The 57671-nt window shown below is 56.9% G+C and carries 52 protein-coding genes (2 of these 52 running past the window's edge); 34 read left to right on the top strand and 18 right to left on the bottom strand.

Going from position 1 to position 57671, the window contains the following annotated elements; genetic code table 11:
- The 7 genes in view from J2S31_RS13860 to J2S31_RS13830 are tightly spaced (at most 55 nt apart) and all read left to right on the top strand, a layout consistent with a single transcriptional unit that may run on beyond the window.
- Positions 1-240: the final stretch of a YfhO family protein gene (locus J2S31_RS13860; protein WP_237099752.1), read on the top strand. It extends 2040 nt beyond the left edge of the window; 240 of the gene's 2280 nt are visible here — the last part of the coding sequence; its start codon lies off the left edge, out of view; it ends in the stop codon at positions 238-240.
- A gap of 14 nt (positions 241-254) precedes the next feature.
- The gene (locus J2S31_RS13855; RefSeq protein WP_237099751.1) at positions 255-2576 is read left to right on the top strand and encodes a YfhO family protein; all 2322 of its coding nucleotides are present in this window, start codon (positions 255-257) and stop codon (positions 2574-2576) included.
- 48 nt (positions 2577-2624) lie between these two features.
- Positions 2625-4289, top strand: a complete 1665-nt coding sequence (gene nadB, locus J2S31_RS13850) for an L-aspartate oxidase (RefSeq protein WP_237099750.1) — start codon at positions 2625-2627, stop codon at positions 4287-4289.
- Positions 4286-6754: a DNA translocase FtsK gene (locus J2S31_RS13845; protein WP_237099749.1), complete on the top strand. Its 2469-nt coding sequence runs from the start codon at positions 4286-4288 to the stop codon at positions 6752-6754. The genes nadB and J2S31_RS13845 overlap by 4 nt, the downstream gene beginning before the upstream one ends.
- A 55-nt stretch (positions 6755-6809) precedes the next feature.
- On the top strand, positions 6810-7640 hold the full coding sequence (locus tag J2S31_RS13840) for an aspartyl protease family protein (RefSeq protein WP_237099748.1): 831 nt from the start codon (positions 6810-6812) through the stop codon (positions 7638-7640).
- Between the two features lie 2 nt (positions 7641-7642).
- Positions 7643-8446 (top strand): hypothetical protein, encoded by an 804-nt coding sequence (locus J2S31_RS13835; RefSeq protein ID WP_237099747.1) that lies wholly within the window; start codon positions 7643-7645, stop codon positions 8444-8446.
- A gap of 9 nt (positions 8447-8455) precedes the next feature.
- Positions 8456-9244, top strand: coding sequence for a lysophospholipid acyltransferase family protein (locus J2S31_RS13830; protein WP_237099746.1), 789 nt, complete (start codon positions 8456-8458; stop codon positions 9242-9244).
- Here the strand turns inward: J2S31_RS13830 and J2S31_RS13825 are convergent.
- The 5 genes from J2S31_RS13825 to J2S31_RS13805 all read right to left on the bottom strand — a co-directional run bounded on the left by J2S31_RS13825 (position 9222) and on the right by J2S31_RS13805 (position 18819).
- Positions 9222-11117 (bottom strand): glycosyltransferase family 39 protein, encoded by a 1896-nt coding sequence (locus J2S31_RS13825; protein WP_237099745.1) that lies wholly within the window; start codon positions 11115-11117, stop codon positions 9222-9224. The genes J2S31_RS13830 and J2S31_RS13825 overlap by 23 nt on opposite strands.
- Positions 11118-11125: 8 nt before the next feature.
- On the bottom strand, positions 11126-12853 hold the full coding sequence (locus tag J2S31_RS13820) for a glycosyltransferase family 39 protein (RefSeq protein WP_237099744.1): 1728 nt from the start codon (positions 12851-12853) through the stop codon (positions 11126-11128).
- 124 nt (positions 12854-12977) lie between these two features.
- A complete protein-coding gene (locus J2S31_RS13815) occupies positions 12978-14849 on the bottom strand; it encodes an ArnT family glycosyltransferase (RefSeq protein ID WP_237099743.1) in 1872 nt (623 codons plus the stop codon).
- Positions 14842-16746 (bottom strand): glycosyltransferase family 39 protein, encoded by a 1905-nt coding sequence (locus J2S31_RS13810; RefSeq protein WP_237099742.1) that lies wholly within the window; start codon positions 16744-16746, stop codon positions 14842-14844. The genes J2S31_RS13815 and J2S31_RS13810 overlap by 8 nt, the downstream gene beginning before the upstream one ends.
- Before the next feature lie 258 nt (positions 16747-17004).
- Positions 17005-18819 carry a hypothetical protein gene (locus J2S31_RS13805; RefSeq protein ID WP_237099741.1) on the bottom strand — a complete coding sequence of 605 codons (1815 nt, stop codon included), beginning with the start codon at positions 18817-18819 and terminating at the stop codon, positions 17005-17007.
- 348 nt (positions 18820-19167) lie between these two features.
- Here J2S31_RS13805 and J2S31_RS13800 point away from each other — a divergent pair, with 348 nt between their 5' ends.
- Positions 19168-19674: a gamma carbonic anhydrase family protein gene (locus J2S31_RS13800; RefSeq protein WP_237099740.1), complete on the top strand. Its 507-nt coding sequence runs from the start codon at positions 19168-19170 to the stop codon at positions 19672-19674.
- A gap of 28 nt (positions 19675-19702) precedes the next feature.
- Positions 19703-20578 carry an MTAP family purine nucleoside phosphorylase gene (locus tag J2S31_RS13795; protein WP_237099739.1) on the top strand — a complete coding sequence of 292 codons (876 nt, stop codon included), beginning with the start codon at positions 19703-19705 and terminating at the stop codon, positions 20576-20578.
- Between the two features lie 13 nt (positions 20579-20591).
- Here J2S31_RS13795 and J2S31_RS13790 read toward each other — a convergent pair whose 3' ends face one another.
- Entirely contained in the window at positions 20592-22097 is a 1506-nt protein-coding gene (locus J2S31_RS13790) for a hypothetical protein (protein WP_237099738.1), read from the bottom strand.
- 226 nt (positions 22098-22323) lie between these two features.
- On the opposite strand from J2S31_RS13790, the gene J2S31_RS13785 reads away from it, so the two are divergent.
- Both J2S31_RS13785 and J2S31_RS13780 read left to right on the top strand, forming a co-directional pair.
- Positions 22324-22860 carry a YchJ family protein gene (locus J2S31_RS13785; RefSeq protein ID WP_237099737.1) on the top strand — a complete coding sequence of 179 codons (537 nt, stop codon included), beginning with the start codon at positions 22324-22326 and terminating at the stop codon, positions 22858-22860.
- A 17-nt stretch (positions 22861-22877) separates the two neighbouring features.
- Complete coding sequence (locus J2S31_RS13780) at positions 22878-23075, top strand: hypothetical protein (protein WP_237099736.1); 198 nt, start codon at positions 22878-22880, stop codon at positions 23073-23075.
- Positions 23076-23117: 42 nt separating this feature from the next.
- Here J2S31_RS13780 and J2S31_RS13775 read toward each other — a convergent pair whose 3' ends face one another.
- Positions 23118-23291 carry a hypothetical protein gene (locus J2S31_RS13775; protein WP_237099735.1) on the bottom strand — a complete coding sequence of 58 codons (174 nt, stop codon included), beginning with the start codon at positions 23289-23291 and terminating at the stop codon, positions 23118-23120.
- A gap of 475 nt (positions 23292-23766) precedes the next feature.
- Between J2S31_RS13775 and J2S31_RS13770 the strand changes: the two genes are divergently transcribed.
- The 7 genes from J2S31_RS13770 to J2S31_RS13740 all read left to right on the top strand — a co-directional run bounded on the left by J2S31_RS13770 (position 23767) and on the right by J2S31_RS13740 (position 27709).
- Entirely contained in the window at positions 23767-24708 is a 942-nt protein-coding gene (locus tag J2S31_RS13770) for a hypothetical protein (protein ID WP_237099734.1), read from the top strand.
- A gap of 161 nt (positions 24709-24869) precedes the next feature.
- On the top strand, positions 24870-25268 hold the full coding sequence (gene bamE / locus J2S31_RS13765) for an outer membrane protein assembly factor BamE domain-containing protein (protein ID WP_237099733.1): 399 nt from the start codon (positions 24870-24872) through the stop codon (positions 25266-25268).
- A 70-nt stretch (positions 25269-25338) separates the two neighbouring features.
- Entirely contained in the window at positions 25339-25863 is a 525-nt protein-coding gene (locus tag J2S31_RS13760; RefSeq protein ID WP_237099732.1) for a hypothetical protein, read from the top strand.
- A 13-nt stretch (positions 25864-25876) separates the two neighbouring features.
- On the top strand, positions 25877-26311 hold the full coding sequence (locus J2S31_RS13755; RefSeq protein ID WP_237099731.1) for a hypothetical protein: 435 nt from the start codon (positions 25877-25879) through the stop codon (positions 26309-26311).
- Positions 26312-26322: 11 nt separating this feature from the next.
- Entirely contained in the window at positions 26323-26883 is a 561-nt protein-coding gene (locus J2S31_RS13750; RefSeq protein ID WP_237099730.1) for a hypothetical protein, read from the top strand.
- A 192-nt stretch (positions 26884-27075) separates the two neighbouring features.
- Positions 27076-27438 (top strand): STAS/SEC14 domain-containing protein, encoded by a 363-nt coding sequence (locus J2S31_RS13745; protein WP_237099729.1) that lies wholly within the window; start codon positions 27076-27078, stop codon positions 27436-27438.
- Between the two features lie 64 nt (positions 27439-27502).
- On the top strand, positions 27503-27709 hold the full coding sequence (locus J2S31_RS13740; protein WP_237099728.1) for a DUF2905 domain-containing protein: 207 nt from the start codon (positions 27503-27505) through the stop codon (positions 27707-27709).
- A 42-nt stretch (positions 27710-27751) separates the two neighbouring features.
- Here the strand turns inward: J2S31_RS13740 and J2S31_RS13735 are convergent, their stop codons facing one another.
- Positions 27752-28042 (bottom strand): coiled coil domain-containing protein, encoded by a 291-nt coding sequence (locus tag J2S31_RS13735; RefSeq protein ID WP_237099727.1) that lies wholly within the window; start codon positions 28040-28042, stop codon positions 27752-27754.
- A gap of 261 nt (positions 28043-28303) precedes the next feature.
- On the opposite strand from J2S31_RS13735, the gene J2S31_RS13730 reads away from it, so the two are divergent.
- Positions 28304-28897, top strand: coding sequence for a class I SAM-dependent methyltransferase (locus J2S31_RS13730; RefSeq protein ID WP_237099726.1), 594 nt, complete (start codon positions 28304-28306; stop codon positions 28895-28897).
- Positions 28898-29538: 641 nt separating this feature from the next.
- Here J2S31_RS13730 and J2S31_RS13725 read toward each other — a convergent pair.
- Positions 29539-30528 (bottom strand): amidoligase family protein, encoded by a 990-nt coding sequence (locus tag J2S31_RS13725; RefSeq protein ID WP_237099725.1) that lies wholly within the window; start codon positions 30526-30528, stop codon positions 29539-29541.
- A gap of 284 nt (positions 30529-30812) precedes the next feature.
- Here J2S31_RS13725 and J2S31_RS13720 point away from each other — a divergent pair, with 284 nt between their 5' ends.
- On the top strand, positions 30813-31190 hold the full coding sequence (locus tag J2S31_RS13720) for a tetratricopeptide repeat protein (protein ID WP_237099724.1): 378 nt from the start codon (positions 30813-30815) through the stop codon (positions 31188-31190).
- Between the two features lie 13 nt (positions 31191-31203).
- On the opposite strand, the gene J2S31_RS13715 is transcribed toward J2S31_RS13720, so the two are convergent.
- Together J2S31_RS13715 and J2S31_RS13710 are read right to left on the bottom strand one after the other, a co-directional pair.
- Complete coding sequence (locus J2S31_RS13715; RefSeq protein ID WP_237099723.1) at positions 31204-32052, bottom strand: chlorite dismutase family protein; 849 nt, start codon at positions 32050-32052, stop codon at positions 31204-31206.
- Positions 32053-32081: 29 nt separating this feature from the next.
- The gene (locus tag J2S31_RS13710) at positions 32082-32411 is read right to left on the bottom strand and encodes a YnfA family protein (protein WP_237099722.1); all 330 of its coding nucleotides are present in this window, start codon (positions 32409-32411) and stop codon (positions 32082-32084) included.
- Positions 32412-32533: 122 nt separating this feature from the next.
- On the opposite strand from J2S31_RS13710, the gene J2S31_RS13705 reads away from it, so the two are divergent.
- Positions 32534-34342: an OPT family oligopeptide transporter gene (locus J2S31_RS13705; RefSeq protein WP_237099721.1), complete on the top strand. Its 1809-nt coding sequence runs from the start codon at positions 32534-32536 to the stop codon at positions 34340-34342.
- Between the two features lie 206 nt (positions 34343-34548).
- On the top strand, positions 34549-36246 hold the full coding sequence (locus tag J2S31_RS13700; RefSeq protein ID WP_237099720.1) for a putative bifunctional diguanylate cyclase/phosphodiesterase: 1698 nt from the start codon (positions 34549-34551) through the stop codon (positions 36244-36246).
- A gap of 9 nt (positions 36247-36255) precedes the next feature.
- Here the strand turns inward: J2S31_RS13700 and nhaA are convergent, their stop codons facing one another.
- Entirely contained in the window at positions 36256-37476 is a 1221-nt protein-coding gene (gene nhaA / locus J2S31_RS13695; RefSeq protein WP_237099719.1) for a Na+/H+ antiporter NhaA, read from the bottom strand.
- A 421-nt stretch (positions 37477-37897) separates the two neighbouring features.
- Between nhaA and J2S31_RS13690 the strand changes: the two genes are divergently transcribed.
- The 3 genes from J2S31_RS13690 (at position 37898) to J2S31_RS13680 (ending at position 40107) form a co-directional block, all read left to right on the top strand.
- Entirely contained in the window at positions 37898-38449 is a 552-nt protein-coding gene (locus tag J2S31_RS13690) for a tetratricopeptide repeat protein (protein ID WP_237099718.1), read from the top strand.
- 57 nt (positions 38450-38506) lie between these two features.
- Positions 38507-38704, top strand: a complete 198-nt coding sequence (locus J2S31_RS13685; protein WP_237099717.1) for a hypothetical protein — start codon at positions 38507-38509, stop codon at positions 38702-38704.
- A gap of 152 nt (positions 38705-38856) precedes the next feature.
- Positions 38857-40107 carry a TerC/Alx family metal homeostasis membrane protein gene (locus tag J2S31_RS13680; protein ID WP_237099716.1) on the top strand — a complete coding sequence of 417 codons (1251 nt, stop codon included), beginning with the start codon at positions 38857-38859 and terminating at the stop codon, positions 40105-40107.
- A 74-nt stretch (positions 40108-40181) separates the two neighbouring features.
- Here the strand turns inward: J2S31_RS13680 and J2S31_RS13675 are convergent, their stop codons facing one another.
- The 3 genes from J2S31_RS13675 to J2S31_RS13665 form a co-directional block, all read right to left on the bottom strand.
- Positions 40182-40397: a dodecin family protein gene (locus J2S31_RS13675; protein ID WP_237099715.1), complete on the bottom strand. Its 216-nt coding sequence runs from the start codon at positions 40395-40397 to the stop codon at positions 40182-40184.
- 35 nt (positions 40398-40432) lie between these two features.
- Complete coding sequence (locus tag J2S31_RS13670; protein ID WP_237099714.1) at positions 40433-40909, bottom strand: PepSY domain-containing protein; 477 nt, start codon at positions 40907-40909, stop codon at positions 40433-40435.
- Positions 40910-41126: 217 nt separating this feature from the next.
- Positions 41127-41660 (bottom strand): DUF2231 domain-containing protein, encoded by a 534-nt coding sequence (locus tag J2S31_RS13665; RefSeq protein ID WP_237099713.1) that lies wholly within the window; start codon positions 41658-41660, stop codon positions 41127-41129.
- A 121-nt stretch (positions 41661-41781) separates the two neighbouring features.
- On the opposite strand from J2S31_RS13665, the gene J2S31_RS13660 reads away from it, so the two are divergent.
- The 5 genes from J2S31_RS13660 (at position 41782) to J2S31_RS13640 (ending at position 48015) form a co-directional block, all read left to right on the top strand.
- Positions 41782-42300, top strand: coding sequence for a helix-turn-helix transcriptional regulator (locus J2S31_RS13660; protein WP_237099712.1), 519 nt, complete (start codon positions 41782-41784; stop codon positions 42298-42300).
- A gap of 39 nt (positions 42301-42339) precedes the next feature.
- Positions 42340-44052, top strand: coding sequence for an FAD-dependent oxidoreductase (locus J2S31_RS13655; RefSeq protein ID WP_237099711.1), 1713 nt, complete (start codon positions 42340-42342; stop codon positions 44050-44052).
- A 331-nt stretch (positions 44053-44383) separates the two neighbouring features.
- Positions 44384-47245, top strand: coding sequence for a cbb3-type cytochrome c oxidase subunit I (locus J2S31_RS13650; RefSeq protein ID WP_237099710.1), 2862 nt, complete (start codon positions 44384-44386; stop codon positions 47243-47245).
- 64 nt (positions 47246-47309) lie between these two features.
- Positions 47310-47516, top strand: coding sequence for a hypothetical protein (locus J2S31_RS13645; RefSeq protein WP_237099709.1), 207 nt, complete (start codon positions 47310-47312; stop codon positions 47514-47516).
- Between the two features lie 304 nt (positions 47517-47820).
- Positions 47821-48015 (top strand): hypothetical protein, encoded by a 195-nt coding sequence (locus tag J2S31_RS13640; protein ID WP_237099708.1) that lies wholly within the window; start codon positions 47821-47823, stop codon positions 48013-48015.
- 87 nt (positions 48016-48102) lie between these two features.
- On the opposite strand, the gene J2S31_RS13635 is transcribed toward J2S31_RS13640, so the two are convergent.
- Positions 48103-49746, bottom strand: coding sequence for an acetolactate synthase large subunit (locus tag J2S31_RS13635; RefSeq protein ID WP_237099707.1), 1644 nt, complete (start codon positions 49744-49746; stop codon positions 48103-48105).
- 1046 nt (positions 49747-50792) lie between these two features.
- On the opposite strand from J2S31_RS13635, the gene J2S31_RS13630 reads away from it, so the two are divergent.
- Entirely contained in the window at positions 50793-51020 is a 228-nt protein-coding gene (locus tag J2S31_RS13630; RefSeq protein ID WP_237099706.1) for a hypothetical protein, read from the top strand.
- Between the two features lie 125 nt (positions 51021-51145).
- On the opposite strand, the gene J2S31_RS13625 is transcribed toward J2S31_RS13630, so the two are convergent.
- Complete coding sequence (locus tag J2S31_RS13625) at positions 51146-51928, bottom strand: tetratricopeptide repeat protein (protein WP_237099705.1); 783 nt, start codon at positions 51926-51928, stop codon at positions 51146-51148.
- Positions 51929-52804: 876 nt separating this feature from the next.
- Between J2S31_RS13625 and J2S31_RS13620 the strand changes: the two genes are divergently transcribed.
- Complete coding sequence (locus J2S31_RS13620; RefSeq protein ID WP_237099704.1) at positions 52805-53005, top strand: cold-shock protein; 201 nt, start codon at positions 52805-52807, stop codon at positions 53003-53005.
- A gap of 57 nt (positions 53006-53062) precedes the next feature.
- Here the strand turns inward: J2S31_RS13620 and J2S31_RS13615 are convergent, their stop codons facing one another.
- Positions 53063-53629 carry a heme-binding beta-barrel domain-containing protein gene (locus tag J2S31_RS13615; RefSeq protein ID WP_237099703.1) on the bottom strand — a complete coding sequence of 189 codons (567 nt, stop codon included), beginning with the start codon at positions 53627-53629 and terminating at the stop codon, positions 53063-53065.
- A gap of 205 nt (positions 53630-53834) precedes the next feature.
- Here J2S31_RS13615 and J2S31_RS13610 point away from each other — a divergent pair, with 205 nt between their 5' ends.
- Positions 53835-56507 (top strand): cation-translocating P-type ATPase, encoded by a 2673-nt coding sequence (locus tag J2S31_RS13610; RefSeq protein ID WP_237099702.1) that lies wholly within the window; start codon positions 53835-53837, stop codon positions 56505-56507.
- A 52-nt stretch (positions 56508-56559) separates the two neighbouring features.
- Positions 56560-57671, top strand: the 5' portion of a protein-coding gene (locus J2S31_RS13605; RefSeq protein ID WP_237099701.1) for a hypothetical protein. The gene runs 148 nt beyond the window's last position; the window shows 1112 of its 1260 coding nt (coding positions 1-1112); the start codon lies at positions 56560-56562; the stop codon falls past the right edge of the window.

Genomic DNA, 57671 nt, shown 5'->3' with positions numbered 1-57671 from the left:
CCCGGCTGGACGGTGCGCGTGAACGGCAAGCCTGCGCCGCTTCTGCGCGCCAATCATTTCTTCCGCGCGGTGCCGCTGAAATCGGGCATGCACCTTCTGCATTTCCGGTATGTGCCGGAAGGCCTGGTGGTGGGGCAGGCGGTGACGTTTCTGGTGATCGTGGCCGGGTTTGTCCTTTCACTGGTGCGGACTTTCCTGCGCCTTCCGGTCAACCGGTGGGACTCCCTTAAAACACCCTGAGCCAGGAAGGTGCGATGACGCCCTCAACCTCCTCATTCCTGTCCCGAATGCAAAGCGGCCTGGCGGTGTTGTTTCTGGCGGCGGGCCTGCTGTTTTTTTTCTGGCCCATGTTGTTTGAAGGCAAGGTGCCGTTCGACCGCGACTTCACGCTGGTGACCTATCCCGTCAAGCACCACCTGCATCAGGCGTACCAGCAGGGAATCCTTCCGTTCTGGAACCCCAACGTGCACGCGGGCACGCCGTATTTCGCGGAGTTGCATCCAGGCGTGTTTTATCCACCCAGCCTGTTTTTCTTTATTGAAGATTTCACTACCGCGCTCAACCTCTACTACGTGTTTCATTTTGCCATTCTCGCCGCGGGGACGTACCTGCTCATGCGCGCATGGCGGGTGTCGCGGACGGGTGCCGTGGCGTCCGCGTGGACAGCGGCGCTCAGCGGATTTATTTTTTCGTCGACGTATCTCAGCAATCTGTTTCTCGGCGCGGTGTGGTTGCCCATTCTGTTCTGGGCGTTCGAGCGGTTCCGCGCCACGGGCCGTGCCCGCTGGTTCGTGCTCACCGCGTTTTTGATCGCGTGCCAGACGCTCGCCGCCTGTCCGGAGATCAACATCTTCACCTGCGGTCTTTTGGGATTGTGGTTGCTGTTCGCGCCCGCGCGCCGGGAGCAGGCCACGCCCGCACCGCGCCTCCTATGGGTGCGTCACATGGGCATGCTGTTGCTGGCGGTGGTTTTGGGGCTGGGCCTCATCGCTCTGCAACTTCTGCCGACGTACCAGTTGATGCAGCACAGTCACCGTACTGACGGTATCGATTACACTCTCCACACGGAATGGTCGCTGAGTTCAGCTACCTTCGAAACGTTTTTTCTGCCGCACGCGGCGGAAATGAACCTGACGAAGAACGTGATTCCCGTGGAGCAAAGCGGATTTTTGGAAAGCGTGTACCTGGGGGTTTTTGCGCCGCTGTTCATCGTGGTGGGTTTGCGCTTCTGGCGAGATCGACGCATCCTGTTCTGGCTGGTGATGTTTGCGACGGGGCTTTTCCTCGCTTTCGGCAAATACAATCCACTTTATGTTTGGGTGTACGAATGGGTGCCGGGCATGGACCGCTTCCGCTACCCGGAAAAGTATTTTTATGTTTCGGCCATGGCGTCGGTATTCCTGGTGGGGTTGGTGTGGGACCGGCTGATGACCACCACAACGGAACGCCGGCTGGGCGAAAAATGGGTGCCGGGCGCGGTGCTGATCGCCGCCGCCGCGGTGGTCAATACAGCTCTGGCGCCGGAGGTGCGCGACGCGACGCCCTCGCTTCTCATCCTGTTCGCCTTCGGCCTCACGCACACGTTGTTTTATTTTCGCAAGGTCGGCCCGGGTGTGTTGCGGGCGGTGTTTCTGATGTCGCTGTTTCTGGACCTGGTGGTGCGCAACTTCGGTTTGTTCCCGTTGATCGACAAAAGTTACTACGAAACCGAGCCGGTGATGGCCGCCGCCATTCGCTCCGACCCGGAGCCGAACCGCCTGTACTCGGGGCGGGTGGTGGAGGACCCGGACCGCTTCCGCCTGCCTAACGGGCCCACCCGTCTCGCCGCGCTCGTCGCCATGAAGGAATACATGTATCCGTTTCTGGGAACTGTGTATGGCATGCAGTATGCGGATGGCATGCCGGGCCTGGCGATGGGATTGAAGGATCATTTCCTGTGGTACCGTGCGTTGTTGCACGCCAGACCGGAGACGCGGTTCCGCATCCTCAAGCGCAGTAATGTGAAGTACTGGATCGACGTCGATCGGCCGACGGCGTACGTCGAAGGCAGTCCGCTGATTTTGCCCGACCGCCTCCAGGTGTTCGGCGACGCCCTGCCGCGTGCTTTCTGGGTGCCGCGCGCGCGGCAGGTTTCGCCTGAGCGCCTGCTTGGTTTGTATTATGCGGAGGGATTCGATCCCAAGCGCGAGGTCCTGCTCACTCAATCGCCGCCGCTCAACGAGATTTCCGCTTCCACCGGTTGGGTGAAGTCGCTGGAGTACGCGTCGAACCGCGTGACCGTCCGCACCCAGCAGACGGGCAACGGCTACCTCGTTTTGCTGGATTCCTACCTGCCCGGCTGGTGGGTGAGGGTGGACGGCGAGGCGGGTCTTGTGCTCCGCGCCAACCGGTTTTACCGCGCCGTGCCGTTGGGGCCGGGTTCTCACACCGTTGAATTCACGTTCACCCCTGTCGGCTGGCGGGAGGGGCTCGCCTTCAGTTCCGTCTCCGCCGTTTTGCTGGTCCTCGCGGCCTGCGCCCTGCGCCGCCGCAACCGGACCACGCCACCCGTGGAGACGATCGAAAAATCGCTGTAAAATCAATAAGATATTGATTTTTCGGGGTTTTGGCGATACAATTCTTCCATGAAAATCACGCGCGATTTCATTGTTGTGGGCAGTGGCCTTGCGGGGCTCACCTTCGCCCTCAAAATTTCCGAATTCGGTTCGGTGGCGCTCATCACCAAGGACGCGCTGGATGAGTCGGCGACCAAGTACGCGCAGGGCGGCATTGCGTCCGTCATGGCGGCGGACGACTCCATCGACCTGCATGTCGTCGACACGCTGGAAGCCGGGCGCGGCCTGTGCCGTAAGGACGTGGTGCGATGCATCGTGCAGGAAGGCCCCGCCCTGGTGCGCGAGCTGGTGAATCTGGGCGCGCGTTTCACGCGCACGCCGGAAGACGCCTATCACCTCACACGCGAGGGCGGCCACTCCAAGCACCGCATTCTGCATGCCGACGACATGACCGGCTGGGAAATCGAACGCACGCTGATCGATGCCGTAAAGAGCCGAAAGAATATCGACGTATACACCTACCACATGGCGGTGGACCTGATCACCCGCGCCAATATCGATGCCTCCGTCACTCCCGGCAGTGCGCAAGACGAAGCGCTCGGCCTCTATGCACTGAACGAACATACGGGCGAGGTGAGCACCTTTCTCGGTAAAGGCGTCCTGCTGGCCACCGGCGGTGCGGGCAAGGTGTACCTTTACACCTCCAATCCGGACACGGCGACGGGGGACGGTGTGGCGGTGGCGTACCGCGCGGGGGCGAAGGTCGCCAACATGGAGTTTTTTCAGTTTCACCCGACCTGCCTGTTTCATCCGCAGGCGAAATCATTTTTGATCTCCGAGGCGGTGCGTGGAGAGGGCGGCATCCTGCGTCTCAAGAACGGCGAGACGTTCATGGAAAAGTACCATCCGCTGGGGTGCCTGGCGCCGCGCGACGTGGTGGCGCGCGCCATCGACTACGAAATGAAAAAGAGCGGTGACGATTGCGTGTACCTCGACGTGACGCATCTCGAAGGCTACCGCACACGCGAGCGCTTTCCGAACATTTACAAGACCTGCAAGTCCTTCGGTTTTGACATGACGCGGGAACCCCTTCCTGTCGTCCCGGCGGCGCATTACATGTGCGGCGGGGTGATGGTGGATCTCAACGGCCAGACCAACATCCATCGCCTGTTTGTCTCCGGCGAGGTCGGGTACTCCGGCCTGCACGGCGCCAACCGGCTGGCGAGCAACTCGCTGTTGGAGGGACTGGTGCTGTCGCACCGTGCGGTGTTCAAGGCGCGGGAGTTGCTTGAGGAATCGCCTGAACGCGATGCGCTGCAGGAAGCGATTCCGGAATGGGACCCGGGCGATGCGGTGGAGAGCGACGAGTCGGTGGTGGTGTCGCACAACTGGGATGAGATCCGCCGCCTCATGTGGAACTACGTCGGCATCGTGCGCACCGACAAGCGTCTGCACCGGGCGCATCGCCGAATCTCCATGCTGTTGGAAGAGATTCAGGAATACTACTGGAGTTTCAATATCACCAAGGACACGCTGGAGTTGCGCAACATCGCCATCACGGCGCGCCTGATTATCGAAGGTGCGTTGCGGCGCAAGGAAAGCCGCGGCCTGCATTACAACCTGGATTATCCCGAACCGGACGAGACCCGGCCGCCGGAAGAGACCTTGTTGCAGGACACCACCCAGCGTCTGTTGAGTCAATCCCGAACCCGGAATCGAGTCAATCCATCATGAGCGGAACACAAAACAACAAACCCGAATCGAAAATCCTGTCACAGGAAACGGCATTGCCCACACGTCTGCATCCGTTGCGCGATGTGTTCGGCGTGATGTTGATCGGCTTCACCATATTCGCCCTGTATTCCCTCCTCACCTATACGCCGAAAGACCCATCTCTACACAGCCGCGTGATTCAGACGGTGGAGGTACAGAACAACGGCGGCATCGTCGGCGCGTACCTGGCCGACCTCCTGGTGCAGACCTTCGGTACCGGGGCGTTCGTGTTCCCGCTGATCACGTTCATCGTGAGCTGGGGGCTCATCCGCGGCAAGGAGTTCTCCCGCTGGCCGGCGATGTTGAGCTTCGGCCTGATGTTCTGGGTGGTGCTGTGCGGCCTGCTCACCATGAGCTTCGATCCCGATCCTTATTTCGGTCACGCTACGGTCTCCGGAGGCATTGCGGGCGGCTATGTGTCCTCTTACCTCGTTCTGTGGTTGAACGCATGGGGTGCGCGGCTGGTGCTGATGACGATGCTGTTCATTGCCATCATGGGGATGGTCGGCGTGCCGATGGACACGATGATTCGAGGAATCGGCAACCTGTTCCACTTTGGACTGCGCATGACGGTGAAAGGATGCACGCAACTGCTGGCTCTGGGCATGGCGTTGATCGGCCTGGCGCAGGAAGGCGCAAAGGGATTGTGGCGGTTTGCCAAAATGATCCGTAAAACCATGCGTGACAACCGGCCGAAGCTGAGCGAACCGGTGATTGTGTCGAGTGAAGCGTTTGTGCCGAACGAGATCATGATGCCGGTCTCCAAACAACCGGAGAAGCAGGTGGGCCGTTCCAAAAAGGTGAGGGACGAGGAGCCGGAAGAAAAACCCGCGTTCGCCATGCAGGAGGATTTTCCGTTCGTGCATGAGACGGGCGATTACCGCGTGCCGCCGGTGGATCTGCTCAATGAACCCGTGCACATCAAGAACGTGGAGAAGCTGCGCGAGGAGATCATGCTGAACTCGACCATCCTTGAGCGCAAACTGGCGGACTTCGGCATTTCGGGCAAAGTCGTGCAGGTGCTCCCGGGTCCGGTGATCACGCTCTACGAATACGAACCCGCACCGGGCGTGAAAGTGAGCCGCATTCTTTCTTTAACGGACGACCTCGCGCTGGCCATGCGCGCACCCAGCGTGCGCATCCTCGCGCCGGTGCCGGGCAAGTCCGTGGTGGGTATCGAACTGCCCAACCCGAAACGCGACACCGTGCCCATCAAGGAAGTCATTCAATCCGACGCGTTCCAGAACTCGCCGTCGAAGCTGACGCTGGCGGTGGGCAAAGACAACATCGGTGTGCCCATGGTGCAGGATCTGGCGCAGGTGCCGCACCTGTTGATTGCGGGCTCGACCGGTTCCGGCAAGTCCGTCGGCATCAACTCGATGATCATCAGCCTCCTGCTCAATGCCACGCCGGAAGAGGTGAAGATGATCATGATCGATCCGAAGATGCTGGAGCTTTCTATGTATGACGGCATTCCGCACCTCATCGCGCCGGTGGTGACCAATCCCAAAAAAGCGGCGGCGGCCCTGCAGTGGGCGGTGGCGGAGATGGAACGGCGCTACAAGATGATGGCGGAAAAAGGCGTGCGCAACATCACCGGGTTCAATGACCTCGTTGCCAGGCTGGAGCGCCAGCGGGAGGAAGAGGAAAGAAAAAACAAAAAGGCGAAAAAGAAAACGCCGCCACCCGTGGAGGAAGCGTTTCTCGAAGAGAACATGGAAGAGGATGCGCAACCGGAAAAGGAAACCGAACCGGAGGTGTTGCAGAAACTCCCTTATGTCGTGATCGTCATCGACGAATTGGCGGATCTCATGATGGTGGCGTCGAAAGGCGTGGAGGATTCGCTGACACGCCTCGCGCAGATGGCGCGCGCGGCGGGTATTCACTTGATCGTGGCAACCCAACGGCCGTCGGTGGACGTGCTGACGGGCATCATCAAGGCCAACTTCCCGGCGCGCATCTCGTTCCAGGTGACGTCGCGAGTGGACTCGCGCACCATTCTGGACAGCGTCGGTGCGGAAAAACTGCTGGGCAAGGGCGACATGCTGTTTCTGCCGCCGGGAACCTCGCGTCTCAAACGCATTCATGGATGCATGGTGAGCGACGAGGAGATCAATCGCATTCTGAAGTTCATCAAGGATCAGCCGAAGGAAGCGGAATTCCGCGAGGATGTGTTTCAGGAAGTGGTGGAAGCGGAGAAACAGCGCGCCGAAGAGGAAGAAGAATTTGACGAGTTGTATGACGATGCGGTGGCCATCGTCGCCAAGGAAAAGCAGGCTTCCATCTCCATGCTCCAGCGCCGCCTGCGGGTGGGGTACAACCGCGCGGCACGCATGATTGAGATCATGGAGCGCGAAGGCGTGGTGGGTCCCTCCGACGGCATCAAACCCCGTGAGGTGTATGTCAAACCGATTCCTTTCGATTGATTCCGGAAAGCGTGGCGCACTGGTGGTTGTCCTTGCTTTGGCTGGATGGCTGGCCATGGGCACGGCCCCGCCCTGCGCATTTGCCAAGATTTATAAGTGGCGCGACGATAAAGGCAAACTGCATTTCACCGACAATCCATCCAAAATTCCTCTCAAGTACCGCCAGGAACAGAAAATAGAAACCTTCGAAGGCCCTCCCGAATCCACCGACCCGGTCAAGCTGCGGGTTCCGGAACCGGTGACGAAAAAGCATGTCATTCCCCTGACCTCCATCGGCAACGGCAACTACATCGTGGATGTCATGATCAACGGCAGTATCCCCGGAAAATTTGTGGTGGATACGGGCGCATCGAGCGTCACCCTGTCGGAGGGACTCGGCCGTAAGGTGCATCGCAACCTTGGGTCCTTGCCCAAGCTTCAGGTGCAGACGGGCGGGGGCATGGTGGATTCTCCCTTATTGCTTTTGCGCTCTCTTAAAGTGGGCTCCGCCAGAGTTGAAAACGTGGAAGCCAATGTGAATCCGTTTCTGGGGGAAGGGTTCGACGGCCTGCTCGGCATGAGTTTTCTTGGCGATTTTCAGGTGCGTGTGGACAGCACGGACGATGCGCTGATCCTGGACCCGCCGGGAAAAAAGGGCGAACCGACGTGGGGTGGCAAGCCGGGCAAGTGGTGGCAACGCCGGTACGAAGCGTATGTCAGTAAAATGCTGGGCTACCGGATGATGGCGGAACGCAACAAAAACGATTACAGCGCCGCGAATAATTTAAGAAAACTCTCGAAGTTTTATGAAGAGTTATATGAATCCCTGGACAAACGGGCCGAGCGTGTGGATTTACCGGAAGAGTTCCGAATGAATCCGAAAAACATGCGCGTCCAAGTTCCCTGACCATGAATGTGGATTCCCAGCATGCCCTCCACTCTCCCGATCCATATCCTGAAGATGAGGCCTCCCGTTTCTGCATTTTGCTGGGTGCCAGCAACCTCGCACGTGGTTACCACGCGCTTAAGGATTACCTGACGAAGAACGTGGCGCCTCAAACCTTAAAAGTGTACGCGGCCTGCGGACCGGGTCGAGGTTATGGTTGCTGGGGTGGGATGTTCAATGTTTCGTATCCGCCGATCGTTGAGAGCCCGTTGTTCGAACGCGTTCGGACACGGCTTCGTCCGGGGAGTCGCGTCGTCGCTTTGGTCACGGATATTGGCAATGATTTGTTATACGGAATGGACGCGGATTCCTTGATTACTACTGTGAAAGCGGTGTTTGAACGGCTTGAGAATCTAAATGCGGAAATTTACACGACAACCCTGCCGGTTTATTTTGAACGCGATGTGCCTGCAATGGTGTACTATCTCATTCGCACGTTTTTATACCCCAAGTCCCGCATCTCCCGGAAAGAGGCTATTGACGGGGTGCGGCGGATCAATGCATTCTTGAAGGAAATCCAAAGTCCGCGCATTCATCTGATTCCTCCGCTGGATGAGTATCTGGGGTGGGACCATGTTCACTTCGGGTGGGTCCATTCTGCGGAAGCGTGGAATCGTATGGGAGAACATCTGCTTTCTGGACTGGGAGTGCGTCCGCACCGCACGATTCATTTTCCCAGAATGCTTATTTCGTACAGGGCCTATTTGAACCGTCTGGTATTCACAGAAATGTTAAAGTGCGTCCCCCGCCCTGCAAACCTGTTTTAAAGGATTTTTATGCCTTATTTCCGCCTGGGATACCGCCTGGTGGCTTTGCTTTCAGTTGTTTTGCTTTCCTTTCTTACCTCCGTCGCACTGTGGCTTTTGTTCCGCGATAATCAGAAAGCTCATTGCAAATGGGTGGGATGGTTCGCCCGTTTCTGGGCTCGGCGCGCTTGTGCCGCCATCGGGTTGCGTTACACGGTGGAAGGCGATCTGGAGATCCCTCCAGGTTCCATGATCGTGGCCAACCACGTCGGCGCGGTGGATATTTTTTTGATGGCGGCCAACTTCAAATTATTTTTCGTATCCAAGGCGGAAGTGAATGGCTGGCCCGTAGTCGGACAGATGGCGCAATTGGGCAAAACCATTTTTGTGGACCGCAGTCGCCGTCATCAGGTGACGGGGATGATTAACAGCATTCGCGAACGCATGCGAGAGGGATTCAATGTTGCCTGGTTTCCGGAAGGAAGTGTGACGAAAGGGGACAGCGTGTATCCGTTCAAACCGTCGGCGTTCGAAGCGGCGGTGCAGGAAAAACGGCCGGTGGTGCCGGTGTTGATCCGTTATAAGGCAGACGAGCCTTACGTGGCCAGTTGGACTGGAACCCTGGGAGAACACATGATCCGGGTTTTGAAGTGCAAAGGGTTGACCGCCACGGTTCGCGTGTTCCCGCCACTCCCACCGGCGCAAACGCGGCAGGAACTTTCCCGCTTCAGCCACGACCTTTTATACCAGGCCTTCCACGGCACTTCTCCAGAAACTGACCCGCAAGCCATGAGCGTCAGCGCATCGTCGGAACGTTAGCGTTGTCCTTGAAATCTTTCCGTTTCAAAATCTGAACGCCCAGCCGCGATCCGCGGAACGGCGTCTCCCCAAACTGCCGGATGGGCGTGTAGCGGGCATCGATCCAATTTTTGATCTCGCGGGCAAAATCTTCTCCGAAGACAGGGCTCCCGAAAATGGTGAAATCGATGTTCATGTACACCACGTAGTCCGGCGGCGACTTTTCAAGCAGATCAATGATGGCGGAATCGCCGCGAATGATCCACACGAGAGGGTTGAAAATGGTATCTCGCGTGGAAAACCTGCGGCGAAGCAGGTAGTTGATCATCATGGAATCCGGCAGAGATAAAAGCGTTTGACCCGGACCGATTTCCTTTTCCATGAAGTCCAGTGCCTGGTTAAGAGTCCTGGCCCGGTCCAGCGGAGTGCCGTCGAACCGTACGGCTTCAGGCGGAAAATCGTAAGTCATATCCACGCCGTTGCCTACGGGATAGGTTTTGATTTGATACTGGTTGTACGAAATGCTGGTCCAGATCAGTACCGTTGCCCCGGCCAAAGCGTATGCGCCACAACGGAAAACCCAGGCGGAACCTTGCCGGGCCTCCACCCATCTCGGTATGTGATACAGGAAGCCGAGAAGAATCACCAGCGTGGCGGGAAGGGCGAAAATGAAGCCGAGGTGAGACATGTTGAGGTTGAAAAACACTTTCAGCGTGAACATCAGGGCAAATATCGCCAGCATGAAAATGGAGAGGGACCTTCCCCTTTGTGAAAGCGAAGGCGGGTTTCTTAAAAGGCAAATGGCCATCACCAAACAAAGAATTGCGAGGATGACCGGAAAGGACCGTGTCAGGTGCCGCCATGGGATCTGCGGATACAGAAGGATCAGCCCCGCCGCAAGCGCCAGCCCGCAATAGAGGCCGACCCTTGGTGTGTTCAAGCCGCGTTTTCCCAGCCACAGGTTGAGTCCGATCAAAATCACAAGCAGGCTTGAGTACACAAAAAGATGAACGGAGATTTTGAGGAGATTGGATTCGAGAAAAAATACCCCGGAGACGAATTTGTAATAGAACAAAGAATGGACGTTGAGACTCAGGCCGTTGATCCATTGGCTGGTCAGATGATAAGCCGCATCGTCCAAAGGCATGAAAAATGAAAAATAAAATAGGAATAACAATGGAAAGACGAGGATGGAAGAAAGAAACAGGAGGATCCTCAGGAGGGTGGTGCGAAAAGGTTCCTTTCTTCCGCGCAAGTCGAGAAGCAGGGTCAGGCCCGTGGCCGCGGTGGAAGCGGCGAATATTTCCGCTTTGGTCAAAAACACGAGTCCCAGCAACAGGCCGACAAAAATCAAACGCCCGGGCTCGCGGGAATCCAGATAGCGGCCGCACTGATGCAGGGCCACGCACCCCAGCATAAAGCCGTAAGTCATGTCATACACATAAGGGCAGATGAAATTCAACAACCCCATTCCCCAATAATAAGCGAAGGCGAATGCCAGAACGAAAGTAACGCCGGCAAGGGATGCGAAAGCGGCATCGCTGATTTCCTTCATCCAGTGAAAAAGGAACAAGGAAAATCCATAAACAAGAACCAGGTTGAACAGAGCAAGGTGCATCATGCCCGGACCGAATAAGGAGAATACAATGGTGTTGATATACGATGCCAGCGGGCCGTGAAAATACACCACATCCCGGTAAAGAACCTGCCCTTCGGACAAAACCCAGGGAACGTACAACTGTTGTCCGAAATCTATGATCACATCAGGCCAGCGCCGCCAACTGACCCACGTCATGAATCCATAGGCGATGGTGATGAGGACCGGGCCCAGGCGATCCCACGGGATTCGCGCTGGCTCCGCATGTTCGCTATTGAGGGTGGGATGGGTGAACATTGAGGCTCCTATTGGGTTCTGAGCTTCCATATTTGAACGCCAAACTCCCGCCCCGCAAAGGGAGTTGCGCCAATCTGGCGAATCAGGACGTAATCGTTTTTCACCCAGCGCATCACCGAGCGTGCGTAATCGATGCCAAAATACCGCTGACCAAACCAGCGATAATCCGCATGCGTCAGAAGAATGAAGGATGGTGCGGCTCTCTGCAACTGAGCCAGTACCTCGGTTTCATCCTGAACCCGCATGGAAAGCGGGCTGAACAGCGTGTCGCGGCTGGGAAACGGTTTGCGCAGAAGGTAATTGAAGATCATGGCATCGGGCATGGTGAGCAGATAAGGTTCATTTTTCAATTCGGTGTGAAGTATGTCAAGTGCCTTGGTCACAATGAGACCGCGCGAAAACATGCGCCCGTCGGGATACCGCACCATCGGTTGGAAATCGTAAATTCGGTCCACTCCTTCGCCCACAGGGTACACCTTATTCTGATAGCCGAAATAACCGTTGAGACCGATCACCGCGATAAAAAATAAAGCGCTGGCGAGTGTAATGCAACGCAATGCAATCGCGGTTCCGGACACACGTTCGGCGAGCCGGGGCAGGGAATGCAAAAAGAAAAACATCATGACCAGCGTCGCAGGCATGGCAAGGGCGAATCCCAGGTCGGCGAGGCGGAGATTGTAAAACGCTTTAAAGGTGAGGGTGAGAGCAAAAACGACCCATGCCAGAAAAATAATACGGCGTTTTGTGGTTTGAACCATTCGTTTTTCCCGGCCAATCCGAATCGATAGATAAAAACCGGTGATAAAGAGAAAGACTGGAAAAGCCCGGGTGATTTCCAGCCAGGGAATGGTGGCGGTCAGAAACCAGAGAGCGCCAGCCGTAAAGATTCCGAATAGAAGTCCGGCTCGCCGGGTGTTGTTCCCACTTCGTGCCAGGATGTGGTTCATGTAAACCAACAACCCTCCGAGGCAGAAAAACACAAGGCTGTGCATGCCAATGCGTTTTAAATTTTCCTCAAGGTACATCCAGCCCAGGGTGAACTGGTAATACGGCATGGTGCGGATGGTGGGATCTCCCGCATGCAGGTATTGACCGAGAATATGGAAGAAAGCGCGGGACACCGGCATGGAAAAGGAGAAGTAAAGCGCAAACGCAAGTATGGGAAGGAGGGTGCATCCGCAGAAAACCGTGGCGTTCAATAAAAATATTTTCGCAGACAACCTCCGTTGCGACCAGAAAATGAACAACCCTCCACCTAAAGCCAGTGCCGCCGCGAGGAACACTTCGACTTTGGTCAGAAAGATCAGACCCAGCAGAATGCCGAGGCCTGACAGGGTTCGGAGGCGCGGCGCTTTGAGGTACCGGTAAAAAAGGAACAGGGTGAAAATGCTGAGCAGGATGCCATGCGTCAGGTCATAGATATAGGGTGCGATGAAATTGAAACTGCCGAAACCCATGTGGTAGGCGAAAGCAAAAACCGTGAGGAACGTGATGCAAATGACGGTTGCGACGAGCCGGTCACTGAAGTAATCACACAGGCGGAAAATGAGAAAGGTGGCAACAGCAACCAGCGCCAGATTGAACAGCGCCAGTTGCAGGATCCCGGTCCCAAACACAAGAAAGACAAACGCGTGAATATATGAGGAAAGCGGGCCGTGAAAGTAGGCAACGTCCCGATACAACACCTGCCCTTCCGAAAGAACCCAGGGCAGGTAAGCCTGCTGGCCGAAATCCACCAGCAAATCCGGCCAACGCTGCCAGCTGATGACCGTTAGAAAAACAAACGTCGCAGAGACGAAGACCGGTCCGGAAAAAGGACAAAGAAACCGACGCGCAAATGATGTTTGAGTAACGGGCTCGCTATTCATTTAAGGAGGTGGACTTGAGGGTTAAAAACTGGATGCCGAACCCCTGGCCTTCAAAAGGTGCGGGCCCAATCTGTTTGACCACACGGTAGTTGCCGCGTATCCATGCATAAATATCAGCTCCGAAATCCCGACCGAAATAGGGCTGGCCGAATTCGTTAAACTCCTTGCCGACGAGGACGACATGAGTGGGAACGTTGGCCTTGAGGCGTGCAAGCACCGGGGCTTCACCCAGCACCAGCGCCACACCGGGGTTGAACTTCGTATCAGGTACCGGGCTTTTTCGGCGCGTCAGGTAATTCAGGATATCGAATTCCGGGAATGCAACAAATTCGGCGGAAGTGGGGAAATTGGCATTGATGTATTCAATGGCAAATTCCGTCATCATGCCTTCCATCCGTGGCTGGTCACCGACAATCAACATTTGGGGAGAGAAGTCGATGATCCGATCCACGCCCTGCCCAATCGGAAATTGTTTGCGTTCATAATTCATAATGGAAAGCATATTCACCACTAGCACGAATGCGACGACACCAGTGGCTACACCGGATCGGAAGGCCTTCATGGGGCCCCAGTGGGATTTTAGATGCTCCGGCAAAGCATGTAGCAGGATGCCAATCATGAGTAGAGTTCCTGGCAGGGCCAGCGCGAAACCATAATGATAGACTCTCACACGAAACAGAACTTTGAGCACCAGTAGAAACGAGAACACGGCGAAAACCAGGATGGTGATGCTCTGCCTACGTGCCTGCGGTTGTTTTGTGAGACCGGGCTTTGCCAGCTCCTTGAGTTGATAAAGGATAACCAACAAGAGGAGCAGGGGAAGTGGCGGGATCAGGTTCAGCCAGGGAATCCGGTACGAAAAAACCCAAAGCCCTCCGGATATCGCCAAGATCAGCAGCCCGGCACCGAAAGAGGTGTTCCAGCCTTTGCGATTGAGGAAGTGATTGATGCCGAACAGGCTGGCTAAAGTCAGTACCAAAACCAGCGTGTAAGAAGCAATGCGCGCCAGATTTGCGGAAAAATCGCTGGTGCCCAAAATGTATTGATAGTACCGCAATTCGCGCACGTCACCGTTGAACATGTGCATCCAGGGCTGGATCAACCAATAGAAAGCTTTCTGCGCTGGGACATGAAAGGAGAAAAACATGAAGAACAGGAAAGGAGGGGTGCAGGCGCAAATCACAAAGAAAAAAATTTTCTTAATCCATAATTCACGTGAGGCGGATTGCCTTCGCAGCCACCACACCATGACAGGAATCAGAGAGCCGGCGGCGGCAAGGAAAACTTCCGTTTTGGTCAGGTAGATACAGCCAAGTAAAAATCCAATCCCGGCAATGCGATGGATTCGCGAATCCTGAAGAAAGCGGTCCAGTTGGTACAATGCAACCAGAGACAGTAGAACTCCATGTGGGAGGTCATACACATAAGGCCAAATAAAATTGAAGTTGCCATCGTGGGTGGGATGCCCAAAAACAAACAAGGTGCCGAACGTGAAAGCCGAAATAACGGCGACAGTCCGACTGAATAGGTGCATGAACCAATGATGGAGCATCAACCCCGTTAACCATGCCAGGATCAAATTGAATATGGCAAGGTGAATCGCTCCCGTTCCAAAAACGGAAAAAATAAAAGCATGCAAATAAGAAGAGAGGGGACCGTATAGGTAACTGACGTCGTCATACAAAAGAGCGCCTTCGGACAGCACCCACGGAACGTAAAATTGATGTCCCAGATCGTAAAGAATGTCCCCCCACTTCCGCCAACTGATAATGGCAAAAGCACCCATCGCCAAGGAAAGAAAAATCCAGTCGACTATGTGCTGGCGGCAGGTGGCTTGTGTCTGGCTAGGCAATGGGCTATTCATGTTTGGAGGCGGATTCATGATTGGCTTGTCGTTTGAAAATCTGCACGCCAAAGCCGCTGTCGGAAAAGGGGCCCGCGCCGATCTGTTTGGATAAGGTGTATCTGTCCAGAATCCATTGGTGAATGGCTCGTCCAAAATCCTGGCCGAAGTGCGGCATTTGCCATTCGGTGTATTTGCGATCGATAAGAATAACGTAATCGGGAATATTGGCTTCCAGATTTTGAATAATGGGCGCATCGCCCCCAACCAGTACCCAAGTGAATGGATTCATCAGAAACCCTCCAATTGGATCCTGATGGCGCGAGAGGTAATTGATCATGACCGCATCCGGGAATACGGAAAAGCGCGCATCCGGCTCCATCGTCTCGCCAATATATTCCAAAAGAAATTGCGTGACCATCGGTTCCATAAACGGCCTCCCGTATAATATGCGACTGTTGGGAGTGTATTCATAAAACCGGTCCACCCCTTGTCCGACGGGAAAATTCTTTTTCGAATAATATAAATAGGAATCGTAAACCATCACCACCATGTAAGAAACGAGGAGTACTGTGGTGGAGACCTGAAAAAAAAGTAACGAGCGATTTTTTTTTGAAAGTTGCGAGGGAATAATGTCTGTTATGAACAGAAGTACAATCAGGCTTGCCGGAAACGAAAGCGCAAATCCATAATGATAGATTCCGGTACGGAAAGGGGTTTTAGCAAGCAGGAACAGGGAAAACAGGGTGAGCGTCAGCAGTGCCGTGTTTTTGTGAAATGATGCGGCGGCATGAAAATGGCGCTTTACCTGCACAACGAAGAAAAGGCTTGCCCCAATCATCAAAAAAGGCAGAGGATGCAAAAAGCGTTTCCAGGGTATGTCCCAGAAAAAAAACCAAAGGAGAATTCCGATCACCAACCCGGCGCTCAGCGCATTCGGCCAAGTATTTTTATTGGTATGATCCAGGATCTGATTGATCTTTGCCAAAGCCGCGGTAATCAAAATAAGGACTGTTGCGTAAAGCGACATGTAGGCCAGGTTTTCGCCCAGCGCGTCAGTTCCCTTTATCCACTTGTAATAAGGAAGCGTTTTAACCTCCGGATGCAGGGAATACTGGATGGGAAGCAGGATATTTGAAACCGCCTCGGGAAAAGGCATTTGCGTTGAGAAATACAGGAGGACGAGAGCGGCGGGAACGAGAAAAGCGGCGATCAAAACAAACAGGTTCAGCATAATGCGCCGGCGATTCATTCTGTGAAACCGAAACGCGATGCCCAGCCCCGCCGCTCCCGCCAGGCCCAGCGCAAAGATGACTTCGATTTTTGTAAGCAGGGTCAGTCCGGAAAGCAGGCCGATCGCAATCAGTTTTCGCGTGGTGGGAATTTTGATGTATTCCAGAAAAATCGCCAGCGTGATGAAGGCCAGCAGAATGCCATGGGTCAGGTCGTAGGAGTAGGGCTGGATGAAATTGAAATTGGCCAGATAACGGTGTTGCCCCAGCGCGTGCACCGTCACAAACAGCAGTGCGCCCAGCGTGGCCGTCGAGGCCCCGCAAAGAGAACGAATCATCCGGTATAGAAGGGTGGTCAGCGCAATGGTGAGGAAAATGTTGAACAGGGAAAGGTACAGGGCTCCCGGTCCAGTGATTTTAAATATGAGAGCGTGCAGATACGGGGACAGGACACCGAAAACATAAAACAGATCGCGGTATAATACTTCTCCTTCCGAGATCCTCCAGGGAATGTAAAGCTGGTTGCCGAAATCGATCAGCACGTCGGCCCACCGCTGCCAGCTCAACCAGAGCATGCATGCAAAGCCGATGAGGACAATCATCGGGCCTGCCCATTCCATAACCTTCTGAAACCGGTCCCGGGTCACAAGGGTTTCAGGGGAGACGCTCTGTTCAGCTGGATCCATGCCCGCCCTTTCGTTGATAAATTGGAATCCAAAAGCCAGGCCCGGGAAACGGCTCCGCGCCGATTTGTTTGATCACCTGATAATGATTCCGTATCCACTGGTTTATGAATATCCCCAGTCCTTTTTCAGTGTAAGAACAGGTAGGACACGCTCCCGCTACAAGCGCGGGAATCGGCTCGGCATACCGGGAAAGCAGATCGGCTGCCTTCCCGCGAGGGACCGAATGGGAGGTATTCAATGCGGTGTCCTGTTGGGCGGTCACGACGATTTCCCGGTAGTTTGTGGGGAATATTTCAAAATCTGGATGCCGTAGCCTTTTCCGGTAAACGGCGGGTCACCAAACAGTGCGGCCTGCCGGTAGTGCTTCATCACCCACGCGTACAGATTCTGCGCGTAGTCCCGGCCGAAGTAAGGTGCGCCCAACCAGGAGTTGTCCATCTCCACAAACACAATGTAAGGCGGCGGTTGTGACTGAAGCCGTTCGAGATAAGCCCCCTCCCCGTAAAAGTGCACCTCCGGCGGCGTGAAAAAAATAAAAGGGAACGGGTTCGGGTGGCGCGACAGGTAGTTCAGCATGTTGCCCGCGGGGAATACCGGGAACTCCGCCTGCGGCTCCATTTCATTTTGCATGTAATTTACAGCTTCGTTCACAATCGCTCCGCGCGGATTCAAAAAGGGATAGTACTCCAAAATCGTGTCCATGCCAGAGCCGACAGGATAATTTCTCAATGGGTACAATTTGTACGACACATGGCCGTGTGCCACCACAAACATCAGAATCAGAGCCGCCGACATGGTACGCGCAAACGAAAATGAGTTTTGCGCCGCACCGAGCCGCCGGGAAAAATCATGAATGAAAAACCGCACAAACAGCAAAAATGCCGGAAGAGCCAGCGCAAAACCGTAATGATACACGTGTACGTTGAATATGATCTTGAGCATCAGAACGAATGCGTACACGGAAAACACGAGCAGGAATAGAGAGTGTCCGATTTGATCTGAGGAAGGTCGTTTTAATTTCCACGCCTGGCAGAGGCCGTAGCCCAATACAAAAAGGGGCAGGGGCCGCCCCAGTTCCAGCCAGGGTACCGGTGCCCACCAGGCGGTAAGTACCCCCAGGAATAATAACACCCCGCCAGAGTAACGGGTTGCGGTGTGGGGAATGGTTTTGTTGAGCAGGCGATGCATGCCGCCGATCAATGCCAGCACTGCCGCCCATCCCAGCGCATAACCCACTCCTTTCATCACATTGCCGGACAGATCGTCCATGCCGCGCATCCATTGATACAGAGGCAGTGTGCGCGTGAATGGGTCCAGCACATGCAACCAGGGGCCGATCAATCCCAGAAATGCGGTCTCTGCCGGCATCCTTAATGAAAGGTATGCCCAGAATAGAAAGGGCGCCGCGCAAAACGACGCGGTCCACAGCAGGCCTTTTAATAGCTTGATGCGGAAAGGCCCGGCTTGGAAATGCAACGCGAGCGGCAGGCCAACCATCATGGCTGAGAACAAAGCAAGAAACGCTTCCGGCTTGGTGAGAAAAACCAGGCCCGTCACAAGGCCCAGTCCCATCAGCGTGACGGTGGCCGGCCGCGTTGCGTATGAATGAAACAGGAACAACGCCACGAATCCGAGAGCCACGCCGTGCGTCAGCTCGTAGTTGTAAGGTGCCACGAAGTTGAAATTGCCACCGCCCTGGTACTGCGCCAGCGCGAACACGACGACAAAAGAAAGAGCGCCAAGTGCGGCGGTCAAGTGATCCGCCATGCGGCGGAACAGAGCGAAGATCAAACCGGCGAGCACCGCGACCAGCAGCAGGTTGAACCACACCAGCACATGAAAGCCCGTCCCGAACATCAAAAACAAAAGAGCGTGCACATGGCTGGAAAGCGGGCCATACAGGTAAAACAGATCGCGGTACAGAACACGGCCTTCCGCGATCTGCCAGGGCAGGTACAACTGCGCTCCGTAATCGATCATGAGATCCGGCCACTTGAGCCACCCGATGGATACCATGAACACGCCGGAGGCGGCCACCAGCAGGGGCCCCCACAGTTTTGCCCGCTGTTCCACAGCGCGGTCCCAGGTGGAGTGTTCTTCAAGAACCGGGCTCGTGGAGGAATCCCCGCGCGGAGCGCCAGAGGCGGGTCCGGGGGTGTCATTCGAGGTTTTCGAGATCGATTCGGTTTTCAATGCCGGATATATAATGTATAGATTCCAGAAAAACGGCGCTCTAAGAAGGCCGGATGGAGCGCCGCCACCCCTCAAGGAATTGGAATAACAGGTGTTTCCTTAAATATCAGGTTAAGGGTATACTACCCGAATTGCAACCGGCCCCCTCACGTCCTGCCGGAATCCCAAAAGACCAAACCAACGAAAAAACGGACATACGAAAAGCTAAAAACGAGTCGGAACCGAACCATGATCCAAACTTTCATCGACAAAACACCGCAAGTCCATTCCTCCGCGTGGGTCGCGGACAACGCCCGGGTGATCGGCGATGTCGTCATCGGCGAGTCCAGCAGTGTCTGGTTCAACGCCACCGTCCGCGGCGACATCAATTACATCCGTATCGGCAAACGCACCAACATCCAGGACGGATGCGTCCTGCACGTTGCGCGCAAAACCCTGCCGCTCATCATCGGCGACGAAGTGACCGTCGGTCACAATGCGGTCCTGCACGCCTGCACTATCCAGAACCAGTGCCTGATCGGCATGAGCGCCACGGTCATGGACGGTGCGGAGATCGGCGAGAACAGCATCGTCGGTGCGGGAGCGCTGGTGACGCCCGGCACCAAAGTTCCGCCGCGCAGTCTCGTCGTCGGTTCGCCCGCCCGGGTGAAGCGTGAATTGACGGACGAAGAGATCCGCAACATCCGCGAATCCGCCGCGCATTACGTCGCCGACCTCGAACATTATTTCGAGTGATCCGCTTCATTGTTGGAGGAGCGCATTCATGACAGCAACCCTGGCCGTCATTGGCGGCAGTGGCGCTTATCATCTGTTGACGAGGAACCGGCTGGGAGAGGAAGTCGATTGTGCCTCGCGCAGCACCCCGTTTGGTGAAAGCGCACCCCTGCATGAATTCCGTTACGGCGAACAGTCCTTCCTGTTTCTGTCGCGGCACGGGGAAACCGACTACTCCCTGACCGCTCCCTTCGTCAATTACCGCGCCAATATTTACGCGCTGAAGGATTGCGGCATACAACGCATCGTTGCCTGGAGCGGACCCGGCATCATCAACCGGGCTTTCCGGCCCGGCGAGTTCGTTCTGCCGCACGATGTGATCGACGAAACCAAAAACCGCGAATCGACGTTCTTCAAGGGCCGGGGCGTGGGGTTCATCCGCCAAAGCGATCCCTTCTGCCCGGAAGTGCGTGGCGCCCTGCACGAAAGCATGCACCTCTCCGGCCTGCCGCACCATGAAGAGGGTGTGTACGTGTGCACGCAGGGACCGCGGCTGGAGTCACCCGCCGAAATCAGAAAGTTCCGCATCATCGGCGCAGACCTCGTCGGCATGACACTGTGTCCGGAGGCGTTTCTCGCGCGCGAACTGGAGATGTGTTACGCGCTGGTCTGTTACCTCACCAACTATGCGGAAGGCGTGGTCGAGCGTGATTTCAAAAAGGGCGAGCTGTTCGAAGGCATGCAAAGCGGCGAAGAGAAGACGCAGGTCGAGGCGGCGGTTCAGCGTTTTCCGGAGATCATCGCCGGCGCGTTCGCCCAACTGATGAACCGGACGCCCCAATGCAACTGTCCGCACGCCCTTCAGCGTTACCGCGACAAGGGCATGATCGGCGGCGACTGGCGCGAATGGGTGGGCCCGCCCTGACGCGATTGCCCGCTCAGGGAAAGCGCAGGGATACGGGATCCGGGTTGTACTTCAGCATTTTGTTCTTGTGCTTGAGGTAGGCCGAATGCCAGGGACGGCTGGTGCGTGCAAACACCCGCGCCTGCGGACCTTCAAACACCTTCACCCAGCCTTTTGCTGTTTCCAACTCACGGTTCTCTTTGCCGGTCAGAATGATGTCGTGCGGATAAAACTCCAGGAAGTACTGCCAGCCCTGCCAACCTTTGTGAAACACCATGTTCTGCCTGACCAGCTTCGGCTCATACACCGTCCAGTAGCGCCCGTCGCTCGAAACCTTTGAGTGCGGGAGATGAAAGATCACGTACTGGCCCCAGTTGGTTGGCGCCAGTATGTTGCCGTTGATGTGGTTCTCTTTCAAAAACCGCACCGCGTGAATGGGGAAGTAGGCCGGGTCCACTTTCAATTCAAAATCCGTACGCTTGAGTTTGAATATCTGCACGTTCACCTGGAACGCTGCGAACGCGATGATGAGCACCGTCAGCGCCGCGTTTGCCCAGCGCGGCAGGGTGCGGGGGGACGATGTGCGCGAGCGGAACCGGTCCATGAACGCCGCCAGTTGCAGGGGCAGGTACGGCGTCATCAGCAATCCCGTCAACACCGTGTGACGCACATGCTTGATACCAAAAGCGATGCCGAACAGAATGATCGCCACCTCCCACCAGCGTTTGGGAACCGGGGAGAATAAAGTCGCCAGAAAAAGCAGAACCAGAATTTTAAAATGCAGATGGCTGGCATCGAACAGGTTGAGCGCGTACCATTCGGTAACGTCGCGGCTCTGCGGAATGGTCTTCAGGAAAAAGGTCAGGAGATCGATGCCATAAGGATTCACCAGCATTGCCGCGCAGGATGCGGCCCACGCGGCCAGCAGGTATTTCCAGTTCGATCCCTTGGTGAATGCGTTGCGCACCGTTTCCACCGCCACGATCATGGAGAAGATGCCGAGTCCCGCCACCACGCCGCCGTGGCAGTTGACCCACAACATGAACACTGGCGGGACAAGGATCAGGGCGTTGCGGTTGCCATCAAAAAATTCATAAACGAGGTAGATCAGGATCGGCAGAAAAAAATATGTCGCCAGTTGCGGGCGCATGGCAAATCCCAGCGCCAGCACGTGCGTCAGCAGAATGAAATGGAGCGCGTAAGCGAGAAGATTGTTGGAGCGGGAGAAATACAGGTCCGACAGAAGGTGGATGATCGACAGGCCGAGTAGGAGGCGAAACATCAAAAGGCCGGTGGAACCCCACGCGTCGTAAATGAGGTAAAACACCACCTCCATCAGCCACTCGTGGTTGATCCACGGCCCCTTGGACGTGTACGCGTACGGATCGGTGAGCGGGATTTTCCCCGAGTTCCAGATCTCGCCGCCGTAGGTGATGTGGCCGAACAGATCCGGATCGGCGTACACGAAGGTGAACGCATTCAGCGCGTACGCGTAAACGAGGCATTGAATGAGTGGGCGGTAAAACCGGGAGTAATCCATAGCCGGGTGTATCGGGTTCGCGTTTTGGATCGGCGGCTGGCCGCGGATTTTCAGTGCGTCACGCGGGCGGACCCCGCTGGCGGCGCTTCATCTTACCGGAAACTTTGCCCGGAAAACACCCTCGATTCTGTTTTCCCGGCGCCCGCAACCATGTAAACTAGGCGCGGTGGTTGTGAATCGTGACCGGCGTACAACCTCCGCCTTATTAGCATCTCTGGAGAACCCAATGAAAGACTGTCCCTGCGGACTTGACTCCCCGTACACCGATTGCTGTGGCCGCCTGATCCGTGGATCAGGTTATGCGGACACTGCCGAAGACCTGATGCGCGCCCGCTACACCGCGTTTGTCATGAAAGAGTGGAAGTTCCTGTTCAATACGTTGTGCGCCGAAGAACGGGCCGGAAAAAAGGCCGAAGATTTTGAAGAGAACCTGGGTCTCGTGACATGGAACAGGCTGGAAGTGCATGGTGCCCGCCGGGGCGGGCAGGACGACGATACCGGCACCGTCGAGTTCGTCGCGCATTTCAACGATGGGGATGTGGAAAAATCCCTGCACGAAACCGCTTCGTTTTTTAAGGAGAAAGGCCGGTGGGTGTACAGTGAGGCCAAGTCGAAATCGCACGTGCATGCCGCCGGTCAGAGCTGTGGTCACGAACCCGCCGAACCGAAAAAGCCGTTCGTCCGCGACCAGCCGAAAGTGGGGCGGAACGATCCGTGTCCCTGCGGCAGTGGAAAGAAGCACAAGAAGTGTTGCGGCAAGTGAGATGCACGGGGTAGGCCATGCCCGGATTCGGCTGGAACATTCCTTTGCCTTACATCACCGGCGCGGTGTTTCTGATTTTTCTTTTGGCGTTCGCCGTGTCGCCATTCAGCCCGCGCTGGGAGAACATCCTGTTCAAAACCGGTACCGCCCTGTTCTGGGCGGTCCTCTGCCTGTGGGCCATCAAAGGCCTCCTGCACGCATTTCTTCGGAATTGAATTCGGTTGCTTCGCGCTTTGCGGCCCCCGCTTGGAAGGCCGCTATTTGCGCCGAACCAACTCTTCCGGCAGGCGATCGAAACGGCGCCGGGCGCGTTCGTATTTTTCCTGCTGAGCGGTGATCCGGGCCAACAACTTCCGCCTGATTTGCAGGTCTTGCCGTTGCTGGATTTGGCGCTCAAGAGGTTCGGGCTTGGGTTCAAACCGAAACGTCATGATTCTTCATTCCCATTTGGAAGAATAAGTTTCGTGAGGGAGACGGGGAGCCTCCCTACTGTGAAAATTATAGCATGATATTGAAAATAAATGAGTTGTTTGATTTCTGAGTGGGTTTTTCGGCAGTCCTATTCGGTCTGAACTTGATCTGTTGTCCGGAAAGACGTGGTTGAGGGCGGCAACAGGGGGTGGCCTCCTTCCCAAGGTAAAAAGAACAGGATGTTTAGACCCCTGTCCCTGGGAAATCTCTGTAGGAACGCGGAGAATCCCGACCCATCCATAAGAGGTAAATTCAGAATCCGTTTGGACATTTTGTCAGCATATATCGGTAGTACTAAAAAGCGCGTTGCCTCAAACACGTTCTCTTTTCGTCTCTTGCCTCAAAAAAAGTGGGGTGACGGCTATCCCTTCCTGATCCAATGCATCTAAATCCAGACGTCGCATTACGAATGCAATGAATACATTAAGGGATGGCATGAAACGGATTTTTCTTGGCTTGGCAGGTTTGTGGTTCGGATTGGTTAGCGCTGGTTTCGCGCATGCCGGTTCGCTGGAGGTGCCGCACCCGCATTACGGTTTGAGCATTGGCAATTCGGAGACATTCAATGGTCTCCGCTTCAATCTCGCCGATGAAAACGTGAAGGCGGTGCGCGGCATGAACTTCACCGTGTTCAACTGGGAAGAGCATTACGAAAACGCATACACGCTGACTGCCGACCGCATCGATGGCCTTGCACTGGGATTGATGGGACCGCGCGCGCGGGAGATCAACGGCCTCGCCCTCGGCTGCTGGCTGACGAACGTGGACACCTTGCGCGGTATCAACATCGCGCCGGTCCACGTGATCGGCGGCACGACCACCGGCTTCACCTTCAGCCTCGTGCATACGCTGGAGGAGATGAACGGTATCAGTGTCGGCATGGTGACCAACATCGGACAAGAGTCGAATGGCATCCTCATCGGCCTGCTGTACCTCACCTCGCCGAAAGTGAACGGACTGGTGATCCAGGGCCTGTTCAGCGGCAAGGTGGAGGAGGTGCGTGGCGTGTCGCTGGAATGGGGCAGTCTGGCGTTCCTCGCCTCCGGCATCCTCGCCGGGTTGGCGGTGGGTCCGGCGCCGGAGACTCCGGCATCGCCCTCACCCTCGTTCTCTCCCGTGGGATCGAAAAAACTGACGGGACTGATGATCGGCGGCTACAACGTGGTGGAGGAACAGCAGGGGGTTTTGCTCGGCCTGTTCGGCAACAGCATCAAGAAGGGTTCCGGATTGCAGATCGGTTCGTTGTTCAACACCGCCAAGTCGTTCGACGGGGTGCAGGTTGGTTTCATCAATCACATCGAGGAAAATCCGTTTCTGTTCCGCTGGATGCCGGGCATCAACTTTCATTTCGGCGGGGACGAGGAAGAAACCGATTGACCTGCCTCCCTTGCCGGCGCTCCCGCCTTTCATTGCATGCCGCTTTTTTGGATTGATAATACGGAAATTGCGTGACCCAACGCGGCGTGCAGCCCTATTAATGATCCCATTTTTTTGGATACTTGATATAATTTGAGTGAATTTTGAATTGGGAGTCTGTCATGACCTGGAAACGCATAATGGCAACGGTGGCGGTGAGTGTTCTGGTTTTCTCCGGCTGTGCGAGCTCCGGGGGGGACCAGGTCAACGCGAAGCAGATGACCATCGGCACCGTGCAGAGCGAAATCAAGATGGGCATGTCGGCGGCGCAGGTGGCGGAAGCTCTGGGCTCGCCCAACATCGTCACCACCGATGAACAGCGGCGCGAGGTGTGGATTTACGACAAGGTGTCTTCCAACCGCGTGGACACCAGTGGCTCGGCGTACGGGACCCTCATCATTCTTGGCGGGAGCTCCCGCTCCTCTTCCAGCACCAGCACGCAAAAGACCATGACCATCATCATCAAGTTCGATGAAAATAAAATGGTACGGGACTTTGCCTACAACTTCACCCAGTTCTGATTCCTTTCCTCTCCGTCGCACAAATTTGTGGGCGACGCTGTCGCTTTGCTTGGTGGTGGGAAGCGGATGCGTGACGCGGGTGGAGGATCCGGCGACACTGTTCATCCTCACCCCGGAAAGCGCGCAACACCGCGCTTTGCAGACCCGCTACTTTGAAACCACGGACGAGCAGGCCCTCCTTTCCGCGTCAGCCGCAGTGCTTCAGGACCTCGGTTTTCAGATTCAGGAAAGCGTGCGCGACCTCGCCCTCCTGCGCGCGTCGAAGGAACGGAGCGCCTACGAGTACGGGCAGGACATCACCCGGTTTTTCATGGCCGCGGCGGGAGTCTTCGGCCAGACCGTCATCCTGATTCCCATCGACCTGCACCAGAAAATCGGCGCGACGCTGGCCCTGCGTCCGGTGGACGCCCAGGGGAAAAGATATTCCGTGCGCATCACGTTTTACCGTGTGATCTGGGAGAGCGACGGGCAAAGCGGGGATCATTATATTCTGCCTGGAGCGCAGAGGATGGAGATGATTCACGACGCGTATATCTACCAGCAGTTTTTCGCCAAACTATCCAAGAGCGTGTTTCTGGAGGCTCATAAAATCTGAAATGAGGACCGCCATGCACCAACGAACTTCTCTCCTCTGCCTTGCCTCTTTGTTGCTGGTCCTTTCGGCCTGCGCCCCCACACCACCCAAAACCGATTTGCTGGCGCCTTCCGCCCAGCAGTTGAAACTGCGCAGTTTTCAGACGCGCACGTTTGATGTGAAGGACCGGCAGGAAGCGGTGCGGGCGGTGATTGCGGCGTTGCAGGACCTGGGCTTCATCGTCGAGCGGGCGAACGGCCCTTTGGGACTCGTCACCGCCGGCAAATTCGCCGAACCCAGTTACGTGGACCTGGTGGAGCTCACTGTCACCGTGCGGCCGAAGACGGAAACGCAAATGGAGTTCCGCGTCAACGCCGTGTTCAACACCAAGCCCATCGAAGACCCCAAGGTGTACCAGAACTTTTTCACCGTCCTGCAACGGGCGCTGTTCGCCGCCCCGCAGGGATAAAAGGTGTGAGCATGCACCGGTTTCCGTTTCAAATTCACCGCGCATTTTCATTGATGCTTGCCGGAACCTTGTTTTCGGGATGCTCCATGTACTCGGTGGAGCGGCAGTGGAATTCCAGCAGTCAGATCCTGATGTCCGAGGCCAGCCAGGTGAAACTGCGCGCTCAGCAGACGCAGGTGTTCGACACGACGGACCGGGATGCGGTGATGCAGGCGGTGGTCGCCACCCTGCAGGATCTGGACTTCACGCTGGAAGTGGCGGACCCGGAACTGGGCGTGTTCTCCGCAAGCAAACTGCACCGCGACGGCAACGACAGGTACATGGATATTTATTACACCATGTATGACGGCGACGAGCTGTTGATGTTCGCGCGGAATTACCGGTCGTGGGGACCGTTCCAGCACCGGCGCGACCTGGTGCGGCTCACCGTCACCGTGCGGCCGAAAAGCGCCTCGCAACTCATGGTGCGGGCCAGCGTGCAGTACGATCTGCGGGCGGTGGAAGATCCTTCCGTCTATCAGGTGTTTTTCAAATCACTCCGTCAGGCCATGTTCCTGTCCTCCAACCAATGAGTTTCACCCGCAGGCTTGTAGAGTGAAACGGGCTGTGACCGCGGTGCGCTGCTCTGCCGATCCCGCCGCCCGCGTGACCTGAAAAAACCGGAACAAAATCCGCCCCGGCGGCATCTAAATAAACAGAACTCCCCAAACGGAAACAGGGAAGAAGACGCCAATCGAGGTTTTTTGAGGAAAGGAGACGCTGTCATGATTGCGGTCGAAAAACTGGGCGAGAACCGCGTGTCGCTGACCCTGCCGGAGAAAGTCGAGGTCAATGATTTCCCCAGCGCGGCGCCGGAGGTGGACGGGCTCATCGAGCGTTACGGGCGTATCCGCCTTCTGCTCAACCTGGCATCGCTCCGCCGCTGGGACGGCTGGCAGGCGATCAAGGAACACATCGCATTCGTGCGCGCGCACCATCACCACATACAGCGTATCGCGGTGGTGGTCGGTCCGCTCTGGCAACGGATTGCGGTGCGCGTGATGCGGGTGATCGTGTACGCGCGGGTGCATGTGTTTGAAACGACGGAACTGGAGGCGGCGCGCGCCTGGCTGCAGGAAGAAGGTTGAGCGGAATCCGCCGGCAAAAGGGATGGCAAATGCAGGTTGCAATGCGTGAACGGGTGACACAGGCATGACCACGCAACGGGTGTTGATTGTGCTGGGTGTGGCGTTGCTTGCGGTGGGACTGCTGTGGCCGTGGATCGGCAAGCTCGGCCTCGGCCGCCTGCCCGGCGACATCACTTTCCGCCGCGACAACTTCAGCTTTTATTTTCCCATCACCACCTGCATCGTGTTGAGCGCGCTGGCGACGCTGATCTTCTGGTTGTTCCGCAAATGACCCGGGGTCAACCTTCCTTTGCCACCCGCGTCAGGCGCCCGCTTACCCTTTGAAGCGCGACCACGCCGACTCGATGCCCGATTTCAAATCGTTCCATGACTTGTCGAGCCCGGTTTTCAAATCTTCCCACGCACCTTCGCTCGCAGTCCGCACTTCCTTGAGCTTCGCCTGCATGTCCGCTCTTTTCTTACGCAACGCTTCCACTTCATCGAGATACTTCATCTGCGCTTCCGCCTCCGCCTGATCGGCCTTCGCCTTCAGCTTGTCGATGTCCGCGGAGATCTCATCGAGTTTGGAGTGCATCCAGTTCACGTACTCTTCCTTCTTGCCCATGCGAGCCTCCTTTTTTATTTTCCATTAGGGACTTTGTTGGTTTAGATGCAGAAAACGCAGGCGGCGTTGCAGGATGCGGCAATTCGAAGTGTCTGAATTTGCTTGTAAAAATAGGGAAAGCATCGTCGCCTTGCGGACACGCCATTTTCATAATTGACCCCGGGTTCGATTCGGAATTAAGGTAAGAGGCTGTCAACTTTCAAAAGGAGGTGGGCGATGCGGTGGTGCGGAAATCGAACGGAAACAGGCGGGTGGCGTTGGTTGATATTGGCGGTGCTGGTGCCGGTACTGGTGTCATGCGGCCATTCTCATTCCCACGGAGGCAAACGTTACTGGAGCGAGGACCGCGATCAATGGCAGAAACCGGAGGCGGTGATCGCCGCCCTGCATCTTCAGCCCGGCATGACCGTGGCCGATCTCGGTTCCGGCACCGGTTACTTCACGCACCGTCTGGCGGGTGCGGTGGGCGCGGGTGGACGGGTGTATGCCGTCGATATCGACCGCGACCTGCTGGAAGAGGTGGGCCTGCTTGCCCGGAAGAAAAACCTGAACAACGTTCAACTGGTGCGCGCGGCGAAGCACGATCCCCAGCTCCCCGAACCCGTGGACATGATTTTTTCCTCCAACGTGTACCATCACCTGGAAGACCGCGCGGCGTATTTTGAAAACGCGAAGCAGTACCTGAAACCCGGCGGGCGGGTGGCGATCCTCGATTTCCGCGAAGGGGCGTTCCGCCACTTCACGCGGCGGGCCACGGTGATCGAGGAGTTCGAACTGGCGGGCTACACGCTGGTGGAGGAACTCACCTTCCTGCCGCGGCAGAACTTTCTCATCTTCAAACCGCAATCCCCATAACTCATACCAGGGCTGGATAACCCGCGCCGTGCTTCTGCCGGAGTGGATGGGAACGGGGGGCCTTCCCGGCTCGCGGTTCCACACCCGGTGGGTTCCGCAAGGGGAAATAACCCGTCCCTTCTCCCATCCGGCTAAAAAAGCCCATAAAAATCAACGCGTAAAAAAAATTAAAAAATCGGTTGACAGGAACCCTCTTTATGTTATGATTATGATAATGATTTTCAAAATCATAGCTGAAGGACTTCAGGCATCCAAAAAGCTGAATTTTGAAACCTCAATTTAACGCGTTACCGGGTCCGTGTGAGGAGGGACCGGGGGCTGTGATTCCCGACTGGGGTTGGGAGTTAAGGAGCGGTTGATGGTTCCTCGGCCATTCCCAGCTCCTGGTCCTTGACCCGGCTTAAAGCAGGATCTTCCTTAGCAGGTTCAAACGCATTGGTTCTTGCGCGGCCCGGCGGGCCGTCTTCCCCCGCCGGCCGCGTCTGGAAAGAGGGGGCCGTTTCTGCTTTCTCAAAACAGGCTTACCCCTCCCGTGGAAACGGCTCTCTCTTCTTCCAGATCTTCCTTCCGGTTCACCATCACCGATTTTTAGAAAACAAAACCCGGCGGAATTTTTTAATGGGGGCACGGTTGCGGCGTGTTCAGGTTTTTAAAAAGGCGGGAACTTTTTCCGCCCACTTGCCTTTGAACAGCTTGCCCGCGTGCTCGAGGTATGCGCGGCTCATTGCTTCCAGTCTTGCGGTGTCTTCGGCCAGTTCTTCCACCTGCACCCACAGGTTCCAGTGGTGAGCGATGGACCAGGAAGGATCGTTCAGCCGGCAATCGGGCAGGCGGAAGTGAAACGTGGGGCGGGGCTTGGTCAACTCATCCACGACCAGTTGTTTCATCAATCCCTCGTTGATGTGGGAGAGGAGGGGAAACAGGTCCAGTTCGCGGTTCCGGGTGTCGTTGAACCTGACGTAATCGCGGATGAACGCCTCGTCATCGGGCTGGTAGTCCGGGTTCAGCACTTTCAGCACGTACGGTTCCGGAAACGGCCGGATGTACGGCGAGAGTTTGCGCGCGAGATCGATGCCCATCTGTTCGCGCAGCCATTCCGCCAGAAGCAGGTAAGCGCGAAGCACGTTCAGGATCCACGCGCAATCCCGCACCGCCACTTCCGGGTTCAGGTGCATGCCGAATGCGTAGAAGACGCCTTCGTCGGTGCCCTTCACCTTGAGCTTGCGCAGTTCCGCAATCAATTGATCGAGTTCTGCAAGGCGGTCGATGGGGATCGGCGGCGTCACCAGCTCGTAGGGCACGACGTGTTTCATGACGTCACCCACTGCTTCCAGAATGTCGTCGAACACCTCCTGCGGCAGCAGTTCGTCGATGAGCGGCGCCTCCTCTTTGCCCGGTCTCTCCCAGTGCACGTACTGGGTGTCGAGTTCGATAGTGAAGGTGCCGAGCGAGGTGTCGCGGATTTTGAACAGGTGGGGATCGATGCGGTCGAAGGTGCCCGGATAAATGCGTTGCACTAGCTCAGCCAGTTGGCGTCCGTCTTCCGCCGCGAACTCCAGCTCGATGCCCAGCGTGCGCATGTCGCCTTGTTCATTGCGCGGGATCGGGGGAATGCGGTATTCGGCTTCCAAAACTGCCTCCGGAAAATGGCCCTGTTCCATAAAATTCCCCGCAGATGGAATGGAAAAGGGCGGGTTCAACGGGGAGCGGTTCCGTTATTATAATATGCGGGGATTCGGCTTTAAAGGGACGTGGTCCGATTTCCCTTTGCGGTAGCGGACGAGACTGCGTCGGATACCGGCCGAAAGAAAAAACGTCTCTTCTCCCGGCGGGTTGGGTTTGCGGGGTGGCAAAAAACGTTGCGGTCTATATAATGTGAAATTCTTTTTTGAACCGTCTATCCGGAAGGCGTTCCATGACACATCGACTTCCCGCATCCATCGTTTGGGCGTGGATGCTGGTTTTTTTTCTGCTGGCCGGGTGCGAAAAACCGCCCGCGCAACCGCTGATTCTGCCCGCAGGTGCGGAGCCATCGTCGTTCATGTTCAACGAGCGCGGCACCGGGTATTTCAATCAGGGCAACTACAGCGAGGCGGTGATCGCATTTTTGCAGGCAAAGGCCGCCGACCCGCACGCGGGTGAAATCCATTTCAACATCGCGCTCTGCCGCCACATGATGGGAGAGGAAAAAAAGGTGCGCGAGTCGTTGAAGCTGGCCAGGCAGTATGCGCGCGGCAATCCGGAAATCCTGCAATCGCCCTTTTATCTGCAATACATGGGGAAAAGCGGGTGACGCCAGCCGCCTCTCAGTCCTTCAATAATTCGACCAGTCCCTGAACCCGCGTTCCGTACACGATGGGCGCTTCCTCCACGAATTTCCATTCCGGGTTCCGTTCCGTGTCGCGCAACCCCTCCAGCAGGGAGGTGAACACCTCGCGGTCGCGGTCGGCGTATTCAAAGTAGGTGACGAAGTCCGACTCGCCGTCGATGAAACGCGACTGGTACAGCTTGCGGAAAATTTTCTGAATGTAGCGGAAGCCGATTTCATTGTGCCCCTCGTGCGCGGCGCCGAACCGCTCCGGATGCTGGAAGAAATACGCCTGCCGTTGATCCAGCGGCAGGCCCCACCATGCTTGCGATTTCGAAAGCGGAAACACCACGGCGTTGGGTTGCTCGAACCCGGAGCCACGTTGCGGCGCGTTTTGTTTCAGCCGCTCCAGCGTGGCGGCGTCGGTATACCGCAACTCCGAGGTGACGCCGTAAATGATCTTCAAATCCAGCCGGTGTTCGGCGGCATTGCGGAACGCCTGGTAAAAACCGTCGATCTTCCCCCGATCCATGGACTCGACGCGGATCACGCCCAGCGGTTGCGGTGCCAGCGGTTTGCCAGACATCGTGTAACGCACGGTTTTGATGTAGAGGATGTTTTCCGGTCCCGATTGCGCCGGGAGAAAATCGTTGGTGAACGATTGGGCCGCCTGTTCCGTGAGGGCGGCGAGATCCCGTTTCCATTCCTCCGTCAATTCCACTCCGCTCTTTGGGAACAGGTAAATGAATCCGCCCCACTGACCCTGCGCCGCCGGTGCGGTGGAGGGTGCAAGCGAAAGAAGAAGCAGAGCCAAAACGGCCAGGGTTTTATGACAACGAAGAGACATATTGCCTCCAGAAAGAAAACCTCGAGTGATTAAATGGAGGGACGCGGGCCGAACAGAATGAGCGCCGCGCCGCCCAGGCACACCAGGGAACCCAGCACATCCCACCGGTCCGGGCGTTGGCCTTCAATGAACCACAACCACAGCAGGGATGCGGCGATGTACACCCCGCCGTAGGCCGCGTAGGTGCGTCCGGCGAAGGCGCTTTCGATGCGCGTGAGCAGGAGGGCGAACGCGATCAGCGACAACAGGCCGGGAATCGCCCAGTACGCACTGCGCCCAAGACGTAGCCACGCCCAGAAGGCGAAACAGCCGCCGATCTCCGCCACCGCCGCCGTGATGTAATAACCAAACGCGTGCATGAAAAGTCACCACCCTGTTTGAAATGGACCTGGATGCTTTCATCGTATTCCTGGATGGGCCTGCTTCCATGATACCAATGTGCCGGTTTGGACCGAAAGAGGGTTTTCTTTTAGAATGAGAAATGGCCTCTTTCGAAAACCAGTTTCATCCCGCTCCCGGCACCCCGCAGTTGACCGTGCGTGCGGTGCTCACCGGCATGACCCTCGGGGCGCTGTTGGTTCCGTGCAACGTGTACAGCGGCTTGAAGATCGGCTGGTCGTTCAACATGTCCATCACCGCCGTGCTGTTGAGCCTGGCGTTCTGGCGGTTGGGCGAAAAGGTGGCGGGCGCGTCCCCGTGGGGCATTTACGAAAATAACATCAACCAGACCGCCGCCTCGGCGGGGGCGTCGATCGTGTCCGCCGGGCTGGTCGCGCCCATCCCGGCGCTGGCGCTGTTGACCGGCGAGCGGCTGGCGTGGGGTGTGCTCGCGGTGTGGACCTTTGTCATCAGCGCGCTGGGTCTGGTGATGGCGGTGGGCCTCCGGCGGCAGATGCTGATTGCGGAAAAGCTCGCCTTTCCCGCGGGCGTGGCGACGGCGGAGGTTTTGCGCGACATCTACGCGCACGGAAAAGAAGCGACACTGCGTCTTAAAATGCTGACCGCAAGCGCCGTCGTGGCCGCCGGGGTGAAGGCGCTGGAGGCGACCACCACCCTGGTCGGGCGCGCCGGGTTGCCCGCCTCGTTCGGCTGGAGCGCTTCGGGCGCATTGAAGGCGGCAGGCTACCAGCAGGTCACATTGAAAAATCTCGGTTTCGTGCTCGATCCTTCCCTGCTGATGATCGGGTTCGGGGCGATCGTCGGCGTGCGCGTCGGCGTGTCTCTTCTGCTGGGTGCGGTGCTGGCATGGGGGGTGCTGGGACCGTGGGCGCTGGCCCGCGGCTGGGCACAGGCGGGGGCGCGTGATGCCGATGCCTTCTGGTTCGCCGACATGGTGCCGTGGCTGTTGTGGCCCGGCGTGACACTCATGGTGACGGCGTCGCTGGCTTCCTTTACCATCGCTTCGGTTCGGGCTCTGCGTAACCGGAAGGAGAAGCAGGCGGCAGCGGAAATCGCGGACATGGCCACAGGCGAGACCTGGCGCGGGTTCCGCATCGGGCTGGTGCTCGCCATGGTGCTCGTGGTCGTCGCGCAGGTTGTGTTATTCGACATCACCTGGCTGATGGCGGTGGTGGCGGTGGTGCTGACGTTTTTTCTGGCGATCGTGTCGGCCCGGGTGAGCGGCGAGACGGGCATCCCGCCCATCGGCGCGCTGGGCAAGGTGACGCAGTTGACTTTCGGTGTGCTGTCCCCCGCCAATGCCACCACCAACCTGATGTCGGCCAACGTCACCGGCGGTGCGGCGGGTCAGTGCTCCGACCTTCTGCACGATTTGAAAACGGGGCTGCTGATCCATGCTTCGCCGCGACTGCAGAGCATCGCGCAGGTGTTCGGCATTCTGACCGGGTCGCTGGCGGGAACCGCCGCGTACCTGTTTCTCATTCCCGATCCGCAGGCCATGTTGCTCACTGCCGAATGGCCCGCGCCGGCGGTGGCCACGTGGAAGGCGGTGGCGGAGGTGTTTCAGCAGGGGCTGGGCGCCCTGCCCGCGGGCTCGGTCCCGGCCATGGCCGTAGCCGGGGCGGTGGGTTTGTTCTTCGCCCTGCTCGAACGGTTTTTGCCGGCGGCCCGGGCCCGGTGGTTGCCCAGTGCGGCCAGTCTGGGCCTGGCCTTCATCATTCCCGCGTGGATTTCCCTTTCCCTGTTTCTGGGCGGCCTGCTTGCGTGGGTTCTCGCTCAGCGGGTTCCCGAATGGCACCGGCGGTTTCTGGTGGTGCTGGCCGCCGGGCTGGTGGCCGGGGAAAGCCTGACCGGAGTGGCCCACACCCTCCTGCAATTCCTTACCAATTAGGCACAGCAATGAACTTTCAAACAAAAATATCAGACCTTTATATTGAAAGTGATTATCATTATCTGTTAACCTATATGCATAATTTTTCTAAATAATTAAAAATTCAAACCGTTAAGAAGGTTGCTCCTATGCTCTTGGTTCCAAGTCACAATAATTCAAATAGAAACAGCCAGATTCTCATTTATGAACCCTTAAAGGGAAATCGCATGACGTTCCCCCACGGTTTTGCGCAAATTCCACAAATAGTCGCCATCATGGAAAGTCTGGTGGAAGGCGTGATTTTGACCGACCTCAGGGGGTTTATTTTGTGGACCAATTTCGCGGTTCAGCAGTTGTTGGATTTTTCTTCATCGGAGCTGGCCGGGCGCAATATCCGGTCCCTGTTCGCAACGCCTTCGATGGATTTCTGGGATATGCAGTTTGGCTACGCAGACGAAGACCCGGAACCTGTACTTTTGCAAAAAGGCGCCTGCGAGATTCGCGGCATCGGCCGCAACGGTTCCCTGGTTCCATTGAGTTTGAAGATGACACGGCTGGAAAAGGGGGAGGAGCCAGGTTTGGTGTTCATGATTCAGGATCTGTCGGAGAAGAAAAAGGCGGAAGAGACCATCAAGCACCTCGCCTATTATGATTCCCTCACCGGACTGCCTAACCGCGAGTTGTTCTGCGACCGGTTGATCCAGGCGCTGGCACATTCCCAGCGGCACCGGGAACTGCTGGCGCTGATGCTGGTGGACCTGGACGGCTTCCGGTCCATCAACGACACGTACGGCGAAGAGATGAGCAACCGGGTGCTGACGCAGGTGTCGCACCGCATCAGCAACGCGTTGCCGGAAGACAATTCTCTGGCGCGTTTGCACGGTGACCGTTTCGGTTTGATTGTGCCGCAGATTGAGAAAGGCGATGCCATGTATCTGGGACAGCAGTTGCTGTCCGCGTTCCGCAAACCGTTTCCCTGCATGGACAAGGAAATCCTGGTCACCGGTTCGATCGGCATCGCCCTCTACCCGCACGATGGGGTGACCGCACCCAGCCTCATCAAGAATGCGGAGATCGCCATGTCGCAGGCCAAGCGGTCGGGCAAGAACACGTATTTCTTTTTCGATCCGCGCATGGAAGAAAAAGCCAGCTCGAGGATGGAACTGGCGGGGGCCATCCGCCGCGGTCTCAAGCAGAAGGAATTCGAAGTATTTTACCAGCCGCAGATCGATTTCCAGAGCGGCCGCCTGACCAGCACCGAGGCGCTGATCCGCTGGCGGCATCCGCAACTGGGCTGGGTGCCGCCCTCGACGTTCATCCCGCTGGCGGAGGAGACGGGGCTGATCCTCGATATCGGCGAGTGGGTGCTGTCGCAGGCCTGTTCGCAGAACAAGAAGTGGCAGATGATGGGGTTGGGCAATCCGCGCATTGCGGTGAACCTTTCGGCCTGTCAGTTCCAGCAGGAAGGTCTGGCTCAGAATATTTCGCGCACTCTTGAGGAGCTGGACATGAAGTCGCACGCGTTGGAGGTGGAACTCACCGAAAGCACGTTCCTGAAGAACCCGGAGAAGGGGATGAAGGTTCTCAACGAGTTCCGCGACATGGGGGTGACGGTGTCCATCGACGATTTTGGAACGGGGTATTCCTCCCTCAGCTACATCAAAACCATCACGCCGGGCGTGCTCAAAATCGACCAGTCGTTCATCAATGAAGTCATCAACCCGACCAACAAGGCGATCGTGCAGGCCATCGTCACCATGGCCAAGTCGCTCGACATCGAAACCATCGCCGAAGGCGTGGAGACGCAGGAACAGTTCGACATCCTGCGCGACATGGGATGCGACAAATACCAGGGGTACTATTATTCCCCGCCGGTGCCCGCCGATGGCATGACGCAGATCATGATGCAGGACATGAAGAACTGACGCCTCGCTTCATTCGGATTTTTTCAACTGCTCGAGCAAGCCGGAATCCGCCTTGCCCTTCTGCCTCAGGGCACCGTGTAACAGCGCGACGCCAAGCAAACCGGCAATCAGTGATCCGGTCAGAATGCCCAGCCGCACGTTGCGGGTGTCATTCAGCCCTCCCAATTCGAACGCCAGCGAACCGATGAACAGGCTCATGGTGAAGCCGATGCCGCAGAGAAAGGACACGCCGAGTATCTGCGGCCAGGTGACTTTTTCCGGAAGCGTCACCCATCCCATCCGTGCCGCCACTCCGGTGAACCCGACAATGCCGAGAGGTTTGCCGACGACCAGTCCCGCGAGAATCCCCAGCGTGACAGGGTCGGCCAGGCTATCTGGTCCCAGTCCGCTCAAGGGGAGCCCGCTGTTGACAAACGCGAACAGAGGCAGGATGGCGTAATTCACGCCGGGTTCCAGTGTGTGTTCCAGGTGGCGGCTGGGCGGGGTGCGGTTTTTTTGTTTGATGTTTTGAGGAATCGTGAACGCGATCATCACTCCCGCCAGCGTGGCGTGCACTCCGGATTTGAGCAGAAAGAGCCAGAGCAGGAAGCCGAAAATCATGTAGGGCCACAGGCGGAGTACGCCCATTCGATTGAACGCAACCAGAATCAGAAACATGCCGCCGGCAAGCAGAGTGTTGAAGAGAGAAAGGCTGCTCGTATAAAAAAGGGCGATGATGACGATCGCCCCCAGATCGTCAAGAACCGCAAGCGACAACAGGAACATCTTCAAATTGGCGGACACCCGGTTCCCAAACAGGCTGAGCACTCCCAAGGCGAAGGCGATGTCGGTGGCGGTGGGGATGGCCCAGCCTTTCAGGGCTACCGGATGATCCCAGTTGATCCACGCGTAAAGCAGTCCCGGTACCGCCATGCCCCCGGCGGCGGCGACGGCGGGAAACAGGAATTGGGACGGCGCGCCATGCCCTTCACCTAATGTTTCGCGCTTGATCTCCAGTCCCACCAGCAGAAAGAACACGGCCATCAATCCGTCATTCACCCAGATGCGGAGGGGCTTGGAAATCTCAAGGTCGCCGATGCGGATTTCGACAAGGGTCTCGATGAAGTCGTTATAGGTGTGATGGAAGGCTGAATTGGCGAACCCGATGGCCAGCACTGCGGTCAGGCACAGCAATGCCCCTTCATGGGCCTCCCATTTAAAAAATCGTTCCCACCATTTTTTGAATGGCATGGTTCCGCTCCTCTCAATCGGTGAATGCGCTTAAAAAGATTATAGACGCCAGCACTCATATTCCGAAGGAAGGCGGCGAAAAAAATTCTCAATGAAATATTTTTTCAAGTTTTTAACTGATTCCTTGAAAAGAAGTAAAACCGATTTTGAAGTTGATTATTAAAACGAGAGTCGGGGAATCGTTTGACAATCCGCTCATTGATTTTATTTTTCAAAGTATGAGGGAATAACGAACCGAAAGGAGGTTTCTCTCGTGCGTTGTTTAGAGAAAAATTTTTTAAAGATCGTTGGTCTGTTAATAATTTCTTTCCTGTTTGCCGGCGCTATGGAAGGCCGCTACCAGGAGGGGATTCAATTTTTGAACTTCAATGATTATAAGAAGGCTCATGATATCCTGAAACCCCTGGCCGAGGAAGGTCATATGCGGGCACAGACACAGATCGCACATCTGTACCGCAATGGCTTGGGCGTCGAAAAAAACAGCACGCTGGCGCGTCACTGGTATTTGAAAGCCGCGAAGCAGGGCGGTGCGGAGGCACGCTTTCACCTGGGCAAGATGTATTTTGAAGGCGACGGGGTTGCCAAGGACTTTCGCCGCGCCTTCAAATGGTTTGAGCGTGCCGCCGAAGAGGGCTATTCCACGGCGCAGTATCGCCTGGGTGCGATGTACGAATTGTCGCAGGGCGTGATTCAGGATTACGCCAAAGCCGCTTATTGGTATCAGCAGGCCGCCAACCGGGGCATGCCGCAGGCGCAGTTCATGCTGGCCGACCTGTATTACAAGGGGCAGGGCGTGCCGCAGGACCTGGTGCTTGCTCATATGTGGGTGAATCTCGCGGTGTCCACTACACGGCCCGCCGACAAGGATTACAACGACATGGTCCTTCTGCGCGACAAGCTGGAACGGCTGATGAGTGAAAACCAGATACGCACCGCGCAGAACAAGCTGGAAAGCTGGCAACCGGTGAATTGAGCGGACCATCTGCCTTACGGAATTCGCAAGATCCATCGATCAAGGAGGTGAATCGTCATGATGCAGGGTATCGTTGACAAAACGACTTGCTGTGAATGCAATGCGCCGATCACAAACTGGACGGTCAAGTGTTCCAACTGCGGTGAGATGTTCCCCGCGGGCAACATTCATGTCATGATGGCCCGCGGATTTGGAATCATTCTTGCCGTGGCGCTGGTTGCGGCCGTTGCCATGGAATTACTGCAGAGAATCTGACCCAGGTGTGCGGTTGTTACGCGTGACACCTGTTATCGGCATATAGAGAGCCGGTCCACTGGGCCGGCTCTTTTTTTTGCATCTGAAAAAATTTGGAGGCGCGTTACACTGAGGGGCAGGAATTCGTTTGCGCACCCAGAGGAGAGGCTTCCATGATTGCCGTATGGATTGGATTCCTGGTGCTGGTCCTGAGCTTGCTGGCACTGGACCTGGGAGTGATCCACAAAAAAAGCCGTGAGATGCCGATGAAGGAGGCGCTGGCGTGGGTCGGTTTCTGGGTGGGGCTGGCGCTGGTATTCAACGTGTTCATTTATTTCCTGTATGAATACCAGCTCTTCGGTTCGATACCGCTTATGGAGGATCACAGCGGACGCAAGGCGGCGCTCAAGTTTTTCACCGGCTACCTGGTGGAAAAGTCGCTCAGCATGGATAACATTTTTGTCTTCTTACTCATCTTCCAGTATTTTCGCGTTCCTCTCAAATATCAGCATCGCGTTCTATTCTGGGGCATTTTGCTTGCCGTGATTCTGCGTGGTGTGATGATCGGGTTTGGCGTCACCCTGCTCAATCAGTTTCAGTGGATGTTTTATGTATTCGGCGTCCTTCTCATTTTCACCGCCGCCCGCATGCCCGCCGCGGAACAGGAGAGCATCAACCCGGACCGCAATCTGTTCGTACGCGCGGTGAAGGCATTGATTCCGGTCACCATGCAGCATCATGAGGAAAGGTTCTTCGTGCGTCAGGACGAACGCTGGATGGCCACGCCTCTCTTCCTCGCGCTCATCCTGGTAGAAACTTCCGATATCGTGTTCGCTGTTGATTCCATTCCTGCCATCCTGTCCATCACCCGCGACACCTTCCTTGTGTACACGTCGAACATCTTCGCCATTCTCGGACTGAGGTCCATGTATTTTGCGCTGGCGGTGGCGGTATCGCAGTTCCGCTATCTCAGCATCTGCCTGATGTTCATCCTCGGTTTCATCGGTGTCAAAATGATCCTCACGCATCATTATCCGATTCCCATCGAAGTTTCTATGGGCGTCATCGTTGGCATCCTGGCCCTGGGCGGGGTGGCGTCCCATCTCGACAAGCGGGGCGAGGGCACCCGCATGTTTCAACCGATCGCCGAGGGAGCGCGGACGCTGGCCCGGTTGACGCAATACGGGGGCAGGCGGATTGTCACGTTGGTTGTGGGCACAACGGTGTTGATGGTGGGGGTGGTGTTGATCTTCACGCCGGGACCGGCACTGGTGGTGATTCCCGCCGGGTTGGCGATCCTGGCGATGGAATTTGCGTGGGCACGCTGGTTGTTGAGGCGCATCAAGGCGCAATGGAAGGACTTGTCTGACAAGCTCCCGCAAAGCCTGAAGGACAAGTTGAAACGCGATTCCAATCAGTCATGAAAAAAAGCCGGTCCCATTGTGGACCGGCTCTTTGTTTGCCCGGATAGTGAGCGGCGAACGGTTTGACAACCGGGTCAACCTTTTCCGTGGTACTTGAAGGAAAGCGCCACCTTCGCCCGATAGGCGGCCACCTTGCCATTCTCGATTTTCATATCGAGTTCCTTGATCTCCGCCACGCGAAGATCTTCCAGGCTTTCGCTGGCCGTGTCCACGGCTTTTTTGGCTGCGTCCTCCCAGGATTTTTCACTCGTTCCAACCAGCTCGATGATTTTGTAAACGCTGTTCGGCATGATTGACCTCCTTGGTCAGGGTCAACAAACCGGCGTCATTCCGTTTCCCATTCCAGAATGCTGCCGTCTTCGGCAATCTTGACTTCGTTTTCCTTATCGTCCTTCATGAACTCCACTTCGTAGAACAGGTGGCCATCTTCAATTTCCTTGACCAGCTCCTTCATCGCCGTCCGGTCAGTCAGGCGGGTGACGGTGGCGCGCACGGCTTCAGGAAGCTCTTCCAGTTCGACGCTTTCCTCCCATTCCTTCACCGAGCCCTTCTCCGTGACCTGAAGTTCGGCGAGCTTGCCGCCTTTCCGGTAATGCACCTTGTAGACGCGCTCACCATCCTTGCGTTTGGCATGGATGGATTCGATATCATTTCTGGAAGTGTGGGTTTGGATGACGCTTCGCGCCGGCTCGGAAACTTCGTCCAGAGTGACGGTTTTCTTGCCCTGTAACAGGCCGCATCCGGAGAAACCCATCAGCATGAGAGAAAGAACCATGGTCGCAGTCAGTTTCCAATTTTTCATGAAAGCCTCCTTATCCGGAATAGTGTTGTGTCTTTATTTTATGATTCCATTTAAAAAAATTCGATTCTTTTGCCCGGAAATTCCGGAATTTAATGATGTTTTAATTGAAATCGACAGGCACTCTCGTTAGCAAAAAGGGAGGATCTGCCGCAGGGGCGATTTGCGCTGAGGCCCCAGGCTCGTTTGATATAAATCCTGAATAACCACTCCATATGGTTTAATCGCGGTCATCGTGGTCCTGCTTATGCAACACTTCGGGCACAGGCACCCCCTTGTTCAGAGGAATGGACACTCGGTATTCGGGAGCCAGATGGGCGTTGGCCGCGCCATATTTGTAAACCAACCCCCCACCGGTATGTCCCGCGTTGGCAAGGGGCACGATGGCCGCCAGGCTCAAAATCGCCAGGCCCAGCCGCGCGCGATGAGAATTTTTAAACCGATAGCCCGCAATGGCGATTACCAGCAAACCGCCGGCAATCCAGGGGATGGCCTCGCCCGCTTCTTCATGTTCTTCAATGACGCGTTCCGAAACTACTTTTTCGACGCGTTCTTCGTCCTCCTCACCAAGAAATACGGCACCTGCGGCGAACAGCGTGTAGGCCAGGGTCATGACCACCACCGCCCCCCAGACTCGCGTGGACCAACCTTTTTTTTGGATGCCCCACCAGGCGAAAAAGGTGACGAAAGGCAACAGGATTCCGAGAACGATCGGGAAGTGAACGACAACCGGATGTAATGGCAAATCAAACATGATATTCTCCTTTCGCTTGTGTTTGGCTCTAAGATCGCGAATATTTCCGAAAAGCTCCATCCGGATTTTGGACTATAAGAAAATACCGGTTTTTCATGAGGTTGCAGGGAGTGTAGGGGAAATGGAGGATGTCAACAAGGGCGGGTGGCTGGCGGTTTTGGCGCTTTCGGGTGCGTTTGTTTTGCTGGTGAGCGCGGACCTGGTGAACGATTGGATGCGCGGCGGTTCCGGTTTGCACCTTTTCCTGGAAGGAATCCTGCTGGCCGTCAGCGGTGTCACGTTTATTTTCGGCCTTGTCAAGCTGACCCGGGCGAACAGGGAAATTCTATTTCTTCGCGGCAATCTGCAATCCCTTGAAGACGAGCGTGACCGCTGGAAGAGGGAAACGCATGAGTTGCTGGAGGGACTTTCGGCCAAAATAGAACGGCAGTTTGTAGAATGGAAATTGACCCGGGCGGAAACGGAGGTGGGTTTTTTGCTCCTCAAAGGATTTTCGCTCAAGGAAATCGCCGATCTCCGCGACACCAAACTGAAGACCGTACAACAGCAGGCGCAGGCCATCTATCAGAAAACCGGATTGGGAAGCCGCTCCGCGCTTGCGGCTTTTTTTCTCGAAGACCTTCTGCCGCCCGGAAGCTGAATGCCCGCAGGGAATCGACGAAGCAGGGAGCCCAACAGGATGTCATCGCAACGCATTGTGATTGTAGGTGGCGTGGCCGGCGGAGCGACTGCCGCCGCGCACGCCCGCCGTCTTTCCGAAGATGCCGAAATTCTGATATTCGAACGCGGACCTTACGTATCCTTCGCCAACTGCGGCCTACCCTATTACATAGGTGAGGAGATCGAAGACCGCGAAAGCCTGCTGGTGCAAACTCCCGAAGGCCTGCACCGGCGTTTCAACCTCGATGTGCGGGTGAACTCCGAGGTGGTTTCCATCGACCCTGCCACGAGGCAGGTCGAGGTGCGCCAACGCGAGACCGGCGAGGTTTACCGGGAGCGTTACGATCACCTGATTCTGTCCACAGGGGCGGGCCCGTTGAAACCGCCGATACCGGGTATCGAACGCCCGGGCCACTTCACCGTGCGCGGCATCCCGGATGTCGAAGCCATCCTCGAATGGACCACCACCCGTAAAGCCGAACGCGCCGTTGTGGTCGGTGGCGGATTCATCGGTCTGGAAATGGCGGAACAGTTGCGCGGCCGCGGAATGAAGGTGGACCTGGTGGAAGCACTGCCGCAGGTGATGGCCCCATTGGATTTGGAAATGGCGGCGTGGCTCCAACAGGAACTGCGTTCCCACGAAGTACGCCTGCACCTGAACGAACCGGTGCAACAGTTCGATACGCCGGGTGAAGACGAAACCGCGCAGGCTTCGGTGGTGGTGTTGAAGAGCGGGCGACGCCTGCCCGCCGACCTGGTGATCCTCGCGCTGGGTGTGCGCCCGGAAACGCATCTCGCCAAGGAAGCGGGGGTCCGGGTGGGCGATTTGGGTGGGATCCGGGTCAATGAATTCCTGCAGACCAGCGACCCGCATATCTGGGCGGTGGGGGATGCCATTGAAGTGCGGCACTGGGTCACGGGCGAGTGGACGCTCATCCCGCTGGCCGGCCCGGCCCACCGGCAGGGACGCATCGTCACCGAAAATATCTTCGGCGCTTCCATGAAGTTTGAAGGCGTGCTGGGCACTTCCATCGTGCGCGTGTTTGAAATGACCGCCGCCGCTACCGGCGCCAGCGAGAAAACCCTGCAACGCCTGCAACGGCCTTATGGCGTGGTGCACCTGCACCCCGCCGCGCATGCGACGTATTATCCCGGCGCACACCGTCTCGCCATGAAGGTGATGTTTGACCCCGGTAACGGCACCTTGCTGGGAGCCCAGGTGGTGGGCAAAGAAGGGGTGGACAAGCGCATCGATGTGCTGGCCACCGCACTCAAGGCGCGGATGACCGTGCACGATCTGGAAGAGCTGGAACTGGCGTACGCACCTCCCTTTGGCGCCGCCAAGGATCCGGTGAACCTGGCAGGCATGGTCGCCCAGCACGTGGTGCATCATGACATTGGCGTCGTGCAATGGCACGAGGTCAGCCACCTCGATCCAAAACGGTTCCTCCTGCTGGATGTGCGCGATGCGGTGGAGCGGGAGGAGGGAACCATTCCCGGATCGCTTCACCTGCCTCTTCCGGAATTGCGGGAGCGGGTGGAGGAGTTGCCGCGCGACAAGGAAATCGTTGCCTTCTGCCAGACGGGCCAACGTTCTTATTTCGCCTGCCGTTTTCTCGCGCAGAAAGGGTTCCGCGTGCGCAACCTTTCAGGGTCCTACCGCACCTGGCAGATGGCCACCCGCGAGCAGGCTCTGGCTGCGCAACCGCATTCCACGCCGGGACCTTCCTGAAGCGTTCCCCTGTTTTCTCCCCACTATTATTTTCCAGAACATTTTCAACCTGTTTGATTCTGTCCTTCGGAGTGAGATGCGCAGCCGAGTCAATATTGCGGGGAAGTGGATCTGTATTTTTTGTGCGGTCATCCAAAGGGCCGCGATCATTGAGGTTTTCTTTCTTCACGGCGGGTGCGGTTTTGATTTGACCCCGCTCCGATTACCTGCTTTGGTCTGCGTATCGTTGACGGGTTTCCTGATCGGGAATTAGGTTAGTGTTATGACGCTTTTCGCTCAATCCCGATAAAAAAAGTTGAAAAATCGGCTTTCAACGAAAGGGATGCCTGTTATGGATACCGATCAACTTGTCAACAAGCCCCTGATCAAAGCCTGGGGGTGGTGGGGTCTGATCTGGCTCACGATATTCCCCTTCATCGGGGTTTTTGTTTCGATCAAATTTCACAATCCGGAGTTTCTGAGTGACATAGCCTGGTTCACCTTCGGCCGTCTGCGCCCGGTGCATGTGAACGGTGTGGTCTTCGGCGCATTCTCCACTTTGTTCATCGCGCTCATGTACTACATCGTACCGCGCCTTTGTGGCCGCCGCCTGTTCAAGGAAGAATGGGGACACTGGCTGTTGTGGTTGTGGAACCTCTTTCTGATCACCGGCATGGCGTCCCTGATGATGGGTCACAACATGGGATTTGAAGCCGGGGAGTTCACCTGGCCGTTCAACCTGCTTCGCTTCTTTGTGCTGGGCATGGTGACGGTACAGGTGCTGGGCACGGTGTTTCAGCGCAAGGAGCCGCGCTTTTACGTGTCGCTCTGGTACATCACCGCTGCCTTCGTGTGGACCGTCTTCAATCTCGTGCTCGGCAACGTCGTCCTGCCCTATGGACCGTTCACCGGCGTGGACAGCGCCGCCATGCACGGCCTGTATATTCATTATATCGTCGGGTTGTGGCTGACACCCGCCGGGCTGGCGATCATTTACTACTTCCTGCCTCTCGCCGCGAAGCAGTCGCTGTTCAGTCACAAACTATCGCTTATCGGGTTCTGGTCGCTCGCGCTGTTTTATCCGTTCGTCGGCACGCATCATTACCTGTTCAGTCCGATTCCGTACTGGACGCAGACCATTTCCATCGTCACCAGCATGCTGTTGATCATTCCGGTGTGGACGGTGGTCGTGAATTTTTTCGGCACGGTGCGTGGCCGATGGGGGCAGGTGTGCGGCGGCAAGGACGCCGACGCCTACGCGGGCAAGTTCCTCATCCTCGGTGCGGTGTACTACCTGTTCGGCTGTTTTCAGGGATCGGTCGAGGCCCTGCGCCGCATGCAGGAATTGACGCACTTCAACGATTTCGTCATTGCGCATTCGCACCTGACGGTGTTCGGCTCGATGGTGGTGTGGGTGGTCGGCGGCATGTATTACGTCTGGCCGCGCCTCACCGGCAGGCAGTTGTGGAGCGCGAAGCTGGCGAGCTGGCACCTGTGGCTGACCATCGGCGGCTTCAGCGTGATGGCGGTCGGTCTCACGGCGCAGGGATTCGTGCAGGGTTCCATGCTGGAGCACGGCGCGAACTTCGTCGATACCGTCAACGAGATGAAACCCTGGTGGGTGGCACGAACGCTGGGTGGTTTGTCGATGGACATCGCCATCCTGCTCATGGTCATCAACTTCTACAAAACCGCGCAGACGGGTGAAGCAGTGGAGAGCATGGCCGCCATCGAGCAGACGTCCGAGAAGGTGCCGATGGCGCCGCTCAAAAAAGGCAACTGGCTGGAGACGCCGTCCGGCGTCGTGGTTAGTGCGGGCATTGTCCTGTTTGGCCTCGCCGTTGGCACGCAGGGCATCGCGCCGTACGTGACCAACAAGCAACAGCGCGCACACGTCACCGATGTGGTGGCCGACACGCAAATCAGCGTCCCCGATTACACACCGTTGGAAAAGCACGGGCGCGAGGTGTACATCCGTGAAGGGTGCTGGTACTGCCATTCACAGTACGTGCGCCCGGTAACGGGCGAGAATTTCCGCTGGGGTCCGGTGTCGCAGAACGGCGAGTACGTGCACGACCTGCCGCACCTGTTCAGCACGCGGCGGATTGGTCCTGATCTCACGCGCGTCGGCCGGCGTTACAGCGACGGCTGGCACGCGGCGCATCACTGGAATCCGCGTGCGGTGAAGAAGGACTCCATCATGCCACGCTTCCCGTGGCTGTTTGAGGAGCCGGAGAAGGAAGGCGAAGCGCCGAAGCTCAACGAAGACGGAAAGGCACTGGTCGCCTACATCCAGCGGCTGGGCACCGGCATCGGCGACTGGCGCGAGAACTTCGTCTCCATCAACCTGTCCGTCGGAACCGGCATCAACCCCGGCAGTCACATTCAAAGGGACCTTCTGCCTTTGGGCGAAAAAGTGTATGACGCCCGCTGTTCCGGCTGTCACGGGGACGCAGGCGACGGCACTGGCCCTTCGGCAAAATTCCTCGATCCCAAGCCGCGCGATTTTACCAAAGGCATTTTCAAGTTCCACTCCACGCCGGGCAAGGATGCTCTTCCCACGGATGGGGATCTGTTCAAAACCATCACGCACGGGTTGTGGGGCACCGGCATGCCGCCGTGGCACAACCTGACGCAGAACGAACGGCTGGCGGTCATCCAGTACATCAAAACCTTTTCCGACCGCTGGAAACAGGAAGAGGTGAAGGACCCAATCGCCATTCCCAAGGAGACGCGGGTGACGCTCGCGTCCATTGAAAACGGCGGCAAGCTCTACAGCAATAACTGCGCGTCGTGTCACGGAGCCGAAGGGCGGGGTGACGGACCGCTTGCCGGCGCACTGAATGATGCGTGGGGATTTCCCATTCAACCCGCGAACTTCACCCTGCCTGCGGGCGAGGAAGGCGGTGTGAAACTGGGCCACGACAGCCGCCACCTGTTCCGCACCATCATGAACGGAGTCGGTGGCGATCCCATGCCGGTTTTCAAGGGAACGCTCGATGCCAAACAGGTGTGGGATATCGTGCACTTTGTTCAATCCCTGCGCGTGCAGACCTATGAAGACCGTCTGCTTGCGGTGGGGGTCGATCCCGGTGCGCTTGAAAACGTGCGCCGCAACATCTGGGCGATGCTGTCCAACGCCGCCGATCAGGGACGGTTGGAGGAGAAGGTGGTGGAATTGAGCGGCGTGAGTGAAACCAAACTGGGGGGCTGATGCCCTCCAGGTTCGGCACGCACATGCAGGTAAACTTTTTGTTGCAGAAAAAAGGAGAATTGAAATGCCGGTTAGCGAAAACAGAACCGTTCCCACCGCCGGGTCCAAAACCGAAGACGCGCACGGACCCGATGAGGAATACACCTACCAGACCGCAGGTATCCGCGAGCGGGATGGTTATGTTCCCCTGTGGTTGATTCTGGTTGGCGTGGGCCTGTTGATTTGGAGCGGGTATTATTTGTGGGCCTATTGGTTGCCGCCTGTGGGATGACTCCGCTCGTTCCCGGCAGGGGAGCCGGGCGCACGCCGGGCAAAATTATTTTCGCCAAAACGGACCACCCTTTATGGCCCGGTAAATGGCCTCCAAATGGTGGGGAGCCTGTGTTATAATAAGGAACAAAACAGAGATTAGATGGTTTGACACAGGCAGAAGTTGGTGCGCCCCGGAGTCCCGGTATAAATGAAACGCCTTTTAAATCAAAGGTTTGATTGCCGGCCATTCAGAACGATGGTTTTTTTTGTGCCTCGCTCCTCCTCCCAGCCCCCCTCTGCCACACCCATAAGGATATTGGTCCATGCATGAAGTAAAGGTATTTGACAGCTCAGGCAATCTGAAGAAAGTGATCTCCGTAAACTCTCTGCGGAAACGCTCGGCACAGTTGATCGAAAAGCCGTCCATGTTCCGCAAAAACAACAAGCCTGCCAAAGCGCAGAAAGCCCCCGCCAAATCGGCCCGGGCGAAGACGGCGAAAACCCGCAAAAAAGCGTGAAACTGCCGGGCGGCACCCGCACCACCATCGCGCGTTTCCCGCGCCCTGCCAAAGCGTGGCGTTGCCTGTTAACCGGTTGATTCCGCATCACAGCGCTTCGGTTTTGGATTTGATCTCCTCGACCAGGTCCTTCTCGTCCTCGGCATAATCGATCGGCACTTCCACCAGGTGGATGCCCGGCGTATTGAAGCAATCTCCCAGTACATTAAATAACTCTTCCGCCCGCTTCACCCGGTGTCCGGTGGCGCCATGCGCTTCGGCGAATTTGCAAAAGTCCGGATTGGTGTAATCCATGCCGAACGCGGGGAATCCCAGCTCCGTCTGTTTCCACTTGATCATGCCGTACGCGTTGTCGCACAGCACCACGATCACCAGGTCCAGTTTCAGCCGCACCGCGGTTTCCAGTTCCTGCGCGTTCATCATGAAACCGCCGTCGCCGCAGATGGCCATCACCTTGCGTTCCGGGAACACCATGCGCGCCGCCATGGCGGAAGGCAGGCCCGCGCCCATGCTGGCCAGCGCGTTGTCGAGAAGCAGAGTGTTCAGTCCGTACGCCTTGTAGTTGCGCGCGAACCAGATTTTGTACAGGCCATTGTCGAGGGCGAGGATGCCGTCGTCCGGCATGATGCGGCGAATCTCCCCGACAAGAAATTCGGGACCCACGGGAAAGCGCGGTTGCACGGCCTTTTCCTCGATGTGTTGTTCCAGCTCCAGCTTCACTTTTTCAAAGAAACTGAGTTCCCACTGCGCCGAAGGGGTGATGTGTCGGTACAGGCGCTCGATGCTGTCGGCGATGTCGCCCACCACGTCGAGTTGCGGGAAGTACACCTCATCCACATTGGACGAGAAGAAGTTGACATGGATGACCTGCGTACTGCCGTTCGCGTACATGAAGAACGGCGGTTTTTCGATGACGTCGTGGCCGACGTTGAGGATGAGGTCCGCCTGTTCGATGGCGCAGTGCAAGTAATCCTTGTTTGAGAGCGCGGCGGTGCCGAGGAATCTGGGATGCCGCTCGTCCACCACGCCCTTGCCCATCTGCGTGTTGAAAAAATAAATGCCGGTGTGATCGACAAATTGCCGGAGCGCCTGGCTGGTGCGGTAGCGGTTGGCACCGGCGCCGATGAGGAGGAGCGGCCGCTTGGCCTGCATCAGCATCTGCGCCGCCTGTTCGATGGCCAGTTCGTCCGCGTGCGGGCGGCGCGTCGTCTGCACCGGGTATGGCCGGGCGGTGCATTCTTCCTCGGCGATGTCTTCCGGCAGTTCGATGTGCACTGCGCCGGGTCGTTCTTCCTGCGCCAGCCGCACCGACTCACGCACGATGACGGAAATGCTGTTGCCGTGCACCACCTGCCGCGTGGACTTGGTCAGCGGCCGCATCATGGCGATGGCATCGACGATCTGGAACCGTCCCTGCTTGCTCTTCTTAATGGGTTTCTGGCCGGAGATCATGAGCATGGGCATGGCGCCCAGTTGGGCGTAGGCGCCGGCGGTCACCAGATTGGTCACGCCGGGGCCGAGCGTGGACAGGCAGACGCCCACCCGGCCGGTGAGCCGTCCGTAGGTGGCGGCCATGAACCCCGCCGCCTGCTCGTGACGGGTGAGGATGAAGCGGATGTTCGAATGACGCAGGGACTCCATCAGGTTCAGCGTTTCCTCGCCGGGGACGCCGAAGATGGATTCCACGCCCTCCTGTTCGAGAGCGTGGACAAACAGATCGGATGCTTTCATGATGTCTTCTCCAGGACAATGCCATGACCCTGCGTCCCGGCCTGGCGCCGGACCGGATCCAAGATCCGTCCGTCTCCGCGCAGGGCACGGTGGATGGAATGTTTGTTAATTATGATGAGCGGCAGGGGCGGGAAGGTTTGTAGAATTTGAAACCGGGAACCGTTATCACGGAAACACGACCCGGATTCCGGGTCCGGAATCCGTGCCCGACGAGACAGTCCAGGCTAATAAAAAAGACTGCCGCCCACTTCGCTGGTGCGCAGCAGTCTCATAAGGGGGATCCCTTATTTGCGGTGCGTGACCGCCCTTTCTGACTTAGCAGACTTCCTACCTATTCAATTTTCATTACTGGAAAAGCCGGTTCCCCTCCAACAGCTCGACCGCCAGCATGGCGACGATGAACAGGGCAACCACGATTCCCATTACATCGATCCACATAACGTGCCTCCTTCTTCGATTCCCGTATCGGGAAGTTAGTAATGAGAATCAAAAATAAATCCCCCAAACCGTAACCAACCGGTCCTCGTAAATCAATATAGGCCTCGAACAAAAAACGGCAATCAGATTTGGGACGGTGACACAAATGGTCATGACCGCGTTCCACTCCCGGGTCCTTACAAAAAATGTGCGCGCCGTCACCAGGAATGATGACGGCACAGGGCTCTTTATCCCATTGGGTTTCGTGACTTGAAAGAGCCTCCTCCGCCGCCGCAAGCAAGGAAACGCGTCCGCCCACCACTCAGTTATGGCATGGCTTATGCATTAATTTTAGTGAAGGCCGGGTCATGAAAAATCGGATCCGGGCCGATAAGGAGAAAGGGGGTGGGAACCATGAAACACTGGATGATGGTTGCTACAGTTTGTTTGGCCCTGATAATGTGGACGGCTCCGGCAGGCGCCACGCACATTCAACTTCAGGGTGAGCCCCCCCTGCAAACCCGCACGGGTTGGAATACGCAGCCGGGTGGTATGGTGATCGTCGGGTACGATCTTAATGGCAACGGAATCGCGGATTTTTACACGGTGCGACGTTGGTCCGGTCCTACATGTCCGCGGAACCTCTTGTCACGGTCGCGGCGATCTATCCGGCCTCTCCGATCTTCTATGTTTCCTACCAGGGTCACCGGTATCTTTACATCGCCACGCCGCAACCGCTCTTTTATGTTTACGACGTGGACGAAGACGGCCACTGGGACCTGATATACAAGGATGTTCTGGAAGACGGGGTCAACGGCAACGAGCAGTTTTACGACAGCCCTTCGGGCATGTTTTGATGCTCCCGCGGGTTCCGTAAAAACGATGGGAGCCTCAACGTAACAAGGGTTGATACGAACCAGGGCAGACCAGTTTGTGAATGGCGGAAAGGGATTCCTTCCCGGCTGGAGTTTGGGGCCGGCGTTTAATGGGAGCGGGATTTCGTTCCGGCATACAAGGTGGATTCCGGGGCGGCGGGTTCCTCATGGGTTGCTTCTTCGGCGGCGTCCGCCGCCGTCTGCTCTTCGTCACCTTCCTGCAGCACCGTCAGCTCTTCCAGTTTCTGCTCAAGCGTGAATTTCAAGGTATCCAATCCCGCTTTGCACGCCACGTCCAGCGCCTTGGTGAAATAATTGCACGCTTCCCTTTGGTTGCCCTGTGCTTCGGATATCATACCCAGGTTGTTCCAGGTCTGGGCAAGCAAGGGGTGATCCTGGGCGCAAATGGTGCGGAGACCCCCCAATGCTTTCTGGATGAAAAGAAGCGCCTGATCGAGATCACCCTTGCGGTACCACACCATACCGAGACTCTTGCAGGTCAGTGCGACCGACGGATGGTACTCGCTGTAATGGCGCAGGCTGATGTCCAGCGCCTGCTGGTGGCATTCGATAGCGCGGTCGTAGTCATCCTGGTCCACGCAGGCGGCGGCCATCTGGTTCCACGTGTTGGTCAGGTGAACGTGCGTTTCACCGAGGTTCCGAACCTGGCTGCTCTTGGTTTTTTCAAAATAGACCAACGCTTGGACTGGATCGCCTTGCTCCATCCACAGTTGCCCCAAACGAAACCAGGTGGCGGCGATCACCGGGTGGTTTTCCCCCAGTTTTTCCAGATGCGTTTCAAGAAATTGACCGAGGTGTTGTGTGGCTTCCTGAAACCGGCCCTGCCTTTGCGCGACCTTTCCTTTTTCAAGCAGTTGATTGGAAAACATTTTTTCACCCTTTATATGGATCCACCAAAACCGCATTGCCTTGCGGCGTCCCCCTCTCGATTTTTGAACCCGGTTTCGTTCGTGCGTTTTCCAGTTTTCCAGATGCCTCGCCTGAATGTTTGGCTTCAAAAATGGATAAAATCAGTGTAAGGCCTTCAAATTTAGATTAAAGATTAAAGTGCATCAGGAACGGAGGACTGTGGAAAAAGGTCTGGATTTCCAACCATTAAAAAAAGAAAAATTTTTTGTGAAAAACAATAAGTTCGACGCGAAACAATTTTGTTTGCGTTCACCCGGACGGGCGGAGGAGCCGGAAGACATCCTGTAGCGTACAGTCTGGATGCACCGCATGCGACAGTCTCCGGCATCCCGTTTTGCACCATGAGTCGGACTACGGGAGCCGGGTTTTGGCCACCGTGGCGGGCAACCGGGCCCCGGAAGGGCGGTCTGTGGCTCACCATGTGAGCCGCCGGGTGGTAGCCCTGTCCCGGCCGCCCGTCGCGGACGGGTGTGGACGGCCGGGGAATGGCGAAATCTGCCCCCCATGCGCGTGTTTCATTGGGGAAAGAAGAATGGTGAGGAACCGGCTGGACTTGTTTTTTTCGATATCTTTTAAAAAAAAACCATGTTACCTTGATAGGGACAATGAGGGTTGACGCAAGTCAACGGGTTGCGGGTTTTGTGAATCCGCGCTCGGGGATGAGACAGAGTAAACACCAGTGGGTTTTTTCCAAGCGGCCATCCCTAGGGATGGTTTTTTTGTATCTGCAGGCTGTCCACGAAGCACCCTTTGAATGAACAACCCCAATAAAAATCGGTGCGTAACGAGCCGAACCTCACCGGCGAGGCGTGCGCACCAACTGGAGAAGCAAGAGTATGTCAAAAGGCACCGTAAAGTGGTTTAATGAAAGCAAAGGTTATGGTTTCATCGAGTCCGAAGATGGCAAAGATTACTTTGTACATTTTTCGGAGATTCAAGGGGATGGCTTCAAGACGCTGACCGACGGTCAGACGGTGGAGTTCGAGGCAGGCCAGAGCCCGAAAGGCCCGCAGGCCACCAAGGTTCAGCCGAGATAACATAACGGACCACTTTCGAACCGGCGGGGTTTCCACCCCGCCGGTTTTTTTTTGCCGTCACAACTTCACCCGGCTCAAGGTGTTTTTGTCGATGTGATGAAACAATTCGCTTTGGCCCTTGATCTGGATCTGCGTGTCTTCCTCGTAGCTCCAGTTGTCGTTGCTGTGGACGACCACTTTCAACTCGTAGCGCACGGTTTTGAACTCTTCATCCAGAAAGCGGTTGGAAGAGATGCCGTACGTGGGCGATCCCACCTCCGCGACCATTTCGAACGATTTGGCGTCCGCTTCCGCCGTGCCTCCGGCGAGCACGTTCATGCCGCGGGGAATGGTGAAACAACGCAGAACCTGCCTGGCATCTCCATCCCACAACCAGTACCCGCGTTCCTCGTGAAACGGGCTTTCCTCCTCCAGCCGCCACGCGGTGGTGGCGTAACGCAATCCGTACAGTTGTTGCTCGTGGTTGTTGGGCGGCTTGATCGGCTCAAACGTGATGCGCTCGCGAAACAGATTCTTTTCCACGCCCCGGTCATCGGAAGGCGCGGTGTCGTCCCCCTTCGTGCCCTCCCAGGTTCCCGCCAGCGGCGCCAGCGGACCCAGGTGTTCCAAAATCGAATCGGTCATTGGCTTCGTCCCTCCTCTTGTCGGTTTGCAGGATTTCCAACGTACGCTTGCACGATGTTTGAATGTATAACGCCTCGCTTGTAAAAATCCAGTTTGAAAAAGAAAAGTACTTTTGCCCGCGCTGCGGGCAGGCGGAAAACGATTGCTTGGCATTTTTCTTCAGGAATCGGTATCATAAAATTCCAACCAATCGTTCGAGTTGCCTATGGGGGCTACTGAAAACTGGCATTCTCATACGCTGGATCGTGTTTATGAAGGTCTTGCCAGTGATGCTTCCGGGTTGTCCGCAAAGGAAGCGGCCCAACGCCTTCACAAGTTTGGGCTCAACGAGCTGGCCGCCGCCGACCACGTCTCCGCTTGGACCGTCTTTGCCAACCAGTTCAAAAACATTCTGATCGTCATTCTGCTGGTGGCCATTACCCTCTCCGCTTTTCTGGGTGAGGTCGTTGAGTCTGTGGCCATCGGCGTGATCGTGCTGTTCGCGATTCTGCTCGGATTCATCCAGGAGTTCCGCGCCGAACGGGCCATCGAGGCGTTGAAGAAGATGGCCGCTCCGGTGGCGCACGTTCTCCGCGACGGTATTGAAAAGGAAATCCCCGCGCGTGAAGTGGTGCCGGGCGATCTCCTTTTGCTCAGCATGGGAGACAAAGTACCCGCCGATGCGCGCATCGTGGAGACGGTGAACCTGAAAACCGATGAAGCGGCGTTGACCGGCGAATCCCTGCCGGTGGAAAAAGTATCCACGCCTTTGAATGACGACGCTCTCCCCATAGGCGATCGCATAAACATGGTGTTTTCCGGCACCACCGTCACCTATGGGCGCGGCCGCGTGCTGGCGGTGGCGACGGGCATGAACACCGAGTTCGGCAAAATCACCCGCATGCTGAAAACGGTGGAGGACACCGAAACCCCTCTTCAGAAGAACCTCGACCGCGTCGGCCGCGTGCTGGCGTGGGCGGCTTTGGCGGTGGTGGTGATCATCGTCCTACTGGGCGTGCTTCGCGGGTCGCCGCTGTTGGACATGTTCCTGTTCGGCATCGCACTCGCTGTTGCGGTGGTGCCGGAGGCCCTGCCCGCCGTGGTCACCATCTCGCTCGCGCTCGGCGTGCAACGCATGTCGAAACGCAACGCGCTCATCCGCCATCTGCCCACAGTGGAGACGCTGGGCAGTACGTCGGTGATCTGTTCCGACAAAACCGGTACCCTCACGCGGGATGAAATGATGGTGCGCAAAATCCGGGTGGCGGGCGAATGGTACGAGGTGACGGGATCGGGATACGATCCGACAGGCGGGTTGTTTGTGGACGGCAGGGAAGCGAAGCTGGAAGGACCGCTTCTGGAATTTTTACGCGGCGGGGCGCTGGCCTCGGATGCCCGGCTGCTCCGGGAAGACGGGACCTCGCATATCAAAGGCGATGCGACGGAAGGCGCGCTGGTGGTGCTGGCGGAGAAAGCGGGGTTTCGGCACGTGGAACTGGAATCGCACTGGCCGCGCATCCAGGAAATTCCCTTCACTTCCGAGCGCAAACGCATGACCACCCTGCACCGCGATCCGGAAGGCGGGACCATTGCCTACTCCAAAGGCGCGCCGGAAATCCTGATTTCCGCCTGCGCCTACCTTGCAACACCCACCGGCGACCGCCCGATGCAGGAGGCGGACCGGGAACAGCTTCGCGCCGCGGCGCAGGACATGGCTGGCGAGGCATTACGTGTTCTGGCGATTGCCTGCAAGCGCGACGCCTCGCTCGACCATGTGGAGGAAGACATGACGTTTCTCGGCCTGGCGGGGATGATCGATCCGCCGCGCACGGAAGCGGCGGAGGCCATCCGCACCTGCATCTCCGCCGGCATTCGGCCCGTCATGATCACCGGCGACCATCCGCAGACAGCGCAGGCGGTGGCGCGCGAGCTGGGTCTGCTTGCCAACGGCAAAATCGTGACCGGCGCGGAAGTGGAAAGTATGACCGAGAGCGAACTGGAGCAACGCGTGGAACAAATCGACGTCTATGCGCGTGTGTCGCCGGAACACAAACTGCGCGTGGTGGATGCGTTGCAGAAGCGGGGGCACATTGTGGCGATGACGGGCGACGGCGTCAACGATGCACCGGCACTCAAGCAGGCGGACGTGGGGGTGGCGATGGGCATCACCGGCACCGATGTCAGCCGCGAGGCGGCGGACATGACGCTCACCGACGACAATTTTGCCTCGATCGTCGGCGCGGTGGAGGAAGGACGCGGCATCTTCGGCAACATCAAAAAATTTCTCATGTACCTGCTGTCGTCGAATATTGGCGAGATCGGCCTCATCAGCGCCGCCGTGCTGACGGGCCTGCCCCTGCCGCTTTCGGCGGTGCAGATTTTATACGTCAACCTGGCGACCGATGGCCTGCCCGCGCTGGCGCTCAGTGTCGATCCACCGGAAGACGATCTCATGCGGCGTCCACCGCGCGATCCCAATACCGGCGTCTTCACGCCGCCGGTGCTGACGCTGATGTTGTTGAGTGGTGTCTGGATCGCCGCCGCAAACTTTGGTCTGTTTGCCTGGGCGCTCCACACCGAACGCACCGTGGAGCAGGCCATGGCGATGACCTTTCTCTCTCTGGTGATCATTCAATTGTTCAACGCATACAACTTCCGCTCCGACCGCTTTTCCGCGTTCCGCCACCCTCTTTCAAACAAGTGGCTGAACCTTGCGGTGTTGTGGGAACTGGTCCTGTTGTCGCTGATATTCCACGTTCCGGTTCTGGAACAGGTGTTCGGCACATACACGATGAGCATGCAGGAATGGGCGGTCGTGATCGGGGTGGCGTTCACCGTGGTGCCGGTGATCGAGATCGGTAAATTCTTTGTGCGCCGCAAGTGGAAGAGAGCGCATTGATCCAGTATGGCATAATGATCGTTCTTGAACCGCACAACCAACAGGAGTGGACGTGAACGCGTTTTTGATATTTTACTGGACGGCGATCGTGAGCCTCCTGCTTTACGCGTTTCCCGCGTGGACGGCAAAAGGCGCGCGCAAGGGCCTGATCGCCGCCGCGGCGCTGGGCGTCCTGCTCACCGGCTACGAAGTGTTCATGACTTTCGTGTGGGGCCCGACGGTGTCCGGTCCCATCCGCGTCGATATCTTCATCGTCATTCTCATAGCATTGCTGGGTCACATCGTCGGCGGCGCATCGCTGGTGCTGGCGCGGAAACGGGCGGGACTGGCGGGCGGTTACCTGGCGTTGCTGATCCTTCCCCTGGTGGCGCTCGCCGGCGTGGGTTACGAAGTGTGGAGCCTGCAAAACGAATCGGCGCGCCTGACCGCCAACTTTTTCGAAGCCAACCGATTGTTGTTCGAAGCGCGTTTTCGCGATCCGGAAACCCTGCGCCGCACCTTCGGCAAACTGGAAGCGGAGAGCAATCCGCTTGCCGGGCACTGGCGGCGCGAAGAGGGCAGTCCGCCGAGCCGCATGGTGATCAATGCGAAAGGCGAGGTGTGGGCGTTTTACTCGTGTGGCGATACCGAATGCCTGGGTGGCGAAGGCACCGTGCGGAATGGAAGGATCGCCACCACGCATCACATTCTGCCGGCATACTTGTTCGAAGTGACAACGGTCACGCCGGAGCGCATGACGCTCATGCAGGTTTCGCCCGCGCGCACACCGCGTGGCGCGCCGCCGGACATGACGTTTGTCAGGGAACCGCCGCCGTTGAAATACGAAGCACCGCAGGCGGGAGCGTTAAAGTATCTGGGAACGTACAGCGCGTTGACCGATCGCGGCCGGGCGCACCTCACGCTCACTCAAGTGTGGTTGTGGCAGGAAGGGGAAACCATGTACGCGGTGGTGGTGCACACCACGCAGGTGAAAGGCCAGCAGGCAATGTTCATCCGGCCGGTTCTGTTCTCCGCGGGCGCGCGCGACATTCGCCGCACCCACTCCTACGTGTTTGACAGTGAAGATGGTGAGGGCACGGTGCGCATCGAACTGCTGGAGAATGGCGACCGCGTCCGCGCGACCCTCGAACGCCTGCGCGGCGAAATCGAAATCGTGACGCTCGA

The organism is Nitrospina gracilis Nb-211 (genome assembly GCF_021845525.1).
GTDB lineage: Bacteria > Nitrospinota > Nitrospinia > Nitrospinales > Nitrospinaceae > Nitrospina > Nitrospina gracilis_A.
This window is presented reverse-complemented; position numbering and strand designations above follow the sequence as displayed.

Excerpts from the sequence above, each read along its gene's own strand:
- nadB (WP_237099750.1), top strand. The coding sequence starts at position 2,625 with ATGAAAATCACGCGCGATTTCATTGTTGTGGGCAGTGGCCTTGCGGGG.
- J2S31_RS13620 (WP_237099704.1), top strand. The coding sequence starts at position 52,805 with ATGTCAAAAGGCACCGTAAAGTGGTTTAATGAAAGCAAAGGTTATGGT.
- J2S31_RS13835 (WP_237099747.1), top strand. The coding sequence starts at position 7,643 with ATGAATGTGGATTCCCAGCATGCCCTCCACTCTCCCGATCCATATCCT.
- J2S31_RS13710 (WP_237099722.1), bottom strand. The coding sequence starts at position 32,411 with ATGCACGCGTTTGGTTATTACATCACGGCGGCGGTGGCGGAGATCGGC.
- J2S31_RS13635 (WP_237099707.1), bottom strand. The coding sequence starts at position 49,746 with ATGAAAGCATCCGATCTGTTTGTCCACGCTCTCGAACAGGAGGGCGTG.
- J2S31_RS13660 (WP_237099712.1), top strand. The coding sequence starts at position 41,782 with ATGGAGGATGTCAACAAGGGCGGGTGGCTGGCGGTTTTGGCGCTTTCG.
- J2S31_RS13670 (WP_237099714.1), bottom strand. The coding sequence starts at position 40,909 with ATGAAAAATTGGAAACTGACTGCGACCATGGTTCTTTCTCTCATGCTG.
- J2S31_RS13800 (WP_237099740.1), top strand. The coding sequence starts at position 19,168 with ATGATCCAAACTTTCATCGACAAAACACCGCAAGTCCATTCCTCCGCG.
- J2S31_RS13750 (WP_237099730.1), top strand. The coding sequence starts at position 26,323 with ATGCACCGGTTTCCGTTTCAAATTCACCGCGCATTTTCATTGATGCTT.
- J2S31_RS13645 (WP_237099709.1), top strand. The coding sequence starts at position 47,310 with ATGCCGGTTAGCGAAAACAGAACCGTTCCCACCGCCGGGTCCAAAACC.
- J2S31_RS13775 (WP_237099735.1), bottom strand. The coding sequence starts at position 23,291 with ATGACGTTTCGGTTTGAACCCAAGCCCGAACCTCTTGAGCGCCAAATC.
- J2S31_RS13675 (WP_237099715.1), bottom strand. The coding sequence starts at position 40,397 with ATGCCGAACAGCGTTTACAAAATCATCGAGCTGGTTGGAACGAGTGAA.
- J2S31_RS13855 (WP_237099751.1), top strand. The coding sequence starts at position 255 with ATGACGCCCTCAACCTCCTCATTCCTGTCCCGAATGCAAAGCGGCCTG.
- J2S31_RS13690 (WP_237099718.1), top strand. The coding sequence starts at position 37,898 with ATGCGGGCACAGACACAGATCGCACATCTGTACCGCAATGGCTTGGGC.
- J2S31_RS13700 (WP_237099720.1), top strand. The coding sequence starts at position 34,549 with ATGACGTTCCCCCACGGTTTTGCGCAAATTCCACAAATAGTCGCCATC.
- J2S31_RS13720 (WP_237099724.1), top strand. The coding sequence starts at position 30,813 with ATGACACATCGACTTCCCGCATCCATCGTTTGGGCGTGGATGCTGGTT.
- J2S31_RS13715 (WP_237099723.1), bottom strand. The coding sequence starts at position 32,052 with ATGTCTCTTCGTTGTCATAAAACCCTGGCCGTTTTGGCTCTGCTTCTT.
- J2S31_RS13810 (WP_237099742.1), bottom strand. The coding sequence starts at position 16,746 with ATGGATCCAGCTGAACAGAGCGTCTCCCCTGAAACCCTTGTGACCCGG.
- J2S31_RS13650 (WP_237099710.1), top strand. The coding sequence starts at position 44,384 with ATGGATACCGATCAACTTGTCAACAAGCCCCTGATCAAAGCCTGGGGG.
- J2S31_RS13815 (WP_237099743.1), bottom strand. The coding sequence starts at position 14,849 with ATGAATAGCCCATTGCCTAGCCAGACACAAGCCACCTGCCGCCAGCAC.
- J2S31_RS13610 (WP_237099702.1), top strand. The coding sequence starts at position 53,835 with ATGGGGGCTACTGAAAACTGGCATTCTCATACGCTGGATCGTGTTTAT.
- bamE (WP_237099733.1), top strand. The coding sequence starts at position 24,870 with ATGACCTGGAAACGCATAATGGCAACGGTGGCGGTGAGTGTTCTGGTT.
- J2S31_RS13845 (WP_237099749.1), top strand. The coding sequence starts at position 4,286 with ATGAGCGGAACACAAAACAACAAACCCGAATCGAAAATCCTGTCACAG.
- J2S31_RS13680 (WP_237099716.1), top strand. The coding sequence starts at position 38,857 with ATGATTGCCGTATGGATTGGATTCCTGGTGCTGGTCCTGAGCTTGCTG.
- J2S31_RS13795 (WP_237099739.1), top strand. The coding sequence starts at position 19,703 with ATGACAGCAACCCTGGCCGTCATTGGCGGCAGTGGCGCTTATCATCTG.
- J2S31_RS13830 (WP_237099746.1), top strand. The coding sequence starts at position 8,456 with ATGCCTTATTTCCGCCTGGGATACCGCCTGGTGGCTTTGCTTTCAGTT.
- J2S31_RS13640 (WP_237099708.1), top strand. The coding sequence starts at position 47,821 with ATGCATGAAGTAAAGGTATTTGACAGCTCAGGCAATCTGAAGAAAGTG.
- nhaA (WP_237099719.1), bottom strand. The coding sequence starts at position 37,476 with ATGCCATTCAAAAAATGGTGGGAACGATTTTTTAAATGGGAGGCCCAT.
- J2S31_RS13665 (WP_237099713.1), bottom strand. The coding sequence starts at position 41,660 with ATGTTTGATTTGCCATTACATCCGGTTGTCGTTCACTTCCCGATCGTT.
- J2S31_RS13745 (WP_237099729.1), top strand. The coding sequence starts at position 27,076 with ATGATTGCGGTCGAAAAACTGGGCGAGAACCGCGTGTCGCTGACCCTG.
- J2S31_RS13755 (WP_237099731.1), top strand. The coding sequence starts at position 25,877 with ATGCACCAACGAACTTCTCTCCTCTGCCTTGCCTCTTTGTTGCTGGTC.
- J2S31_RS13630 (WP_237099706.1), top strand. The coding sequence starts at position 50,793 with ATGTCCGCGGAACCTCTTGTCACGGTCGCGGCGATCTATCCGGCCTCT.
- J2S31_RS13785 (WP_237099737.1), top strand. The coding sequence starts at position 22,324 with ATGAAAGACTGTCCCTGCGGACTTGACTCCCCGTACACCGATTGCTGT.
- J2S31_RS13655 (WP_237099711.1), top strand. The coding sequence starts at position 42,340 with ATGTCATCGCAACGCATTGTGATTGTAGGTGGCGTGGCCGGCGGAGCG.
- J2S31_RS13840 (WP_237099748.1), top strand. The coding sequence starts at position 6,810 with ATGGGCACGGCCCCGCCCTGCGCATTTGCCAAGATTTATAAGTGGCGC.
- J2S31_RS13735 (WP_237099727.1), bottom strand. The coding sequence starts at position 28,042 with ATGGGCAAGAAGGAAGAGTACGTGAACTGGATGCACTCCAAACTCGAT.
- J2S31_RS13740 (WP_237099728.1), top strand. The coding sequence starts at position 27,503 with ATGACCACGCAACGGGTGTTGATTGTGCTGGGTGTGGCGTTGCTTGCG.
- J2S31_RS13770 (WP_237099734.1), top strand. The coding sequence starts at position 23,767 with ATGAAACGGATTTTTCTTGGCTTGGCAGGTTTGTGGTTCGGATTGGTT.
- J2S31_RS13825 (WP_237099745.1), bottom strand. The coding sequence starts at position 11,117 with ATGTTCACCCATCCCACCCTCAATAGCGAACATGCGGAGCCAGCGCGA.
- J2S31_RS13625 (WP_237099705.1), bottom strand. The coding sequence starts at position 51,928 with ATGTTTTCCAATCAACTGCTTGAAAAAGGAAAGGTCGCGCAAAGGCAG.
- J2S31_RS13790 (WP_237099738.1), bottom strand. The coding sequence starts at position 22,097 with ATGGATTACTCCCGGTTTTACCGCCCACTCATTCAATGCCTCGTTTAC.
- J2S31_RS13780 (WP_237099736.1), top strand. The coding sequence starts at position 22,878 with ATGCCCGGATTCGGCTGGAACATTCCTTTGCCTTACATCACCGGCGCG.
- J2S31_RS13685 (WP_237099717.1), top strand. The coding sequence starts at position 38,507 with ATGATGCAGGGTATCGTTGACAAAACGACTTGCTGTGAATGCAATGCG.
- J2S31_RS13705 (WP_237099721.1), top strand. The coding sequence starts at position 32,534 with ATGGCCTCTTTCGAAAACCAGTTTCATCCCGCTCCCGGCACCCCGCAG.
- J2S31_RS13615 (WP_237099703.1), bottom strand. The coding sequence starts at position 53,629 with ATGACCGATTCGATTTTGGAACACCTGGGTCCGCTGGCGCCGCTGGCG.